The 56,606-nt window shown below is 72.3% G+C and carries 50 protein-coding genes and 1 pseudogene (1 of these 51 running past the window's edge); 26 read left to right on the top strand and 25 right to left on the bottom strand.

The genetic code is table 11. The features are described from left to right. From AB0937_RS27395 to AB0937_RS27315, 17 genes are all read left to right on the top strand, one after another. A protein-coding gene (locus AB0937_RS27395; protein WP_366715055.1) for an acyl-CoA dehydrogenase family protein crosses the window boundary here: on the top strand, positions 1 to 1,615 show its 3' portion. The gene continues 20 nt to the left of window position 1, outside the view; the window shows 1,615 of its 1,635 coding nt (coding positions 21-1,635); the start codon falls outside the window, past its left edge; its stop codon occupies positions 1,613 to 1,615. Positions 1,616 to 1,901: 286 nt separating this feature from the next. Beyond that, positions 1,902 to 3,179: a GAF domain-containing protein gene (locus AB0937_RS27390; RefSeq protein ID WP_366715053.1), complete on the top strand. Its 1,278-nt coding sequence runs from the start codon at positions 1,902 to 1,904 to the stop codon at positions 3,177 to 3,179. A gap of 428 nt (positions 3,180 to 3,607) precedes the next feature. Then, complete coding sequence (locus tag AB0937_RS27385) at positions 3,608 to 4,918, top strand: hypothetical protein (RefSeq protein ID WP_366715051.1); 1,311 nt, start codon at positions 3,608 to 3,610, stop codon at positions 4,916 to 4,918. A gap of 66 nt (positions 4,919 to 4,984) precedes the next feature. Next, the gene (locus tag AB0937_RS27380) at positions 4,985 to 5,557 is read left to right on the top strand and encodes a GNAT family N-acetyltransferase (RefSeq protein WP_366715049.1); all 573 of its coding nucleotides are present in this window, start codon (positions 4,985 to 4,987) and stop codon (positions 5,555 to 5,557) included. A 125-nt stretch (positions 5,558 to 5,682) separates the two neighbouring features. Then, a complete protein-coding gene (locus AB0937_RS27375; protein ID WP_311241247.1) occupies positions 5,683 to 5,766 on the top strand; it encodes a putative leader peptide in 84 nt (27 codons plus the stop codon). A 129-nt stretch (positions 5,767 to 5,895) separates the two neighbouring features. Beyond that, the gene (locus tag AB0937_RS27370; RefSeq protein ID WP_366715047.1) at positions 5,896 to 7,593 is read left to right on the top strand and encodes a nitrite/sulfite reductase; all 1,698 of its coding nucleotides are present in this window, start codon (positions 5,896 to 5,898) and stop codon (positions 7,591 to 7,593) included. Beyond that, positions 7,590 to 7,778 (top strand): hypothetical protein, encoded by a 189-nt coding sequence (locus tag AB0937_RS27365; protein WP_366715045.1) that lies wholly within the window; start codon positions 7,590 to 7,592, stop codon positions 7,776 to 7,778. Before AB0937_RS27370 ends, AB0937_RS27365 begins: the two co-directional genes overlap by 4 nt. Further along, entirely contained in the window at positions 7,775 to 8,485 is a 711-nt protein-coding gene (locus tag AB0937_RS27360; protein ID WP_366715043.1) for a phosphoadenylyl-sulfate reductase, read from the top strand. The genes AB0937_RS27365 and AB0937_RS27360 overlap by 4 nt, the downstream gene beginning before the upstream one ends. A gap of 23 nt (positions 8,486 to 8,508) precedes the next feature. Next, entirely contained in the window at positions 8,509 to 9,045 is a 537-nt protein-coding gene (gene cysC, locus AB0937_RS27355; protein ID WP_366715041.1) for an adenylyl-sulfate kinase, read from the top strand. Beyond that, positions 9,042 to 9,980 carry a sulfate adenylyltransferase subunit CysD gene (cysD, locus tag AB0937_RS27350; protein ID WP_366715039.1) on the top strand — a complete coding sequence of 313 codons (939 nt, stop codon included), beginning with the start codon at positions 9,042 to 9,044 and terminating at the stop codon, positions 9,978 to 9,980. The genes cysC and cysD overlap by 4 nt, the downstream gene beginning before the upstream one ends. A 2-nt stretch (positions 9,981 to 9,982) precedes the next feature. Beyond that, complete coding sequence (locus tag AB0937_RS27345; protein WP_366715037.1) at positions 9,983 to 11,317, top strand: GTP-binding protein; 1,335 nt, start codon at positions 9,983 to 9,985, stop codon at positions 11,315 to 11,317. Between the two features lie 223 nt (positions 11,318 to 11,540). Further along, complete coding sequence (locus AB0937_RS27340) at positions 11,541 to 12,644, top strand: aliphatic sulfonate ABC transporter substrate-binding protein (protein ID WP_366715035.1); 1,104 nt, start codon at positions 11,541 to 11,543, stop codon at positions 12,642 to 12,644. A gap of 49 nt (positions 12,645 to 12,693) precedes the next feature. Further along, positions 12,694 to 13,482, top strand: a complete 789-nt coding sequence (locus AB0937_RS27335) for an ABC transporter ATP-binding protein (protein WP_366715033.1) — start codon at positions 12,694 to 12,696, stop codon at positions 13,480 to 13,482. Further along, a complete protein-coding gene (locus AB0937_RS27330) occupies positions 13,469 to 14,365 on the top strand; it encodes an ABC transporter permease (protein WP_366715031.1) in 897 nt (298 codons plus the stop codon). Before AB0937_RS27335 ends, AB0937_RS27330 begins: the two co-directional genes overlap by 14 nt. Before the next feature lie 5 nt (positions 14,366 to 14,370). Continuing rightward, complete coding sequence (locus AB0937_RS27325) at positions 14,371 to 15,111, top strand: sirohydrochlorin chelatase (protein WP_366715029.1); 741 nt, start codon at positions 14,371 to 14,373, stop codon at positions 15,109 to 15,111. A 266-nt stretch (positions 15,112 to 15,377) separates the two neighbouring features. After that, entirely contained in the window at positions 15,378 to 15,713 is a 336-nt protein-coding gene (locus AB0937_RS27320) for a hypothetical protein (RefSeq protein WP_366715027.1), read from the top strand. 44 nt (positions 15,714 to 15,757) lie between these two features. Beyond that, positions 15,758 to 15,913, top strand: coding sequence for a hypothetical protein (locus AB0937_RS27315; protein WP_366715025.1), 156 nt, complete (start codon positions 15,758 to 15,760; stop codon positions 15,911 to 15,913). 3 nt (positions 15,914 to 15,916) lie between these two features. On the opposite strand, the gene AB0937_RS27310 is transcribed toward AB0937_RS27315, so the two are convergent. The 3 genes from AB0937_RS27310 to AB0937_RS27300 all read right to left on the bottom strand — a co-directional run bounded on the left by AB0937_RS27310 (position 15,917) and on the right by AB0937_RS27300 (position 17,863). After that, on the bottom strand, positions 15,917 to 16,744 hold the full coding sequence (locus tag AB0937_RS27310; RefSeq protein ID WP_366715023.1) for a GvpL/GvpF family gas vesicle protein: 828 nt from the start codon (positions 16,742 to 16,744) through the stop codon (positions 15,917 to 15,919). Between the two features lie 203 nt (positions 16,745 to 16,947). Then, entirely contained in the window at positions 16,948 to 17,322 is a 375-nt protein-coding gene (locus AB0937_RS27305; RefSeq protein WP_366715021.1) for a nuclear transport factor 2 family protein, read from the bottom strand. Next, a complete protein-coding gene (locus AB0937_RS27300) occupies positions 17,315 to 17,863 on the bottom strand; it encodes a DUF1697 domain-containing protein (RefSeq protein ID WP_366715019.1) in 549 nt (182 codons plus the stop codon). Before AB0937_RS27300 ends, AB0937_RS27305 begins: the two co-directional genes overlap by 8 nt. Positions 17,864 to 18,203: 340 nt before the next feature. Between AB0937_RS27300 and AB0937_RS27295 the strand changes: the two genes are divergently transcribed. After that, on the top strand, positions 18,204 to 20,456 hold the full coding sequence (locus AB0937_RS27295; protein WP_366715017.1) for an MMPL family transporter: 2,253 nt from the start codon (positions 18,204 to 18,206) through the stop codon (positions 20,454 to 20,456). A 116-nt stretch (positions 20,457 to 20,572) separates the two neighbouring features. Here AB0937_RS27295 and AB0937_RS27290 read toward each other — a convergent pair whose 3' ends face one another. The 3 genes from AB0937_RS27290 to AB0937_RS27280 form a co-directional block, all read right to left on the bottom strand. After that, positions 20,573 to 22,429, bottom strand: coding sequence for a caspase family protein (locus AB0937_RS27290; protein ID WP_366715015.1), 1,857 nt, complete (start codon positions 22,427 to 22,429; stop codon positions 20,573 to 20,575). Continuing rightward, a complete protein-coding gene (locus AB0937_RS27285; protein ID WP_366715013.1) occupies positions 22,426 to 22,818 on the bottom strand; it encodes a hypothetical protein in 393 nt (130 codons plus the stop codon). The genes AB0937_RS27290 and AB0937_RS27285 overlap by 4 nt, the downstream gene beginning before the upstream one ends. Before the next feature lie 187 nt (positions 22,819 to 23,005). After that, the gene (locus tag AB0937_RS27280; RefSeq protein ID WP_366715011.1) at positions 23,006 to 23,323 is read right to left on the bottom strand and encodes a hypothetical protein; all 318 of its coding nucleotides are present in this window, start codon (positions 23,321 to 23,323) and stop codon (positions 23,006 to 23,008) included. A gap of 200 nt (positions 23,324 to 23,523) precedes the next feature. Here AB0937_RS27280 and AB0937_RS27275 point away from each other — a divergent pair, with 200 nt between their 5' ends. Beyond that, positions 23,524 to 24,474, top strand: coding sequence for a zinc metalloprotease (locus tag AB0937_RS27275; protein ID WP_366715009.1), 951 nt, complete (start codon positions 23,524 to 23,526; stop codon positions 24,472 to 24,474). 50 nt (positions 24,475 to 24,524) lie between these two features. Here AB0937_RS27275 and mgt read toward each other — a convergent pair whose 3' ends face one another. The 5 genes and pseudogenes from mgt to AB0937_RS27250 all read right to left on the bottom strand — a co-directional run bounded on the left by mgt (position 24,525) and on the right by AB0937_RS27250 (position 29,152). After that, complete coding sequence (gene mgt, locus AB0937_RS27270; RefSeq protein ID WP_366715007.1) at positions 24,525 to 25,727, bottom strand: macrolide-inactivating glycosyltransferase; 1,203 nt, start codon at positions 25,725 to 25,727, stop codon at positions 24,525 to 24,527. Positions 25,728 to 25,791: 64 nt separating this feature from the next. Next, positions 25,792 to 25,964 (bottom strand): annotated as a pseudogene (locus tag AB0937_RS27265) (ErmE/ErmH/ErmO/ErmR family 23S rRNA (adenine(2058)-N(6))-methyltransferase); the annotation flags it as partial. A gap of 121 nt (positions 25,965 to 26,085) precedes the next feature. Next, the gene (locus tag AB0937_RS27260) at positions 26,086 to 27,360 is read right to left on the bottom strand and encodes a sugar ABC transporter substrate-binding protein (RefSeq protein WP_366715005.1); all 1,275 of its coding nucleotides are present in this window, start codon (positions 27,358 to 27,360) and stop codon (positions 26,086 to 26,088) included. Continuing rightward, positions 27,360 to 28,193 carry a carbohydrate ABC transporter permease gene (locus AB0937_RS27255; RefSeq protein WP_366715003.1) on the bottom strand — a complete coding sequence of 278 codons (834 nt, stop codon included), beginning with the start codon at positions 28,191 to 28,193 and terminating at the stop codon, positions 27,360 to 27,362. Before AB0937_RS27255 ends, AB0937_RS27260 begins: the two co-directional genes overlap by 1 nt. Further along, the gene (locus AB0937_RS27250) at positions 28,190 to 29,152 is read right to left on the bottom strand and encodes a sugar ABC transporter permease (protein WP_366715001.1); all 963 of its coding nucleotides are present in this window, start codon (positions 29,150 to 29,152) and stop codon (positions 28,190 to 28,192) included. Before AB0937_RS27250 ends, AB0937_RS27255 begins: the two co-directional genes overlap by 4 nt. Positions 29,153 to 29,320: 168 nt before the next feature. Here AB0937_RS27250 and AB0937_RS27245 point away from each other — a divergent pair, with 168 nt between their 5' ends. Beyond that, positions 29,321 to 30,184, top strand: a complete 864-nt coding sequence (locus AB0937_RS27245; RefSeq protein ID WP_366714999.1) for an aminoglycoside phosphotransferase family protein — start codon at positions 29,321 to 29,323, stop codon at positions 30,182 to 30,184. Here the strand turns inward: AB0937_RS27245 and AB0937_RS27240 are convergent. The 4 genes from AB0937_RS27240 to AB0937_RS27225 all read right to left on the bottom strand — a co-directional run bounded on the left by AB0937_RS27240 (position 30,144) and on the right by AB0937_RS27225 (position 34,604). Beyond that, positions 30,144 to 30,923, bottom strand: a complete 780-nt coding sequence (locus AB0937_RS27240; protein WP_366714997.1) for a 3'-5' exonuclease — start codon at positions 30,921 to 30,923, stop codon at positions 30,144 to 30,146. The two genes, AB0937_RS27245 and AB0937_RS27240, sit on opposite strands and share 41 nt — an antisense overlap. Before the next feature lie 131 nt (positions 30,924 to 31,054). Further along, a complete protein-coding gene (locus AB0937_RS27235) occupies positions 31,055 to 32,326 on the bottom strand; it encodes an SAV2148 family HEPN domain-containing protein (protein ID WP_366715224.1) in 1,272 nt (423 codons plus the stop codon). Between the two features lie 72 nt (positions 32,327 to 32,398). Further along, the gene (locus tag AB0937_RS27230) at positions 32,399 to 33,715 is read right to left on the bottom strand and encodes a copper amine oxidase (protein ID WP_366714995.1); all 1,317 of its coding nucleotides are present in this window, start codon (positions 33,713 to 33,715) and stop codon (positions 32,399 to 32,401) included. A gap of 58 nt (positions 33,716 to 33,773) precedes the next feature. Further along, positions 33,774 to 34,604 (bottom strand): Tat pathway signal sequence domain protein, encoded by an 831-nt coding sequence (locus tag AB0937_RS27225; RefSeq protein ID WP_366714993.1) that lies wholly within the window; start codon positions 34,602 to 34,604, stop codon positions 33,774 to 33,776. Positions 34,605 to 34,783: 179 nt separating this feature from the next. Between AB0937_RS27225 and glgX the strand changes: the two genes are divergently transcribed. Together glgX and treY are read left to right on the top strand one after the other, a co-directional pair. Next, positions 34,784 to 36,916, top strand: a complete 2,133-nt coding sequence (gene glgX, locus AB0937_RS27220) for a glycogen debranching protein GlgX (RefSeq protein ID WP_366714991.1) — start codon at positions 34,784 to 34,786, stop codon at positions 36,914 to 36,916. A gap of 106 nt (positions 36,917 to 37,022) precedes the next feature. Next, positions 37,023 to 39,392 carry a malto-oligosyltrehalose synthase gene (treY, locus tag AB0937_RS27215; protein WP_366714989.1) on the top strand — a complete coding sequence of 790 codons (2,370 nt, stop codon included), beginning with the start codon at positions 37,023 to 37,025 and terminating at the stop codon, positions 39,390 to 39,392. Positions 39,393 to 39,394: 2 nt separating this feature from the next. Here treY and AB0937_RS27210 read toward each other — a convergent pair whose 3' ends face one another. Next, positions 39,395 to 40,333 (bottom strand): LysR family transcriptional regulator, encoded by a 939-nt coding sequence (locus AB0937_RS27210; protein ID WP_366714987.1) that lies wholly within the window; start codon positions 40,331 to 40,333, stop codon positions 39,395 to 39,397. Between the two features lie 85 nt (positions 40,334 to 40,418). Here AB0937_RS27210 and lpdA point away from each other — a divergent pair, with 85 nt between their 5' ends. Both lpdA and AB0937_RS27200 read left to right on the top strand, forming a co-directional pair. After that, complete coding sequence (lpdA, locus tag AB0937_RS27205) at positions 40,419 to 41,864, top strand: dihydrolipoyl dehydrogenase (protein WP_366714985.1); 1,446 nt, start codon at positions 40,419 to 40,421, stop codon at positions 41,862 to 41,864. 110 nt (positions 41,865 to 41,974) lie between these two features. Continuing rightward, positions 41,975 to 43,225, top strand: a complete 1,251-nt coding sequence (locus AB0937_RS27200; protein WP_366714983.1) for a M14 family zinc carboxypeptidase — start codon at positions 41,975 to 41,977, stop codon at positions 43,223 to 43,225. A gap of 100 nt (positions 43,226 to 43,325) precedes the next feature. On the opposite strand, the gene AB0937_RS27195 is transcribed toward AB0937_RS27200, so the two are convergent. Both AB0937_RS27195 and AB0937_RS27190 read right to left on the bottom strand, forming a co-directional pair. Then, positions 43,326 to 44,657 carry a M14 family zinc carboxypeptidase gene (locus AB0937_RS27195; protein WP_366715223.1) on the bottom strand — a complete coding sequence of 444 codons (1,332 nt, stop codon included), beginning with the start codon at positions 44,655 to 44,657 and terminating at the stop codon, positions 43,326 to 43,328. 176 nt (positions 44,658 to 44,833) lie between these two features. Beyond that, positions 44,834 to 45,385 carry a DUF1707 and FHA domain-containing protein gene (locus tag AB0937_RS27190; RefSeq protein WP_366714981.1) on the bottom strand — a complete coding sequence of 184 codons (552 nt, stop codon included), beginning with the start codon at positions 45,383 to 45,385 and terminating at the stop codon, positions 44,834 to 44,836. Positions 45,386 to 45,559: 174 nt separating this feature from the next. On the opposite strand from AB0937_RS27190, the gene treZ reads away from it, so the two are divergent. After that, the gene (treZ, locus tag AB0937_RS27185) at positions 45,560 to 47,305 is read left to right on the top strand and encodes a malto-oligosyltrehalose trehalohydrolase (protein ID WP_366714979.1); all 1,746 of its coding nucleotides are present in this window, start codon (positions 45,560 to 45,562) and stop codon (positions 47,303 to 47,305) included. A gap of 21 nt (positions 47,306 to 47,326) precedes the next feature. Here the strand turns inward: treZ and AB0937_RS27180 are convergent, their stop codons facing one another. From AB0937_RS27180 to AB0937_RS27170, 3 genes are all read right to left on the bottom strand, one after another. Beyond that, positions 47,327 to 48,019 carry a hypothetical protein gene (locus AB0937_RS27180; protein ID WP_366714977.1) on the bottom strand — a complete coding sequence of 231 codons (693 nt, stop codon included), beginning with the start codon at positions 48,017 to 48,019 and terminating at the stop codon, positions 47,327 to 47,329. Positions 48,020 to 48,094: 75 nt separating this feature from the next. After that, the gene (locus AB0937_RS27175; RefSeq protein WP_366715221.1) at positions 48,095 to 49,069 is read right to left on the bottom strand and encodes a phosphotransferase; all 975 of its coding nucleotides are present in this window, start codon (positions 49,067 to 49,069) and stop codon (positions 48,095 to 48,097) included. 46 nt (positions 49,070 to 49,115) lie between these two features. After that, positions 49,116 to 50,243 carry an aminopeptidase P family protein gene (locus AB0937_RS27170; protein ID WP_366714975.1) on the bottom strand — a complete coding sequence of 376 codons (1,128 nt, stop codon included), beginning with the start codon at positions 50,241 to 50,243 and terminating at the stop codon, positions 49,116 to 49,118. A 184-nt stretch (positions 50,244 to 50,427) separates the two neighbouring features. Between AB0937_RS27170 and AB0937_RS27165 the strand changes: the two genes are divergently transcribed. After that, positions 50,428 to 51,183 carry a phosphodiesterase gene (locus tag AB0937_RS27165; RefSeq protein WP_366714973.1) on the top strand — a complete coding sequence of 252 codons (756 nt, stop codon included), beginning with the start codon at positions 50,428 to 50,430 and terminating at the stop codon, positions 51,181 to 51,183. A gap of 150 nt (positions 51,184 to 51,333) precedes the next feature. Here AB0937_RS27165 and AB0937_RS27160 read toward each other — a convergent pair whose 3' ends face one another. From AB0937_RS27160 to AB0937_RS27145, 4 genes are all read right to left on the bottom strand, one after another. Beyond that, on the bottom strand, positions 51,334 to 51,894 hold the full coding sequence (locus tag AB0937_RS27160) for a PDZ domain-containing protein (RefSeq protein WP_366714971.1): 561 nt from the start codon (positions 51,892 to 51,894) through the stop codon (positions 51,334 to 51,336). Between the two features lie 296 nt (positions 51,895 to 52,190). Next, positions 52,191 to 54,356, bottom strand: a complete 2,166-nt coding sequence (gene cyc2, locus AB0937_RS27155; protein WP_366714969.1) for a germacradienol/geosmin synthase Cyc2 — start codon at positions 54,354 to 54,356, stop codon at positions 52,191 to 52,193. Between the two features lie 104 nt (positions 54,357 to 54,460). Further along, on the bottom strand, positions 54,461 to 55,645 hold the full coding sequence (locus AB0937_RS27150; protein WP_366714967.1) for a damage-control phosphatase ARMT1 family protein: 1,185 nt from the start codon (positions 55,643 to 55,645) through the stop codon (positions 54,461 to 54,463). Positions 55,646 to 55,701: 56 nt separating this feature from the next. After that, positions 55,702 to 56,349, bottom strand: coding sequence for a ScbR family autoregulator-binding transcription factor (locus AB0937_RS27145; RefSeq protein WP_366714965.1), 648 nt, complete (start codon positions 56,347 to 56,349; stop codon positions 55,702 to 55,704). Between the last annotated feature and the right edge of the window lie 257 nt (positions 56,350 to 56,606).

Here is a 56,606-nt window from a genome sequence, read left to right as displayed (position 1 = left end):
CGTGACGAACCAGGTCCCGCCGCTGGTCGGCTATGACGTCTTCTCCGCAGACCGGGCCCTGGCCGCCGCGGTCGACCGGCATCTCGATCCGGACCTGCGCGAGGAGGTCCTCGGCGAGCTGACGGCACTCGGCCGGACCTCGGGCTCGGCCCAGGTGCAGGAGTGGGGACGGCTGGCCAACGAGAACCCACCGCGGCTGCTCACGCACGACCGGTACGGCAACCGTGTCGACGAGGTCGAGTTCCACCCCTCCTGGCATCGGCTGCTCGGCAAGGGCGTCTCGGCCGGGCTGACGGCCGCGTGGGACCGGCCGGCCGGGCATCTGCGGCGGGCCGCCGCCTTCCTGGTGTGGACGCAGGTCGAGGCGGGCAACGGCTGCCCGCTGTCGATGACGCACGCGGCGGTGCCCGCCCTGCGTACCGACCCGGACCTGGCGGCCGAGTGGGAGCCCCGGCTGACGTCCGTGGTCTACGACCGTGAGCCGCGGCCCGCGCACCTCAAGGCCGGGGCGCTGTTCGGGATGGCCATGACGGAGAAGCAGGGCGGCAGCGACGTCCGGGCGAACACCACGGCGGCGCGGCCCCTCGCCGAGGCCGGGACGTACGAGCTGACCGGGCACAAGTGGTTCTGCTCGGCACCCATGTCCGACGGCTTCCTGGTGCTGGCGCAGGCTCCGGGCGGACTGACCTGTTTCCTGGTGCCGCGGGTGCTGCGGGACGGCACGCGCAACGTGTTCCGGATCCAGCGCCTCAAGGACAAGCTGGGCAACCGGTCGAACGCCTCCGCAGAGGTCGAGTTCGACGGGACGTGGGGGCGCCGGGTCGGCGAGGAGGGGCGCGGGGTGCGCACCATCATCGACATGGTCGCGGCGACCCGGCTCGACTGCGTGCTCGGCTCGGCCGGGCTGATGCGGCAGGCCGTGGCGCAGGCGGTGCACCACTGCACGTACCGGGAGGCGTTCGGCGGGAAGCTCGCCGACAAGCCGCTGATGCGCAACGTGCTGGCCGATCTGGCACTGGAGTCGGAGGCGGCGACGACGCTGGCGCTGCGCCTGGCGGCGGCCTGCGACGACGGCGGCGAACAGGAGCGGGCGCTGCTGCGGATCGCGGTGCCGGCCGCCAAGTACTGGGTGACCAAGCGGTGCCCGCCCGTCGCCGTGGAGGCGGCGGAGTGCCTCGGCGGCAACGGCTACGTCGAGGAGTCCCAGATGCCGCGGCTGGTGCGCGAGTCGCCGCTCAACTCGATCTGGGAGGGCGCGGGCAACGTCCAGGCGCTGGACGTGCTGCGGGCGCTGCAGCGGGAGCCGGGGGCGCTGGACGCCTATCTGCGGGAGGTCGGGCAGGCGCGCGGCGCCGATCACCGCCTGGACGGGGCCATCAAGAGCCTGCTGACCGAACTCGCCGATCTGGAGGGTGTGGAGGGGCGGGCGCGGCGGCTGGCGGAGCGGCTCGCGCTGGTCCTCCAGGGGTCGCTGCTGGTGCGTTTCGCGCCACCGCAGGTCGCCGACGCGTTCTGCGCGGGGCGGCTCGGCGGCGACGGGGGCGCGGCGTTCGGGACGCTGCCGCACACGCTGGATCTGGCATCGGTGGTGGAGCGGGCCCGGCCGGTGTCCTGATCCGGCGGCCGGTGCGCGTGCGCGCGGCTTCGGCGTGTGCTCGGCGTGCCGAGGAGCGGGGGTGGTGCTGCGCCGACACGGCACCACCCCCGCCGTACTGGCCCGTTCGAGCCGCTGAACGCCGCTCGGGACGGCGCGGATCAAGTTTCGGACACGGCCGGTCCGTCCACCAGGGTTGCAGGGGGTTGCAAGTTGCTGTCGGCTGTGTGCGGACTGTGCGCGCCCTCCCGGGGCAGGCGGCACTATGAGACGGACAGTCAGAAGCGACTCCGGGGGGCGCACGCGCATGGACGTCACGCACTTGGCAGCCGTCGACAGCACACGGGCGGCCCGGGTCCTCAGCGAGGTCCGCGCCGCGCGGCTGTCCGGGCGGCCGGCCCCGGTGTCACCGCGTCCGGTCATCGAGCGGTCCTGGGAGCGGATGCTGCGCAGCGGCATCGACCCGGACCACGACGTGCGGGTGGACCCGCTGTCCCGTGAGGAGGTGCAGCGGCGGCGCGAGACGTCGGTATTGCGCCATGTGCTGCCGGTGCTGCGGGAGGGCCTGCTGGCGGCGGCGGACGTCGCCCACCACATCATGGTGGTGGCCGACGAGGAGGGCCGGGTGCTGTGGCGCGAGGGCAGCCCGCCGGTGCTGCGCAAGGCGGACGGGCTCGGCTTCGAACTGGGTGCGGACTGGCGTGAGGACGTCGTCGGCACGAACGGCGTGGGCACCCCGGCGGTGGTGCGCCGGCCCGTGCAGGTCTTCGCCTCCGAGCACTTCGTGCGTTCCCAGGCCGGCTGGACCTGTGCGGGCGCTCCCCTGACGGATCCGCGGGACGGCCGGCTGCTGGGCGTGGTGGACGTGAGCGGACCGCTGGAGACGATGCATCCGGCCACGCTCGCCTGGGTCGGTTCGGTGGCCAAACTGGCCGAGGCCCGGCTGCGGGAGATGCACGTGGAGTCGCTGGAGCGGCTGCGCGCGGTGGCGGCGCCGGTGCTGGCCCGGCTGGGCGGCCGTGCCCTGGTCGTCGACCCGGACGGCTGGACGGCGGCGGTCAGCGGGATGCCGTACGTGCGGCGCGTGGCCCTGCCGAAGTCGCTGTCTGCGGGCCCGGGGCGGCTGCCGGCGCTCGGGCCGTGCACGCTGGAGCCGCTGGCCGGGGGCTGGCTGGTGCGGGCGGCCGCCGACGAGCCGGTGCCGCACGGCCCGGCCAGGATCGTGCTGGACCTCAGGCCGGCGCGGCGCTGGTCGGTGGAGGTGCACGGCGGGGCGGGCTCCTGGACCCGGGAACTGAGTCCGCGGCACGCGGAGTTGCTGTACCTCCTCGCCCTCCACCGCTCCGGCCGCAGCGCCTCGGGCCTGGCCGCGGACGTGTTCGGGGATCCGGCCCGCACGGTGACGGTGCGTGCCGAGATGTCGCGGGTACGGCGGTATCTGGGGGCGTTACTGGAGCACCGGCCGTACCGGTTCGCCGAGGAGGCCGAGGTCGAGGTGCTCCTCCCGGACGATCCCCGGGACCTGCTGCCGCACTCGACCGCGCCCGCGGTGAGCAGACAGCGCACAGCCGCACCGACGTCCTGACGTCCTGACGTCACCGCGCGTACCGCACAGCCGCACCGACCTCCTGACGTCACCGCGCGTACCGCACAGCCGCACCGACCTCCTGACGTCACCGCGCGTACCGCACAGCCGCACCGACCTCCTGACGTCACCGTGCGTACCGCACAGCCGCACAGCCGCACAGCCGCACAGCCGCACAGCCGCACAGCCGCACAGCCGCACCGACACCCTGACGTCACCGTGCGTACCGCACAAGCCACACCGACACCCTGAGGTTCACTGCGCGTGCCGTGCAAGCCGCCCCGAGGGGTGCATCTTTCGCATATTTGCGGGGTCTTCGTCCGCGGCACCCCTCACCTGCCGTAGCATCCCCCCTACGGACCACCCCACCTGCTCCTCCGTCAACGTGCGGATCAACAGGCGCAGTTGGTCCGCCTCGGGAGGACGTTATGAAGCATCGCGGCAGACACCGGCGGCGCAGGCAGGGCAGGGCGCTGCGCGCGACCCTGGCCGGGACGGCCCTCGCGCTCACCGCCGCCGCCACCCTGATCAGCGCCTCGCAGGCCACCGTCGCCGACGCCCCCGGGGCTCTCAAGCCGGTCGCCGCGTCCGACGGGTCAGGGCAGCCGGCCCTGGCCGAGCACCCGGTGCCCGGGCGGTGGCTGGACCGGCTCGCGTCGAAGATGGGCCGGCCGGTCGGCGTCGGCGCGGTACTGGAGCGCGCCGATCTCCCGCTGCGGGACGCGGCCGGCTGCCCGGCCGCCGAGAAGCACAGCCTGCCGGTGGAACCGGCGGCCTCGCGCGCGTACTGCTTCAGCGGCTCCGACACCCGGGGCTGGCGCGCCGGCGCGGTCACGACCTCGGGCGACGCGGACGACGACGGCCGCTGGGGCGGCAACCGCGTGATCCTCTCCGGCTGGACCCGGGGCGCCGAGGGCGGCTCCCTGGACGGCCCTGCCCCCGGGCAGGGCCTGGCCAAGGTCGCCTTCGTCGACGCGAACGACCCCGGCGCGCTGCGCTACACCTGGGCGCTGCTGGCCGTCCCGGTGGACGGCGGGCGGGACTTCCGGGGGCTGGTCTCCCCGCTGTCGGGCATGGTCTGGTACCAGGACAAGCTGCTGGTGACGACCCGCGAGGGCGGCCGGGACGCGCTGTACGTGTACGACCTGGACCGCATCCAGCGCGCCACCGTCGACTCCGAAGCGGTCGGCCGGGTTCGGGGCGGCTGGGCAGCGCACGGCTACCGGTTCGTACTGCCGGCCGTCGGTGCGTACACCCTGCCCGACAGGGACGGCGGCTCCCGTCCGGCCACCGTCTCCCTGGACCGCAGCACCTCCCCCGACAGTCTGGTCGCGAGCGCGTGGGCACCCGCGGACGGCGACCGGCGCACCCGGTTGTGGCGCTACGCGCTGAGCCGGGACCCGGGCCGCTCCGGCCTGCTCGCCACCGACTCCTCGGGGCGGGCGGCCCCGGTGGAGGCGTACGAGACGAAGACTTCCGAGGTGCGGGGCGTGCTGGCGTACCGGTCGGGCTGGTACCTGGACCGGGCGGCGGGTACCGAGGGCGGGCACGGGACGTTGTGGCGCCAGGACACCGAGGGCGCGCGGGCGGCGGAGTGCGGCTCGGACGAGACGCGGCAGTGCTGGAGCGGCGGGTCGGGTTCCCTGTCCTACTGGGAGGAGACCGGCGAGATCTGGTCCCAGTCGGGGCGGATGCTGTTCGCGCTGCCGCTGGCGTCGGTCGACCGGGCGGTGCGCTGACCGGCGCCGTCCACAGTGCGGGCCGCCGATCGACAGACGAGTAGGTCGGATGATTTTCTGACCCGTATGACCACCATCGCCGTGACCACCTGGTCCCTGGAGCAGACCGCGCCGACCGACCTGCTGGCGGCGGACACGCCGGACGGGGACGTCCGGGTCGTCCGCTCCGAGGTGCCCTCGCCCGAGTTCAGCCGGTTCCTGTACGCGTCGGTGGGCGGCGACATCCGCTGGACGGACCGGCTCGGCTGGTCCTACGCGCAGTGGGTGGAGCACCTCCAGCGGCCCGGCGTGGAGACGTGGGTGGCGTACGACCGGGGCACGCCCGCGGGGTACGTGGAGCTGGAGGCGCAGGACGACGCCGTCGTGGAGATCGTCTACTTCGGGCTGCTGCCCGCCTTCCGCGGCCGGCGCATCGGCGGGCACCTGCTGTCGTACGGCACGGCCCGGGCCTGGGACCTCGCGGACCGCTGGGCGGGACTGACCCCGACCAAGCGGGTCTGGCTGCACACCTGCAGCAAGGACGGCGAGCACGCGATGGACAACTACCGGCGGCGGGGCTTCAAGCTGTTCGACACCAAGGTCGAGGAGGAGGCGGAGGTCGCCGCTCCGGGACCATGGCCTGGGGCGTTCCCCGTCTGACCTGGACGGACACCTCGGGGACGCCGATGTGACCAACGCCACCCCTGTCTTGCCCTGCGAGACAAGGGTGTCCGCATCTTGGACGAAGCTGGACTGTGTCCAGATCGCCGTGACACGCTTCCGTCATGTCTGGAACTGGAATTGCCTTGGTGAGTCGGCGGCACGTCGACCTCGGCCGCATGTCCAGCGCCATCTGTCCGGCGCACTGAGCGTACTCAGCCCGCGCCCGACATCTTCCTTTCCTGCCTCACCCCTGCGCAATGACGCGCCCTATGCCCATGCGCACGCATGCGCAGGTCAGAGCCGCATTTTCGCCTGTCCCGAAGGACGTATCAACCATGGCCGCCACCCCGCAGAACCCTGCTGCCGCGACTCCCCGCCGCAAGGTGAGCCGTCACCGCGGTGAGGGTCAGTGGGCCGTGGGGCACCACACCCCACTGAACGGCAACGAGCAGTTCAAGAAGGACGACGACGGTCTCAATGTGCGGACACGCATTGAGACGATCTACTCCAAGCGGGGCTTCGACTCCATCGACCCCAACGACCTGCGCGGCCGCATGCGCTGGTGGGGTCTGTACACCCAGCGCAAGCCCGGCATCGACGGCGGCAAGACGGCCGTCCTGGAGCCGGAGGAGCTGGACGACGAGTACTTCATGCTGCGCGTCCGGATCGACGGCGGGGCGCTGACCACGCAGCAGTTGCGGGTCATCGGCGAGATCTCGCAGGAGTTCGCGCGTGGCACCGCCGACATCACGGACCGGCAGAACGTCCAGTACCACTGGATCCGGATCGAGGACGTGCCCGAGATCTGGAACCGGCTGGAGGGCGTGGGCCTGTCCACCGTCACCGCCTGCGGTGACACCCCGCGTGTGATGATCGGCTCGCCGGTGGCGGGCATCGCCGAGGACGAGATCATCGACGCCACCCCGGCCCTGGAGGAGATGAAGCGCCGGGTCCTGAACAACCCGGCGTACTCGAACCTCCCCCGGAAGTTCAAGACGGCCATCTCGGGTTCGCCGCTGCTGGACGTGGTCCACGAGATCAACGACGTCGCGTTCGTCGGTGTGAAGCACCCCGAGCACGGCCCGGGCTTCGACGTGTGGGTCGGCGGCGGCCTGTCCACCAACCCCAAGCTGGGCGTACGGCTCGGGACCTGGGTGTCGATCGACGACGTACCGGACGTGTACGAGGGCGTCATCTCGATCTTCCGCGACTACGGCTACCGCCGGCTGCGCAACCGCGCCCGCCTGAAGTTCCTCGTCGCCGACTGGGGCGCGGAGAAGTTCCGGCAGGTCCTGGAGGACGAGTACCTGAAGCGCAAGCTCACCGACGGCCCGGCCCCCGAGCAGCCGTCGCAGCAGTGGCGCGACCACATCGGTGTGCACCGGCAGAAGGACGGCCGCTTCTACGTCGGCTTCGCACCGCGCGTGGGACGCGTCGACGGCGCGACGCTCACGAAGATCGCCGACCTCGCCGAGGCCCACGGTTCGGGCCGGGTGCGCACCACCGTCGAGCAGAAGATGATCGTCCTCGATGTCGAGCAGGACCGGGTCGACTCGCTGGTGGAAGGACTGGAGGCCCTCGACCTGACGGCCCGGCCCTCCTCGTTCCGGCGCGGCACCATGGCCTGCACCGGCATCGAGTTCTGCAAGCTCGCCATCGTCGAGACCAAGCAGCGCGGAGCGCAGCTGATCGACGAACTGGAGCGCCGGCTGCCGGACTTCGACGAGCCGCTCACCATCAACCTCAACGGCTGCCCGAACGCCTGCGCCCGTATCCAGGTCGCGGACATCGGTCTCAAGGGCCAGCTCATGCTCGACGACCAGGGCGAGCAGGTCGAGGGCTACCAGGTGCACCTGGGCGGCGCACTGGGCCTGGAAGCCGGCTTCGGCCGCAAGGTGCGCGGTCTGAAGGTCACCTCCGACGAACTGCCGGACTACATCGAGCGCGTCCTGAAGCGATTCCAGGCCGAGCGCGAGGACGGCGAGCGGTTCGCCTCCTGGGCGGCGCGGGCCGGTGAGGAGGCGCTGTCGTGAGCGAGCGCGCCGCCCCGTTCTACTGCCCCTACTGCGGCGACGAGGACCTGCGTCCGAGCGAGGCCGCCGACGGCAGGCACGGCGCGTGGGAATGCGCGGCGTGCAGCCGGGCCTTCTCGCTGAAGTTCCTCGGGCTGCTGGCCCAGGGGCTGAAGCGATCCGATTCCGGAGGGGCACAGATATGACGACCGTTCAGGACGAGCGCACCGCCGAGGACCTGAAGAAGCTCGCCGAGCAGGCGGGCCGCGACCTGGAGGACGCCTCCGCGCTGGAGATCCTCACGTGGGCGGCCGAGACGTTCGGCAAGCGCTTCTGCGTCACCTCGTCGATGGAGGACGCGGTGGTCGCCCACCTCGCCTCCCGGGCGATGCCCGGCGTCGACGTGGTCTTCCTCGACACCGGGTACCACTTCGAGGAGACCATCGGCACCCGTGACGCGGTCGACGCCGTGATGGACGTCAACGTCATCACCCTGACCCCGCGCCAGACGGTCGCCGAGCAGGACGCCGAGTACGGCCCGAAGCTGCACGACCGCAACCCCGACCTGTGCTGCAAGCTGCGCAAGGTGCAGCCGCTGGAAGAGGGCCTGAAGGACTACCGGGCCTGGGCGACCGGACTGCGCCGCGACGAGTCCCCGACCCGGGCGAACACCCCGGTGGTCGGCTGGGACGAGAAGCGCCAGAAGGTCAAGATCTCCCCCATCGCCCGCTGGACCCAGGACGACGTGGACGCCTACGTCACCGAACACGGGGTGCTCACCAACCCGCTGCTGATGGACGGCTACGCCTCCGTCGGCTGTGCGCCCTGCACCCGGCGGGTCCTGGAGGGCGAGGACGCGCGCGCCGGCCGCTGGGCGGGCCGCAGCAAGACCGAGTGCGGGCTGCACGGATGACGACGACGATTCAGGAGAGTGACGTGACGACCGGAGCCACCGTCTGGCTCACGGGTCTGCCGAGCGCCGGCAAGACCACGATCGCCCACGAACTGGCCGGCCGCCTCCGCGAGGAGGGCCACCGGGTCGAGGTGCTCGACGGCGACGAGATCCGCGAGTTCATCTCGGCGGGCCTCGGCTTCAGCCGCGAGGACCGGCACACCAACGTGCAGCGCATCGGCTTCGTCGCCGAACTGCTCGCCCGCAACGGCGTGCTGGCCCTCGTCCCGGTCATCGCGCCGTACCAGGACAGCCGCGAGGCGGTGCGCAAGCGCCACCAGGCGAACCGCACCGCGTACGTGGAGGTGCACGTGGCCACTCCGGTCGAGGTGTGCAGCGAGCGGGACGTGAAGGGCCTGTACGCCAAGCAGGCCGCGGGCGAGCTCACGGGGCTCACCGGCGTCGACGACCCGTACGAGGCGCCCGAGTCGCCCGACCTGCGCATCGAGTCGCAGAACCAGACCGTGCAGGAGTCCGCGGCGTCCGTGTACGCCCTGCTCAGCGAAAGGGGACTGGCATGACGACGACCGTCGCCACCGTTTCCGAGGGGACCGAAAGCCCGTACGCGCTCTCCCACCTCGACGCCCTCGAGTCCGAGGCGGTGCACATCTTCCGTGAGGTGGCGGGCGAGTTCGAGCGGCCGGTGATCCTGTTCTCCGGCGGCAAGGACTCCATCGTCATGCTGCACCTGGCGCTGAAGGCCTTCCGGCCGGCGTCGGTGCCGTTCTCGCTGCTGCACGTGGACACGGGGCACAACTTCCCCGAGGTCCTCGACTACCGCGACCGCACGGTGGCCAAGCACGGGCTGCGGCTGCACGTCGCCTCGGTGCAGGACTACATCGACCGCGGCGTCCTCAAGGAGCGCCCGGACGGCACCCGCAACCCGCTGCAGACGCTGCCGCTGACCGAGAAGATCCAGGCGGAGAGGTTCGACGCCGTCTTCGGCGGCGGCCGCCGCGACGAGGAGAAGGCCCGGGCCAAGGAGCGGGTGTTCTCCCTGCGTGACGAGTTCTCCCAGTGGGACCCGCGCCGGCAGCGCCCGGAGCTGTGGAACCTGTACAACGGGCGGCACGCGCCCGGCGAGCACGTCCGCGTCTTCCCGCTGTCCAACTGGACCGAGCTGGACGTGTGGCAGTACATCGCCCGCGAGGGTATCGAACTGCCGGAGATCTACTACGCGCACGAGCGCGAGGTGTTCTCCCGCAGCGGCATGTGGCTGACCGCCGGCGAGTGGGGCGGGCCGAAGGACGGCGAGACCGTCGAGAAGCGCCTGGTGCGCTACCGGACCGTGGGTGACATGTCCTGCACCGGCGCGGTGGACTCCGACGCCGACACCATCGAGAAGGTGATCGTGGAGATCGCCGCCTCCCGGCTCACCGAGCGCGGCGCCACCCGCGCCGACGACAAGATGTCCGAGGCCGCGATGGAAGACCGCAAGCGCGAGGGGTACTTCTAGAGATGAGCACCATCACCACCGAGGAACTCGCGGAAACGACGCTTCTGCGGTTCGCCACCGCCGGTTCCGTCGACGACGGCAAGTCCACCCTCGTCGGGCGGCTGCTGCACGACTCCAAGTCGGTCCTCACCGACCAGCTGGAGGCCGTGGAGCGCGTCTCCGCGAGCCGCGGCCAGGAGGCGCCGGACCTCGCGCTGCTCACCGACGGTCTGCGGGCCGAGCGGGAGCAGGGCATCACCATCGACGTGGCCTACCGCTACTTCGCCACTCCCCTGCGGCGGTTCATCCTCGCCGACACCCCCGGCCACGTGCAGTACACGCGGAACATGGTCACCGGCGCCTCGACCGCCGAGCTGACGGTGATCCTGGTCGACGCCCGCAACGGCGTGGTCGAGCAGACCCGCCGGCACGCGGCCATCGCCGCCCTGCTGCGCGTGCCGCACGTGGTCCTCGCCGTCAACAAGATGGACCTGGTCGGCTACGAGGAGAAGGTGTTCGCCGCCATCGCCGAGGAGTTCACGGCGTACGCGACCGAACTGGGCGTCCCTGAGGTCACCGCGATCCCGATCTCGGCGCTCGTCGGCGACAACGTGGTGGAGCCTTCCGCGAACATGGACTGGTACGGCGGCCCGACCGTGCTGGAGCACCTGGAGACGGTGCCGGTCAGCCACGACCTGAGCCACTGCCACGCCCGGCTGCCCGTGCAGTACGTGATCCGGCCCCAGGGCCCGGACCACCCGGACTACCGGGGTTACGCCGGCCAGATCGCGGCGGGTTCCTTCCGCGTCGGCGAGTCCGTCACGGTGCTGCCGTCGGGCCGCGCCTCGAAGATCTCCGGCATCGACCTGCTGGGCGAGCCGGTCGACGTGGCGTGGACGACGCAGTCGGTCACCCTCCTGCTGGAGGACGACATCGACATCTCGCGGGGCGACCTGATCGTGCCGAGCAAGGACGCGCCCGCGACCACGCAGGACATCGAGGCGACGGTCTGCCATGTCGCCGACGCCCCGCTGACGGTGGGCCACCGGGTGCTCCTCAAGCACGGCACCCGCACGGTCAAGGCGATCGTCAAGGACATCCCGTCCCGCCTCACGCTCGACGACCTGTCCCTGCACCCGCACCCGGGACAGCTCGTCGCCAACGACATCGGCCGGGTGAAGGTCCGCACCGCCGAGCCGCTGCCGGTCGACTCCTACGCCGACTCGCGCCGCACCGGCTCGTTCATCCTGATCGACCCGAACGACGGCACCACCCTCACCGCCGGCATGGTCGGCGAGTCCTTCGCGGCCCCCGAGCCGGTCAAGGACGAGTCCGAGGACGACGGGTGGGACTTCTGACGTGAACTCCCCCGATTTCTACTCCACGTTCGCGAAGGAGGGCGGCCGCGTCGGCAGCGGTGCTCTCGGCAGCGGGCAGGGCGGGGTGGCGCGATGTGTGCGCTGACGTACGCGCACTGCCTGCGCGCCCTCACCCCCCACCGCCGTAGACGAAAACCTGCCGACCTCCCGGCCACGACCTGAAAGACCGTGACCGCCGGGCCTGGCGAGAGGACCACCTCCCGTGCCTGCTTCATCCGCTCTGCGCCGCGGTTTCGCGGTCATCGCCGCACTTCCCCTGCTCACGCCGGCCGCCTGCGGCTACGGCTCCGAGGCCAAGGACGACGGCGCCGCCAAGGTCGCCGCCGGGGCGAAGAAGATCGAGGGCCTCGACACCGTCAAGATCGGCTACTTCGGCAACCTCACCCACGGCACCGCTCTGGTGGGCATGCAGAAGGGCATCTTCCAGAAGGCCCTCGGCGCCACCAAGGTCGAGCCGGCCGTCTTCAACGCCGGCCCCTCGGAGATCGAGGCGCTCAACTCCAAGTCCATCGACATCGGCTGGATCGGCCCCTCCCCCGCCATCAACGGCTACACCAAGTCCGCCGGCAAGAACCTGCGCATCATCGGCGGTTCGGCGTCCGGCGGCGTGAAGCTCGTGGTCAACCCGGACAAGATCAAGTCGCTGAAGGACGTCGAGGGCAAGCGGATCGCGACCCCGCAGCTCGGCAACACGCAGGACGTGGCGTTCCTCAACTGGGCCGCGGAGCAGGGCTGGAAGGTCGACCCGCAGAGCGGCAAGGGTGACGTCACCGTCGTCCGCAGCGACAACAAGGTCACCCCTGACGCCTACAAGTCCGGGTCGATCGACGGCGCCTGGGTGCCTGAGCCGACCGCGTCGAAGCTGGTCGCCGAGGGCGGCAAGGTGCTGCTCGACGAGTCGACGCTGTGGCCGGACAAGAAGTTCGTGATCACGAACATCATCGTGCGTCAGGACTTCCTCAAGGAGCACCCGAAGGTCGTCGAGGCCGTGCTCAAGGGCTCGGTCGAGACCAACAAGTGGATCAACTCCAACCCGGACGCGGCGAAGGAAGCGGCGAACAAGCTGCTGGAGCAGGAAACCGGCAAGGCGCTGCCCGCCGACGTGCTGGACCCGGCGTGGAAGTCGATCCGGTTCACCGACGACCCGCTGGCGTCCACCCTCAACACCGAGGCGGAGCACGCGGTGAAGGCGGGCCTGCTGGAGAAGCCGGACCTCAAGGGCATCTACGACCTCGCGCCGCTGAACAAGGTCCTCAAGGCCGAGGGCGAGCCCGCGGTCGGCGACGCCGGTCTCGGCGTGAAGTAAGCCCGCGCCCCGAAGCCGCATTGTGAAGAGTTCCCAGGAGGTGACGACCATGGCCACGACCCTCGCCAAGGCCGCCGACGGCACCGAGTCGGCCACGCACGCCGCCCGGATCGACCACGTGTCGAAGTCGTTCGCGGGCCCCGCCGGGCAGCAGCTCGTCCTGGACGACATCACCCTCGATGTCGCGCCCGGAGAGTTCGTCACCCTCCTGGGGGCCTCGGGCTGCGGCAAGTCCACGCTGCTCAACCTGGTGGCGGGCCTGGACCGCCCCAGCGCCGGCGAGATCAGCACCGACGGCCGTCCGGCGCTGATGTTCCAGGAGCACGCGCTGTTCCCGTGGCTGACCGCGGGCAAGAACATCGAACTCGCCCTGAAGCTGCGGGGCGTGCCGAAGGCCGAGCGCCGGGAGCGGGCCGCGGAACTGCTCGAACTGGTCCGGCTGAAGGGCGCGTACGGCAAGCGGGTGCACGAGCTGTCGGGCGGCATGCGCCAGCGCGTCGCCCTGGCCCGTGCGCTCGCGCAGGAGAGCAAGCTGCTGCTGATGGACGAGCCGTTCGCGGCGCTGGACGCCATCACGCGGGACGTGCTGCACGACGAGCTGACCCGCATCTGGCGGGAGACGCAGGTGTCCGTCCTGTTCGTCACGCACAACGTGCGCGAGGCGGTGCGGCTCGCGCAGCGCGTGGTGCTGCTCTCGTCCCGTCCGGGGCGGATCGCGCGTGAGTGGACGGTCGGCATCCCGCATCCGCGCCGCATCGAGGACACCGCCGTGGCGGAGCTGTCCGTCGAGATCACCGAAGAACTGCGTGGGGAGATCCGCCGTCATGGCCAGCACTGATTCGACGACCGTAGCCAAGGACGGCAACGATCTCGCCGGGCTGGAGGCGGGCCTCGACGCGTTGGAGACGCGGCAGACGGGCCGCACCCCGTTCCGGCAGACCTTCACCGAGAAGATCCTGCCGCCCGTCCTCGCCGTGGCGCTGGTGCTGGCGGCCTGGCAGGCGCTCGTCTCGTTCAAGGTCGTCGACGACCCGACGAAGCTGCCCGCGCCGTCCGCGGTGTGGGACGTCGTCCAGACCGCGTGGCTCCAGGGCGAGTTGCTGGGCTACATCTGGACCAGCGTCTCGCGCGGTCTGCTCGGGTTCCTCTTCGCCCTGCTGATCGGCACGCCGCTGGGCCTGATCGTGGCCCGGGTGAAGTTCATCCGTGCGGCGATCGGACCGATCCTGTCGGGTCTGCAGTCCCTGCCGTCGGTCGCCTGGGTGCCGCCGGCGGTGATCTGGCTGGGTCTGAACAACTCGATGATGTACGCGGTGATCCTGCTCGGCGCGGTTCCCTCGATCGCCAACGGTCTGGTGTCGGGCGTCGACCAGGTGCCCCCGCTGTTCCTGCGCGCGGGCCGCACGCTCGGCGCCACGGGCCTGAAGGGCACCTGGCACATCGTCCTGCCCGCCGCCCTGCCCGGTTACGTGGCGGGTCTGAAGCAGGGCTGGGCCTTCTCCTGGCGTTCGCTGATGGCCGCCGAGATCATCGCGTCCTTCCCCGACCTCGGCGTCGGCCTCGGCCAGTTGCTGGAGAACGGCCGCAACGCCAGCGACATGGCCATGGTGTTCGAGGCCATCCTGCTGATTCTGATCGTCGGCATCGCCATCGACCTGCTGATCTTCAGCCCGCTGGAGCGGTGGGTGCTGCGCAGCCGCGGTCTGCTGGTGAAGAACTGAGTCCCATGACCAACAAGCCCGTCCTCCTCGTCATCGCCCACGGCAGCCGCGACCCGCGGCATGCCGCGACGGTGCACGCCCTGGTACGCCGGGTGCGCGCGACGCGCCCCGACGTACGGGTGGAGACGGGCTTCCTGGACTTCAACGTCCCCTCGGTACAGGGGGTCCTGGAGTCCCTGGCGGTGCAGGGCGTCCGCGACGTCGTCGCCCTGCCCCTCCTCCTCACCCGGGCGTTCCACGCGAAGGCGGACATCCCCGCGGTCCTCGCGGACGCGCCGCCGCAGCTGCGCATCCACCAGGCGGACGTCCTCGGCCCCTCCCCCCTGCTCATGGCGGCGCTGGAACGGCGCCTGTACGAGGCGGGTCTGACCCCCGCCGACAAGTCCTCGACCGGCGTCGTCCTGGCCTCGGCGGGGTCCACCGACCCGGAGGCGATCGCAGTGATCGCAGAAATCGCGCGGGAGTGGCGGCACACCGGCTGGTGCGCCGTGCGGCCTGCGTTCGCCTCCGCATCCCTTCCCCGCACGGAGGACGCCGTCCGCGAACTGCGCGCTCTCGGCTGCTCCCGGGTGGCGGTCGCCCCGTACGTCCTGGCCCCCGGCTTCCTCCCGGACCGCATCGCCCGGGGCGCGGCCGAGGCGGATGTCCTGGCGGACGTCCTGGGGGCGGCGCCGGAGGTGGCGCGGGTGGTGCTTCAGCGGTACGAGGCGGCCCGGATGCCGCTGCCCTCCGCCGTGAGCGCCTGACGACTTCCCCGCTCCCGCGAACGTCCGGTCTCCTGAGCCGCCGTCCCGGGCATCGCGATCGGCCGTGTGTCCGGCGGGTGATCGGGTGGCGTCGGAGAGCGACGCTGACCTCTCGTCCCGGCGCCGCTCCGAACCCGGCGCCCGGGGAGGCCGATTGGACAGCGAGACGCGGCAGCCCGCAGCTCCCGAGGTCACCTGCTGTCGATCGGTGTGGGCAGCTTCGACGACGGCTCCGACATGGAGGAACTCGGTTTCGCCCGGCGCGCATGAGCGAGCTGGAGGAGGCCTTCGACCGGCTCGGCGCCAAGGTCGGCACCGCGCTCGATCCGACGGAGATCGAGGTGGAGGCGCTCCTGCGCGAGCAGCTCGTCGACCGTCTCCCGGCCTCCGGGGTCGTGGTCGTCCATCTCATCGGGCACGGCAGGATCGACCGGGGTCACCGGCTGTCCGTCGTCGCACGCGACAACCGCGAGGTGGACGTCGACCGGTGGATCGAGAAGGCACAGCAGGAGGTCGAGCGCGGCGGCATGCGCCACCGTGTCGTCTTCCTGGTCGGCACCTGCTCGGCGGGTTCACGAACTCGCGGACGAGCACGAAGCTAAAGGCCGTACGGCAGTGGGTGAACGCCGCCGATGTCGGGGGCTTCGTGGCCGTTCCCAAGGGAGAACTGGCCCGGGTCTTCCCGGGTGTCGAGGGACTGCCGGACATCAGCATCGCGCCCGCATGGCCGCACGGCGTGCACGACTACCTGCGCCACCGCTCCGTGTCCGAGACGATCACGGCGGTGATGCGGCCGGGGTGACCCTCACGCCGCCGGTTCCTCGTGGGGTTCCGGCTGGAGGGCGAAGGAGTACGGGGCCCAGGGGCCGCTGATCTCCACGCGGAGGCCGGGGATGCCTTCCGCGGTCGCGAGGATGCCGGTGCGGAAGGCGCGGACGCGGTCGGCCGGGACGAGGTAGGCGTCGTTGCCGATGTTGGTGCCGGGGGCCGAGCCCGCCAGGCTGCCGCGTTCGGGGGTGTGGCTGACGCGGCCCACGGCGAGCGTGCCGGCCGTCTCGGTGAGGTGGGCGGCGGCCTGCACGACCGTGCGCCAGGCCTCCTCGTTCCTGCGTTGTCTGCGGCGGCGGATGACCTGGTAGGCACGGCCGACTCCGAGGCCCGTGACCGGGTCCGGGGCGGGCTCCGCGGCGGCGCCGGGCGGGGTGATGTCCGGGGCGGCGTAGATCTTGACGCCGAGTTCGACATGGCCCGTGAGGCGGTCGAGCAGGGAGAGGAAGTAGCCACGGCGGGTGTCCAGGGCCTGGCGGGCACGGTCCTCGTCGCGGTAGACGGTGGCCAGGCGCAGCGGCAGCACGGGGGCGCCGGAAGCCACCAGGGCGGCCACCACGGCGTGGTGGGAGCGGACCGTGGTCTCCAGCCAGTCGACGTCGTGGAGATGCGCCTGGAGGGGGATGTCGTCGTAGTCCCCGGGCGGGACGTGGCCGACGGCAAAGGCGAGCTGAGGGGCGGTGACCGCAGGAGCGACCAGGTGGATCGGTTCTCCGGCGACGCCGCGCAGGTGCACAGCTGCCGCCGCGGCTTCGGGGGTGCGGCGCAGGACCGCGTAGGCGTAGACGAGGTTCGTGTCACTCATGACTGCGGGCTCCTGTCGGTGACCGTGCGATTCCTCTCGCGAGACTCCGTTCTCGTGCCGTCCGTCCCTAGGTACGCAGGGGGCGTCGGTGGTGTTCACGTGACGGCGCGGCGGTTCGGCCCTTGCCCCGGGGGGCCCGACGTGCCGTTCGGCTCGACGGATGCGCCGCGGGGAGTCGGAGCCCGGTCCGGTTCGGCTCCGGGTCAGGTGTGCCGTTCGCTGAACGGGGTCGCCTGGTGGAACCAGAGCAGCCAGCGGCCCTCCGTGCGCCGCCACAGGGAACTGCGGTGTGCGCGGCTGCCGTCGTACTCCGTGTCGTATGTGAGGTGGACGAGGTCCGGGGCGAGCTGGACGCCGCGCAGGGCGGAGACGGCCACGGGGCGGGCCCCCTGCTCGGTGGTGGCGGCCAGGGAGGCGATGATGGCGGCCCGGCCCCAGTGCCGGCCGGACGCGCCGAACTCGTGGAACTCGGGGTGGAGCAGCGCCCCGACCCGCTCGGGCGAGCATCGGATCTCCGGGGTGAGCAGGGCGAGTTCGCCCTCCATCGCGGACTCGACGGCCGGGTTGTGGTCAGGCACCCGTCATCTCCACGAGCTTGACGACGGTGTTCCAGTTGCGGGTGGTGGCGATCACGCCCTTGTTGACGCGTGGCTTCGACAGGTGCTCGGCCAGCTTGGAGCGGCCCAGGCCGTTCGGGGCGTACAGGTACAGGGCCCGGTCGCCGAGGCGGAACTCCTCGGGGAGGTAGGCGTCCTGGTCGATCTCCGCGAAGCGGTCGGGGGTGACGGGGGCGGAGAAGTAGGTGACGTGGAGCTGCTTGGGCTCCAGGCCGGCGGCCGGGAAGGGGCAGGCGTCGGCGATCGCCCTGAGGTAGGCGTGGTCGCGCACGATCACGTCGACGCCGAAGCCGAAGCGCTGCTCGACGGCCTGCGCGATCTCGGCGGCCAGCGCATCCTCGCCGCCGCGGCCGGAGGTAAACACGGCTTGGCCGCTCTGCAGGTAGGTGCGGACGTCGTCGTGGCCGAGGTCCGTCAGGAGCGTGCGCAGGTCGGCCATGGGGACCTTCCTGCTGCCGCCCACGTTGATGCCGCGCAGCAGGGCCGCGTATGTCGTGGTCATCCGCACACGATAAGGCGGCCGTCGTGCCCCGTGGGGGTGGGCACGACGGCCGCTCCGGGCAGCTGCCCGGTCCCGTAAATTACTCACCGGTCGTTGCGTGGCACAACCGTCTGCTCAGGATCCACACACCCGGGGAGCCCGATTTGCCGGGCGATAGGTGTAAGGGACCACAGTCCCCCGGGGTCCTCCCCAGTGGGGAGAGGTGTCGCTCCATGGGGATGAGTTCCGGCCCCGTCACTTCACCGGACAGCACGACGAGATGGCTTTATCCGGCCCCTACCTTCAAAGCGGAAGGGGGCGGCAGGGGGCCGTCGCCGCATCACGAGGGGGCAAGCCCGTCATGGGGAACGGAGACATACGGGTGCGGGGTCTCGCCGCCCGGGCCGGCGGCTGGAGCGCCCGGCACCGATGGGCTGCCGTCGGTATCTGGGTGCTGTTCGTCGTCCTGGCGATGGGGCTCGGTTCGGCGGCCGGCCGGGTCGACGTCAAGGACAGCGACCAGCTGAAGGGCGAGACGCACACCGCCGCGCGGATCATCGAGGACGCCGGGATCGACGAGCCGGCCGGTGAGACGGTGCTGATCCAGGCCAGGGGCGGTGATCTGAAGGCGACGGACAGCGAGTTCCGGGACGCCGTCAACGCCGTCGTGCGAGCGGTCGAGGGGACCGGCCGGGTCACCGAGGTCACCTCGCCGTACGACACGAAGACGATCTCCAAGGACGGCCGCAGCGCGCTCGTGCAGTTCGACGTGCGCGGCGAGCCGGACACCGCCGGCGAGCGGATCGAGCCGGTACTGAAGGCCGTCGAGCGCGTTCAGCAGGAGCACGAGTCGCTGCGGATCGAGGAGATCGGCGGCGCCAGCATGATGAAGACCTTCGGCGACGCGTTCGGCGACGATTTCAAGAAGGCCGAGTACTCCGCGGTGCCGGTGGCGTTCGGCATCCTGCTCATCGCCTTCGGCGCGCTGGTCGCGGCGCTGCTGCCGGTGGCGCTGGCGATCACCGCGATCATGGCGACGATGGGTCTGATGGGCGTCGTCAGCCACTTCCAGCCGATGAGCGAGACGGCCAACTCCGTGATGCTGCTGGTCGGCATGGCGGTCGGTGTCGACTACTGCCTGTTCTACCTGCGCCGGGAGCGCGAGGAGCGCGAGGCAGGCCGGGACGCGCAGACGGCACTGCGGATCGCCGCGGCGACCAGTGGCCGGGCGATCGTCGTCTCGGGTGTCACGGTGTGCGTGGCCATGGCCGGCATGCTCTTCACGGGGCTCGCCGAGTTCGAGGCGATGGGCCTGGCCTCCCTGATGGTGGTGGCCGTGGCGATGGTGGGGTCGGTGACCGTGCTGCCCGCGCTGCTGTCGTTGCTGGGCGGGCGCGTCGAGAAGGGCCGCATTCCGTTCCTGCGGCGGCGTGCGCGGGCCGGTGGCGGTCAGGACAGCCGGTTCTGGACGGCCGTGCTGCGGCGGGTCCTCGCCAAGCCGGTGGTCGCCGTGGTCGTGGCGACCGGTGCGCTGCTGGCCGTCACGGCCCCCGCGCTCGGCATGAAGACCCAGCAGCTGACCCTGGACCAGGAGTTCGGCGACTCGCTGCCCATCGTGCAGACGTACAACCGGCTCAACGACGCCTTCCCGGGGGGTTCCGAGCCCGCCGAGGTGATCGTCAAGGCGCGCGACATCAACGCGCCGGAGGTGAAGTCCGCGCTCGCCGACTTCCGTGACCGGGCGGTCAGTTCGGGTGTCTCGCGCGGCCCGGTGGAGATCAAGCTGCACGACGCGCAGAACGTCGCCTTCGTCTACGTCCCGCTCGTCGGCGGCTCCGACCTGGACAAGGCGGGCGCGAGCCTGGACAAGCTGCGCGACGAGGTGCGGCCGGCGACGCTCGGCAGGGTCGACGGGGTGGAGGCGCCCATCACCGGGCAGGTGGCCGGTTCCCAGGACTTCAACGACCAGTTGGCCGGCGCCGTGGTCCCGGTGTTCGCGTTCGTCGTGGTCTTCGCCTTCGCGCTGATGCTGCTGTCGTTCCGCTCCCTGACCATCGCTGTCACGTCGATCGTGCTGAACCTGCTGTCGGTGGGCGCCGCGTACGGCATTCTCGTCGCCGTCTTCCAGCACGGCTGGGGCGCCTCCCTGGTGGGCGCGGAGGGCGTGGGCGCGATCATCACCTGGCTGCCGCTGTTCCTCTTCGTGATCCTGTTCGGCCTGTCGATGGACTACCACGTGTTCGTGGTGTCCCGGATCCGCGAGGCGCGGCTGCGGGGCATGACGACGAAGGACGCGATCCGGCACGGCGTGGTCACCACGGCCGGAGTGGTCACCAGTGCCGCGGTCATCATGGTCGCCGTGTTCGCGATCTTCGGGACGCTGTCCATGCAGTCCATGAAGCAGATGGGCGTCGGTCTGGCGGCCGCGGTGCTCATCGACGCGACGATCATCCGGGGCGTGCTGCTGCCGGCCGTGATGGCGCTGCTCGGGGAGCGCAACTGGTACCTGCCGGAGTGGCTGCACCGGCTGCCGGACCTCACGCACGACGAGACGCCGCAGGCGGTCGCGGAAGCGTCGGCGCGGGCCGGTGAGGGCGAGCCCCTCAAGGTCTGATCTCCGCAGTGCGAAGGGCCCGCCGGTTTCCGCGGAAACCGGCGGGCCCTTCCGGGTGCCTCGCGCCCGGCAGGTGTCCTGGAGCGCCGAACTGGTCGTGATGCGGCGGCAGCCGGTCACCATTCACCGCTGCCCACCAGGTAGGCGATGCCCGCGAGGACGCCCAGGATCAGCACCGGGATCGCCAGGCCCTTCGCGACCGCGGTCAGCGTGTGCGTACCGCTCACCGCCTGCCTCGTGTAGTGCTCGCTCCGTGCGTCCAGATCGTGCCGGGCGAACGCTCCGACGGCCAGCGCCACCGCACCGGTGATCAGAGACACGACGAGCGGTGTGAGCGCCCCCTGCCCGCGGAGGTTGTCCTCGACGTTGCCGGTCGCTCCCGCGTCGCCCCGCTCCACGAGGGCCACCACCGTCCTCTGGAGGCAGAGCACGAGTGTGGCGACCGCCGTGACGGCGAGGGCGAGGGCGGCGCCGGCCAGGGCGGGAGCACGTCGGGACGGGGGTGGCCGGTCAGCCTTCTCCTGGTGCACGGGGGGCCGGGACGGCTTCTGGGGCTGTGGACGGTGCGCAGGGCCCGGGGGCGGCTTCCTCGGCTGGGGCGGGACACGGGGCGGCTCGATGACCACGGTGTCCCGCTTGTCGGCCGGTCCGGACGCCGGCCTCGGGGAGCCGCCGGAGGGGCGGGGTGCGGGCACGCCGTGACCGGGACCCTGCGCCGGTGCCACCTCCGCCTCGACGTGGATCACCGCCTCGTCGGCCACGCCCTTCAGGACGACGTCGCCGGACAGGCGCCCCTCGGCGGCCGTGTCGACCCGGATCTCCAGACCGCTGCGGGTCGGATCGACCCGAAGCCACGGCTGCTGGGGCTGGGCCACGCAGTGACGGGCCAGCGGTGGGCCGTGCAGAGTCACGGACCGCTTCTGAGGGTCCGCGCTCCTGTGCACCGGGCCGAAGTCCAGGTGGTCCGGGGACGGCGCCAGGCGGATCTCGCTCAGGGCCTCGGACGCCAGGTCGGCGATCTGCTGGATGTCGGTGCGCGCGACGTCCTCCAAGTGCTGGCGCGCCCCTTCCGCCACGGGCAGCTCCGTGTGCCGCAGCCGTTTGCGCAACTCCAGCACGGCGCCCTGCCGGGTGAGGACCTCGTCGCTGTTCAGGGCGGCCTGCAAGGTGGGCGGCGAGGGAATGGCGACGATCTTGATACGGCCGCGTCGGCTGTGTGCCAGGTGCAGCTCCCCTTGCAGCTCCGCCGACTTCTTCGGCGTCTGGTGCGGGTTCTGCTCCCGGACGTGCCGGTAGACGTACTCGTACAGGTCGTCGAGAGAGACGTTCCCGTCCGCGTCGAGGTCGGCCTCGCCGGTCTCCAGGCCTTCGACCACCGCGTGCGTGAACACCGAAGGCCGGGCAGCGGAGTTCTCGGCGAGTTCGTTGCCCTCGAAGGAGTACTCCATGGAGTCGGAGGCGGTGATGACGGCCCAGCCCCGCCCGCTGACCGGCTCGTCCTTCGCGAACGACTCGAGGACGTTGACCTCTCCGGTGGCACGCACAGAGGCCGAGCCCCGGGAGAAGGCGCCGCCGTAGCAGCAGTCGAGGAACAGGACGCTGCGGCCCGCCCGGGTGGCGGACATGCAGCCACGGACGAACTGGGAGGCGACGGCGGTGGCGGCCAGCAGCGGGGGCTCGGTGTCGCTGGCGGCGAAGTACAGCTCGCCGGACTCGCTCTTGAGGCCGTGGCAGGAGAAGTGCAGCAGGAGGGTGTCGGCGCGGCGCCGGTCGTTGAAGAAGCCCTGGATGCGCCGGCGCATGACGTCGGCCGAGGCGTTGTGCACGACCTCCACCTCGAAGTCGCCGATCTGCGGGTCGTGCAGGACCCGCTCGAGAGCCGCGGCGTCCTGGGCGGGCGCCTTGAGCTTCTTGAGCCCCTGGTCGGCGTACCGGTCGTTGGCGATGATCAGCGCGTGTCTGGAGTCGTTCATGGCTCGGCTCCGGCCGGGGAATGGCGCGCGACGAAGATGCCGAACGCCTGGGCGACCTGGTCGTCGGTCGCCTCGGACACTTCCAGGACGTCGTCCCCCATCCGCAGGTGCACGGTCTGGCGGGTGTCGTGGCGACGGCCCATCCACGACCGGATCACGGTGATCACCTGGTTCAGGGCGGTCGCCGAGCTGCCCAGGGTCACCAGCAGGGCACCGATCTGGGTGACGTCCACGGCCCGGGCTCCGGGCGGGACCTCCCCGCCGGGGAGGGCGGTGACGTCGTCCACGTCGAGATCGAGCAGTTCCTCGCGCAGATAGCCGGTCAGCTCAGCGACGCGTTCGGCTTCCGCGTCCTCCTCGGTGAGGAGGATGTGCAGTTCGTTCTCCACCGGTTCACCCCTTCGTTCGTGCTCATAGGGGTGGCGCGGAGTCGGAGTGCCGGTGGGCTCCGCGTCATCACTTCCAGTCTCCGCCGCTCGGAGCGGCGGGACAAGTCGCGCGGAAGGGAATGAAATTGACGACTCAACCGCACGGTTACGCGTTCAACTTGCGAGGGCACCGGCTCGGCAGCGGGCACTACGTCAGCCGGCGCACCTGAAGCATCTGGTCGTCGCAGTGCACGATCTCCAGTTCCCGGTCCGCACGCGCACCCCCGAAGGTCAGGACGAGGTGACGGTCCGACACCAGCCGCCAGCGGCCGCGCACGGCGCCCGGGGCGTCGCCGCGGCCCAGCGGGTGGTCGACGACAGTGCCGTCGGGGACGAACTCCATGCCGCGGCGCCCCCGCGCGGGCGGGAAGGGGAAGTCCTCCGGCCGGTAGACCCGCACGTCCTCGTGGTCCTCCTCGCAGGAGTGGAACCAGGAGCGGAACAGGTCCGGTGAGGGCTCTCGCATGACCCGGCCCCCTCGCTCGCCCGACGGAATCCACACTGTCGTACTTACACCGAAGTGACTAGAATTATCAGTGTATGGGTTCGGAGGGAACGGGCAACCGACCGCTCCGCCCGGTGTCGCCCGGCCCTCGCGGCGCGTGTCAGACGCGCAGGTCCGCAGCCGCGTGCGCGGCACACCCCAGCCTCCCCGAGGGACACGCCATGTCCGATGCGCAGGCATTCCTTCGCGCCACTTCGCCCGAATTCAGCCGCTGGTGCGGCGCCATGGAGGTCCACCGCAGACTCCTCACCCTGAACCCGGAGTACGCCGAGAACCGGGCCCTGATCGAGAACACCGCGTTCGCCTACGAGTCGATGGATCAGGTCACCTCCCGGCAGGGCCTGATCGACATCCCCGTCGTCGTGCACGTCGTGCACAGCTCCCCCGAGCAGAACGTCAGCGACGCCCAGATCCACAGTCAGATCGACGTGCTCAACCGGGACTTCCGGGCGAGCAACCCGGACGTGAGCAAGGTGCCCGCGGTGTGGCAGGACCTGGTGGCCGACGCCCGCCTGCAGTTCCACCTCGCCCGGACCGACCCGCTGGGCCGCCCCACGGACGGCATCACACGCACCGAGAGCGCGGTCGGCGACTGGGACACCGACGATCTGGTCAAGTTCAGCCTGAGCGGGGGCCAGGACGCCTGGCCCGCGGACATCTACCTGAACCTCTGGGTCTGCCAGTTGCGCCGCGGGCTGCTGGGTTACGCCCAGTTCCCGGGCGGCGCCGCCTCCACGGACGGCGTGGTCGTCGCCCACACCGCCCTCGGGACCACCGGTACCGCGACGGCGCCCTTCGACGGCGGCCGCACGGCCGTGCACGAGATCGGGCACTGGCTGAACCTGCGGCACATCTGGGGCGACGACGACGAGGGCTGCAGCGGCAGCGACTTCGTCGCGGACACCCCCAACCAGGCCGGGGCGAACACCGGCGCACCCGCCTTCCCCCACATGACGTGCAGCAACGGGCCGGACGGCGACATGTTCATGAACTACATGGACTACACCGACGACGCCGCGATGTTCATGTTCACCAAGGGCCAGTCGGCGCGCATGGACGCCACGCTCGACAACGCACGCCTGACCCTCACGCGTCAGGCCGTCGCGGTGTGACGACGCCCTGACGCGACACGGCGCACGGCGCACGGCCCTGTGTGCGTCATCTAGACGCGCACGGCGGCCAGTTCGGACTCGATGAGGTCGGCCGCACGCCGCGTGCCGCCCTCCCGGGCCGCCTCCGCCTGGAGTTCCTTCAGGCGCCGGGTCACCTCCGGGTCGTCGACCAGGGCGAGGGCCGCCGCGCGCAGTGTCTCCCCGGTCGCCTCCTCGGTGGCAACGCAACGGGCGACACCGAGGCCCGTGAGCGTCTCCGCGTTGCCGAACTGGTCGGCGGCCTGCGGGACGGCGATCATCGGCGTGGCGGTGGCGAGGCCCTCCTGGCTGCCGCCCATGCCCGCGTGCGTGACGAACAGGTCGGCCTGCTTCAGGATCGCCAGCTGCGGCACCCATGTACGCACCTCGACGTTGGCCGGGACGTCCGCGAACTCGGCCGGGTCGATGTGCCTGCCGATGGAGAGCACCAGGTGCCAGCCGGGCAGGTCGCCGAACGCCTTGACGCACTCCCGGTAGAAGCCGGGCTGCTTGGTGAACGCGGACCCGAGGGAGACGAGCACGACCTTCTCGGCGTCGGCCGGCCGCTGCCAGCCGCCCTCTGCGGTGCGGTCGCCCTGGCAGGCGCCGACGAAGGAGTACACGCGCTGGTCGACGCGGTCCGCGTGGGGCTGGAGCGCCTTGGGGAGCAGCACGATGGAGCGGTCGGGCCGGCCCCCGAAGTCGTCGGGGTGCAGGGTGATCCCGTTGTCCTCCAGCCAGGCCTGGAACCGGGCGTAGTAGGCCTGCCCCCGTTCGGTCTTCTTCGGCTCCTCCCACAGGGGCCGGGCGACCTCCTCCTCGTACCCCTCCCAGGCGACCATGGCCGGCGAGAGGGAGACGGCGGGGACACCCCAGCGGTGGGCGAGCACACGGCCCGGGTAGGAGGCGATGTCGTGCAGGACGAGGTCCGGCTCGTCGCCCTCGTAGGCCTCGATCAGCTGCGGGAGGGCCTGGACGGCGTCGTCCAGGAACGGCTCGACGTTGTCCAGCAGCGTGTTCCCCCACGCCTGCGGGTCGTCGTCGGGCGAGGGCAGGATCGAGTTCCAGGGCTTCACCTCGGCGCCGGTGTCCGCGACCTTGTCCGCGAAGACCGGCGGGATCGCGTAGGTCACCCGGTGGCCGCGCGCCACGAGCTCGCGGATCACCTCCAGACTCGGGTTCACGTGGCCGTGGGCGGCGATGGAGAACATGGCGATGTGGGCGCGACTGGTCATGCGCCGAGACTAAACGAGACGAGACGTCTCGTGCAACTATCTTTGGGGTGATCTCAGTGTTCTGCGAGGTCAGCACTTCGTGCAGAGGCAGCCGCTGCGCCGGAGTCATCTGGCCGACGGGACGCCCGCCTCCAGCCGCACCACCCGGAACGCGGCGTCCACCCGCCGCCGCGGATGAGCCGGGTGCGGCGGGGCGTGCAGTGCGCCGCCCACCGGGGAGAAGCCCGGCTCGACCAGGGATCGCCGGCTGCGGCAGGTGGCGGCGTCGTTGTCGTCGTTGTCGCTGTCGTCGTTGTTGTCGTCGTCGTCGAGCAGCGGGGCCCCGCGCCGCTCCACGCGCCAGCTGGATTTCGCCGGTTCAGCGCTGGTAGCGGGCCAGCACCAGGTTGCCGTCCCGCTCCAGCCGCCGGCGCAGCTCTGCGATGCCGATCGCCCCGCTGTAGTACTCCTGGAAGGCGGGCGTGGCGACCTTGTCCTTCCACTCCGGGTAGCCCCGTACGGACTGGGCCGGTGCCGGTCTCAGGTGCTCGGCGAGGGCCGTGCCGGTGCCCCAGCCGTCCTTCCGCCGGTGCAGGGCGGGGTCCTTCAGGGCCTGCTCACCGGTGGGCAGCATCCAGTCGCCGAGGGCGAGCCGGACCATGTTCGCCGGTCTGAGGAAGAAGTCGAGGAATTGCGCGGCTTCCTTCTTGTGCCGGCAGTCCTCTGCGATCGAGAGGGTCTGCGGGCTGACACCCTGGGTGAGCCCTCCGGCGCCCGCCGGGGCGGGCAGCACCTGCCACTCGAAACCCTTCGGGGCCTGCTGCGCGATCTGCTGGCGGTAGGAGAAGCCGAGCGGGACCATCGCGTACCGGCCCGCGAAGAAGCCGGGCAGGGTGTCGGAGCCGCCGCTGCCCAGGGTCGTCGGCGAGGCGCTGCGGTCGGTGTTCGCCTGGTCGTGGACGGTGCGCGGCACCACCTCGTCGGCCGCTTCGAAGCGGACCGCCACCTTGCCGTCCGGGCTCCGGTGGAAGAGCTGTCCGCCCGCCGACAGGGAGAGGTTGAGCGTGGCGGAGACGGGCTCCTTCAGGGGCCAGGCGACGCCGAACCTGCCCGGGCCGCTGAGGCGTTCGGTGATCCTGCGGCACTCGCCCCAGCTCCACGGCTCTTCGGGAGTCGGCATCCGCACTCCGGACCGGCGCAGCCATGTGGCGTTGGCGATCAGCACACGGGGTTCCTGGAGGAACGGGACGCCGTAGACGCCGTCCCCGAAGGTGGTCGTCTCCCAGCTGCGCCGCGGGATGTCCGACGTGAGCCGCGTGGGCAGCAGCCCGGTGAGGTCGGCCAGGTAGCCGCCGTGGGCGAAGTCCGCGAGGTCGTCGGAGGCGTCGTGGACGATGTCGGGTGCCTCGCCGCCCTCGAACGCGGTGAGGAGCTGGTCGTGGACGCTGTCCCAGGAGCCCTGGACGTACTCGACCCGGACGCCCGGGTGGGCGGCGTTCCACTCCTTCACCAGCTGTTTATTGGCCTCGACGGACTCCTCCTGCCAGGCCAGGGACTGGAAGCGCAGCGTGATCCGGCCGTCGTCACGGGTGCCTCCGGCGGAGCAGCCACCGAGCAGCAACAGCAGGACCAGGGCCAGCAGGCGTGTGCGCATCAGCTCTTCACCGCCCCGGTGAGCATGCCGTCGGTGATCCGCCGCTGGATGAGCGCGAAGACGGCCAGGGAGGGCAGGTTCGCGAGGAACGCGGCCGCCGCGAGCGGGCCGAGGTCGGCGACGCCCTCGGCACCGATGAAGTGGGTGAGGACCACCGGAAGGGTCTGTTTCTCCGGTGTCTTGAGGAGCACGAGCGCGAAGAAGAACTCGTTCCACGCGGTGATGAACGCGAACAGTCCGGTCGCCACGATGCCCGGCGCGAGCAGCGGTGCGGTCACCGACACCAGCGTCCGCACCCGGCCCGCCCCGTCGACCGCCGCCGCCTCCTCCAGCTCGCGTGGCACCGCCCGCGCGTATCCGGCGAGCATCCACAGCGCGAAGGGCAGCGCCCACACCACGTACACCAGCACCAGCCCGGGCACGGAGTCGATCAGGCGGAGGTTCTTCAGGACGAGGAAGAGCGGGATGATCAGCAGGACGAAGGGAAACGCCTGGCTGACCACCACCCAGCCCGTCACCGCCTTCGTGAGCCGGGTGCGGCGGCGGGCGAGGACGTAGGCCATCGGAGTCGCGATGAGCACGGCGACGACCGCCGCCGCGAGCGCGGCGACCAGGGAGTTGAAGGCGGCCTGCAGCAGCGGCTGTTCGTCGAAGGCCTGCCGGAAGTTGCCGAGGGTGGGCTCCTGGGGGATCCAGGTGGGGTGCAGGCTGCCGAGTTCGCGTGGCGGCTTGAACGCGGTGGAGACCAGCCAGAAGAACGGGAAGGCGAGGAAGACGAGGTAGGCGAGCAGCGCGGCGTACCGGCCGGCGCGGGCCGGGGTCGCGGTCCTCACGTCCGGTCACCTCCCCTGAGGCGGCCGGCGAGGAAGACGGCCAGGGCGATCGAGATCACGGCCACCATCACGCACCCCATCGCCGCCGCGTAGCCGAACTGCCCGTACCGGAAGGCCTCTTCGTACGCGAAGAGCATGGGCAGCCGGGTCCGGCCGCCGGGTCCGCCGTTGGTCAGCACGTAGACCAGGGCGAAGGAGTTGAAGTTCCAGATGAGGTTGAGCGCGGAGATGGCGAGGGCGATCGGCTTGAGGGCGGGCCATGTCACCGTGCGGAAGCGGCGCCAGGCGCCCGCGCCGTCGACAGCCGCCGCCTCGTGCAGTTCGCGCGGGGTGTTCTGCAGCCCGGCGAGCAGTGCGACCGTCGTCTGCGGCATGCCCGCCCAGACGCCGACCACGATCACCGCGGGCAGCGCGCTCGCCAGGCCGCTGAGCCAGTCCCGGCCGCCGCCCAGGCCGAGGTCGCGCAGGGTCTCGTTGAGGATGCCGGCGTCCGGGTGGTAGACGAGCCGCCACATGACACCGACGACGACCTCGGGCATCGCCCAGGGGACGATCGCGAGGGCACGGGCCAGCCAGCGCAGCCGCAGGTCCTGGTTCAGCAGCAGCGCGAGGCCCAGCGCGAGCAGGAACTGCGGCACGGTCACCCCGACCGCCCACACCAGCCCGACCCGGAACGACTCCCAGAACAGCGTGTCGTGCAGCAGGTCCCGGAAGTTGAGGGCGCCGATCCACTGTGTGGGCTCGGTGCGCCCCGCCTGGGCGTCGGTGAAGGCCAGCAGGACGCCGTACAGCAGCGGCCCGACGCTGAGGACGAGGATGGGGATCAGAGCCGGCAGCACCAGGAACCAGGCACCGTGGTCGACACCCGGCCCGGGCCGGCCGGAGCCGGGTCTGCGGCGGGCCCGCCACCCCGGAGGCGAGGGCGGCGAGGGCGGCGAAGGGGATGCGGCCTCGGTCACCGATGTCACGGAATCAGCCCCTCTGCGCGGCTCGCCGGCCCGGTCATGCTCGTGCAGGCCTTCTGCCTCGTCAAGGCACCGCGTACACCGTCCGACCTGTGCCGATGCGACACTGGCCGGTGGATGGCCGGAACCCGACGGCCGGGGCGTGGACGACGGAGGCGGACAATGGACGAGGCACGGGCACGGGACGTACTGGACGCGGCAGGGGTGCTGCCCGGTGCGGTCCGCGAGGCGCGGCTGCTCGCCCTGGGCGAGAACGCGGTGTTCGCCGCCGGTGACCTGGTCGTCAAGGTCGGCCGGGACGCGGAGCTCCTCGACCGGGCGCGCCACGAACTGGACGTCGCGCAGTGGCTCGCCGGGGCGGGTGTGCCGGCGGTGCGGGCAGCCGAGCCGAAGGCGCTGCTGGTCGACGGGCATCCGCTGACGGTGTGGCACCGGCTGCCCGATGCCGTGCGGCCCGCCGAGCCGCGGGATCTGGCCGAACTGCTGCGGGTCGTGCACGCCACGCCTCTTCCTCCCTTCGAACTCCCGGCCCGCGATCTGCTGGGCGGTGTGGAGCGGTGGCTGCGGCTCGCGGGCGACGCGATCGATCCCGCGGACGCGGCGTATCTGCGCGAGCGGCGGGACGGGTTCGCCGCCCGGGCCGCCGCGCTCACGCCCCATCTGCCGCCGGGGCCGATCCACGGGGACGCGCTGCCGCGCAATGTGCACATCGGACCCGACGGGCCCGTGCTGGTGGATCTGGAGACGGTGTCCGCGGATCTGCGGGAGCACGATCTCGTGGTGATGGCGCTGTCCCACGACCGGTACGGGATGCCGGACGAGGCGTACGCGTCGTTCACCGAGACCTACGGCTGGGACATACGCGGCTGGGAGGGCTGCGGTGTGCTGCGCGGGGCCCGGGAGACGGCCAGTTGCGCGTGGGTGGCGCAGCACGCGCCGGGCAACCCGAAGGCACTGGCCGAGTTCGAGCGGCGGGTGCGGTCCCTCAGGGACGGGGACGAGACGGTGCGGTGGTACCCGTTCTGACGGCCGGCGAGCCCTCCCGGACCGGTTCGCCGGCCAGCTCCCGCAGGGGCCAGGCCCCGTCGACCGAGGCGGTCGGGTCGCCCTTGCCGCGCAGGAAGCTCTGGAAGTCCGCCGCCCACTGCGCGTACCACTCGATCTGACGGCGGTGCAGGGCCGCCGGGCCGAGGGCTGCGATCTTGGGGTGGCGGTCGGCTATCGCCCCGGCCAGGCGGGCCGCCGCCAGGGCGTCGGCCAGGGCGTCGTGGGCGGTGTCCAGGACGACGCCGTACTCGGCGCAGACCGCTTCCAGGTTGCGTTTGCCGCGGCGGTAGCGGTCGACCCAGCGGTCGATGGTGTAGGGGTCGATGACCGGCGCCGGGTCCACGCCGCCCAGGCGGTCCCGCAAGGACGGCAGCCCGTGGCGCCGCAACTCCGCGGAGAGCAGGGTGAGGTCGAACGTCGCGTTGTAGGCGACGACCGGGACGCCCGACTTCCAGTAGGAGGTGAGGACGTCCGCGAGGGCGTCCGCCACCTGGTCGGCCGGTCTGCCCTCGGCCGCCGCCCGCTCGTTGCTGATGCCGTGCACCGCCACGGCGTCCTCGGGGATCGGCACTCCCGGGTCGGCCAGCCACTCGCGGCGCCCCATCGGCTCTCCGCCCCTGACCTCGATCACGGCCCCCGTGACGATGCGCGCCTCGCGCGGATCCGTACCCGTCGTCTCCAGGTCGAAGCCGACCAGCAGCTCCCGGTGCCAGCCCATGGGCGGTCCCCCTTCTTGTGGTGCGTTCCCCCAGTGGTCCCCACCTTCGCATGCACCACTGACAATCAGAGGATCGCGTTCCGCTCATGCCCGGCGGCGGGCCGGAGAACCACCGCACGCCGGGGCGCAGTTCACGACACCGGCCGCGAATCCGCCCACATCACCTCGAACTCCTCGCGATAGGTGGGGAAGAGGCCGCTTTCGTCCGCCTCGCCCGACTTCACCACCTTGCTGCCGTTGCGCAGCACGAACACCGGCGCCTCCATGCCCCGGGTGCGGCGCAGATAGTTCTGCACGACCGCGATGCCGTCCGCACCGTCCCCGTCCACCAGGTACGCCGTGAAGCGGGGCGTCTCGTCGAAGACCTGGATCTCGAAAGCGCCGGGGTCGCGCAGCCGGGCGCGGACCCGGCGCATGTGCAGGATGTTCATCTCGACGGCCCGGCTGAGCTCGCCGCGCTTGATGCCCAGTTCGCGCTCGCGGCGCTTGACTGCGCTGGAGGCCGGGTTGAGGAAGAGCAGCCTGACCCGGCAGCCGGACTCGGCCAGCCGCACCAGACGCCGGCCGGAGAAGTTCTGCACGAGCAGGTTGAGACCGATGCCGATGGCGTCGAGACGGCGTGCGCCGCCGAAGATGTCCTCGGCCGGGAACTGCCGCATCAGCCGCACCCGGTCCGGGTGCACGGCGACGACGTCGGCGTACCGGTCACCGACCAGATCCTCGACCGCGTCGACGGGCAGCCGGCGCGCCGAGGGCACGTCACCGCCCGCGCCGAGCATCTCCAGCAGCCGGGCCGAGGCCCGCTCGGCCTGATTCAGCACGGCCTCGGACAGGGCCCGGTTGCGGGAGACGACGTTGCGGGTGACCTCCAGCTCGTCCAGGGCGAGTTCGACGTCCCGGCGGTCGTCGAAGTACGGCTCGAAGCAGGGCCAGTGCTGCACCATCAGCTCGCGCAGCTGCGGCAGGGTGAGGAAGGAGAGGACGTTGTCGTCGGCCGGGTCGAGCAGATAGCCCTTGCGGCGGCTGACCTCGCGGACCGCCACCGCGCGCTGTACCCACTCCTGGCCGGCCGGCCCGGCGGCGGCCACCACCCAGTCCTCGCCGTGGACGGGTTCGTAGACGGGCCGCAGCACGGCGGCGACGACCGCGCGCAGCCGCTGCTCGACGAGGTTCAGCCAGATGTAGGCCCGGCCGGCCCGCTGGGCGCGGGTGCGCACCTCGCGCCAGGCGTCGGCGTTCCAGTCCAGTTCCGGGCCGATCGAGCCCGTCGCGTCCATCGGCCGCGCCAGGGACACGGCTCCGGTCGGGACATCTGTGGAGTTCCCCTCGTGACCCTCGTCACCAGGGGGCAGCTCCAGCCCTCCCGAGCCCACCCGCGCACCGCCTTCCGCTCCCCCGCACACTGCCCTTGTCAACGATCAAGGAAGGGTACTCCGGGAGCGGTCGGCGGTGCAGCCGGATGGGCAGGCTGATTCTCAACCCCGGGGCCGCCAGTGCCCGTTCTGCCATCCGAGCTCGGCCGGAGTGAGCGGATTCATGGCCGTGACGTCGCGCGGGACGATGGAGAACCCCTGCCAGTGGACGGGCATGGGCTGCTGGTCCTCGTCCCGGGCTATGTGATGGAAGCCGATGTTCGTCCAGACCACCGGGTGGGTCAGGGTCTGCCCGTCGACCCACTTGTCGACGGACTTCCCGGCGCCCGCACCGCAGGCTCCCGGGTTGTTGCTGGCGAAGAGTTCGCACTTGTTGTACTGCGTGACGTACACGTCGTGCTTGGTGTAGCCGCGTCCCGGGTACCTGGTGGTGGGTCCGGGGACGATCTCGTAGGAGCGCGCGTGTCCGTCCTTGTTCTTGCCGGTGGCGCTGACCATGCGCCACCACCGATAGCTCTTGCTGTCTCCGGCCAGCTCCTTGGTGACCTTGGTGCGGGTCGTCTTGACGGTGGGCGCGCGCTGGCCACGGGTGGGGGCGGAGACGGTGGAGTCGTACTGCTCGACCTTGTTCTTGGTGGAGCCGTCCAGGGCGAAGTCGAGCCGCCAGAAGACGTTGTGGCTGTGACTGGTGGCCTTGGCGCTCGCGCCCTTGCCGATGGGCCAGCCCCGGCCGTCGCCGGCGTCGTAGTCGTCCCAGGACAGACTGCCGGTCGCGCCGACGTTCATGGTGATGGTGCCGTCGTCCTGGAAGCGCCACTCGGTCATGTACTCGTACCAGCCGACCTGGTTCACCGTGTAGACGAGCAGGTCCTTGCCCTCGGCCTGGAAGACCTTGTTCGCGGTGTCGCCCTGCATGCGATAGGCGTGGCCGCGGGAGCGGGTGGTGGTGCACAGGCCCTTGACGTTCGGGTCCTCGTTCCAGGAGTCCGGGACCTTGACCGTCTTGATGGTGCCGCCGGGGCACTCGCCGGGTGCCAGGTTCATCAGGCCCTGGGCGAAGTCGAAGCCGGTGAGGTCGTCGTACTCGACCTTGCCGTCGTCGTAGGGGACGTGGATCTGGCCGAGGCGGGCGCTGTTGAGGACCTTGATCTGTTTGGGTTCGCCCTTGGGCTGGTACGAGATGCCGTCCAGCACCAGGCCGGCCTTGCCGTCGTAGCGCCAGCACATCCGCCAGGTGGTGCCCGAGGAGAGCTTCTGCTCGATGCGGTAGGCGGCGCTGCAGTCGGCGGCCGGGGCCGGGGCGGCCTGCGGCCGGGCGGTGGCCGGTCCCGCGCCGGCCGTGGCGCCCGCGGCCAGCGCGGCCACGGTCAGGCCCACGGCCGCCCGGGTGCGGGCCTTGGTCTTACGGTTCACGCGCATGACGAGATGACTCCCTGACGAGGAGGAGCGAAGGTGGGCGGTGAGTGAAGCGGGCGGGTCAGCGGCCGAGCCGGGCGACCTTGCGGCCGCTCAGGTCGATCACCAGCGACCTGGCGTCGGCCCACGGACCGTTCTTGATCTTCGGGAACAGCCGGACGCAGCGGTGCTCCCCGCACTTGTCGAGCACGGCGGGCTGGGCGCCCGGCGCGGCCCGGTAGACGGCTCCGCTGAGCTGGAGCTGGCCGGGCGAGGTGAGCGCCTTGCCGGTGGCGTCCTTGTAGTCGGCCTTCAGGCCCGCGCCGAGCGGGTCGGCGATCAGAAGGCCGGCCGCCTCGGCCTTCTCGGCGCGGCTCAGCGGTGGCTGGACGCCGTGCCGCGTGTCGGTGTGCGCCACCTTGCCCGTGCCGAGATCGACGGTCCGGGTGACGAGGGTGTCGTCCCGGTAGTCGTAGAACGTCACGTCGGCGCGCCGGGGCGCGTGGGGCCCGGCGGCCCCGTCGGTCTCGGGTTCGGCCAGGTCGATGCCGAGGCGCTGCGGGCCGCGTTCCCCGTCGACGCTCTCGCTGCTGCTGAACAACTGCCGGCTGAGGGCGATCCTCCCGGCCTGCTCCAGCTCGTCGTCGGTCAGCGGATCGCTGCCCCGGCCCTTGTGCCCTTCGGAAGGGGCCGCCTCGACGACACCCGGTGCCACGGCCCGGCCGCCCGCGCCCGCGGCGCCCGCCCCCGCGGCACCGCTCTCCTGCGATACGGACCGCCCCGTCCGGGGCCCGCTGTCGTCCGCTCCCGCCGTGCCCGGCAGGGTCACCGCCACCATCACCGCGGTCCCGGCCACCGCGATGGCGGTACCGGCCATCATCTTGCCCAAGTGGCGGTGCACTATGTTGCGCACGTTTTCCCCCTACTCCCCCAAGCCCCGGGAGTACGTTTCTGCCCCAATGGTTCGGCATACCGCGTATGCACTGGTCACCCGGTGAGAGGGAGATAAGTCATAGGAGGTTCCCTCACTTTCGGGGAGACTCGGGACCAAGGCGTCCCCACCGGCGCCGCACACCTGAAAGAGTCGTATCCATGCAGGTCTGGCCTGGCGAGGCGTATCCACTCGGTGCCACGTACGACGGCGCCGGTACCAATTTCGCGGTCTTCACGGAGGCCGCGGACCGAGTAGAGCTGTGTCTGCTGCACGACGACGGCTCGGAGACGGCGATCGAGCTCCGCGAGAGCGACGCCTTCGTGCGGCACGCGTACGTGCCGGGCATCATGCCCGGGCAGCGGTACGGGTTCCGGGTGCACGGCCCGTACGCACCGGAGCGCGGGCTGCGCTGCAACTCCGCGAAGCTGCTGCTCGACCCGTACGCGCGTGCGATCAGCGGTTCGATCCGCTGGGGCGAGGAGGTCTACGGCTACCACTTCGACGATCCCGACCGGCGCAACGATCTCGACTCGGCGCCGCACACCATGACGTCGGTCGTGGTCAACCCCTACTTCGACTGGGGCGACGACCGCCGCCCGCGCACCGAGTACCACCACACGGTGATCTACGAGGCCCACGTCAAGGGCCTCACCATGCGGCACCCGGGCCTCCCGGAGGAGCTGCGCGGCACGTACGCGGCCCTGGCGCACCCGGCGATCATCGAGCACCTCACGGAGCTCGGGGTCACGGCCCTGGAGCTGATGCCCGTACACCAGTTCGTGAACGATCACCGGCTGGTCGACATGGGCCTGAACAATTACTGGGGCTACAACACGATCGGCTTCTTCGCCCCGCACAACGCCTACGCGTCCTGGGGCGACCGGGGCCAGCAGGTGCTGGAGTTCAAGTCCGCGGTGAAGGCGCTGCACGAGGCCGGGATCGAGGTCATCCTCGACGTGGTCTACAACCACACCGCCGAGGGCAATCACCTGGGCCCGACCCTGTCCTTCAAGGGCCTGGACAACGCGCGCTACTACCGGCTGACGGACGACCCCCGCTACTACATGGACACGACAGGGACCGGGAACTCCCTGCTCATGCGCTCGCCGCACGTGCTCCAGCTGATCATGGACTCGCTGCGGTACTGGGTCACGGACATGCACGTCGACGGATTCCGCTTCGACCTGGCGGCGACGCTGGCCCGGCAGTTCCACGAGGTGGACCGGCTGTCGTCGTTCTTCGACCTGGTGCAGCAGGACCCGGTGGTCTCCCAGGTCAAGCTGATCGCCGAGCCGTGGGACGTGGGCGAGGGCGGCTACCAGGTGGGGAACTTCCCGCCGCTGTGGACGGAGTGGAACGGCAAGTACCGGGACACCGTGCGCGACCTGTGGCGAGGCGAGCAGCGCACCCTCGCGGAGTTCGCCTCGCGGCTGACCGGCTCGTCCGACCTGTACCAGGACGACGGGCGCCGCCCGCTGGCCTCGATCAACTTCGTGACCTGCCACGACGGCTTCCCGCTGCACGACCTGGTGTCCTACAACGACAAGCACAACGAGGCCAACGGCGAGGACAACCGGGACGGCGAGAGCCACAACCGGTCCTGGAACTGCGGGACCGAGGGCGAGACCGACGACCCGGACGTGCTGCGGCTGCGCTCCCGGCAGATGCGGAACTTCATCGCGACACTGATGCTGTCCCAGGGCGTGCCCATGATCAGCCATGGCGACGAGTTCGCCCGCACCCAGCACGGCAACAACAACGCCTACTGCCAGGACAACGAGCTGTCCTGGGTCGAGTGGCCGGAGGCGGACGAGGACGCGCAGGACGGTGCGGACACCGGGCTGCTGGACTTCACCCGTGCGATGGTGTGGCTGCGCCGCAACCACCCCGTCTTCCGCCGCCGGCGCTTCTTCCACGGACGGCCCGTGGAGGGCACGCACGACGACCTGTCCGACATCGCCTGGTTCACCCCCGACGGCCGGGAGATGACCCAGCGGGACTGGGACTCGGCGCAGGCGTCGGCGCTGACGGTGTTCCTCAACGGCAACGCGATCTCCGAGCCCGGCGCGCGCGGGGAGCGCATCACCGACGACTCGTTCCTGCTGATGTTCAACGCCTCGCCGAAACCGCTGGAGTTCGTCATCCCGGTCAACCACGGGCGGCAGTGGGAGGTCGTGGTCGACACCGCCCTCGCCGACGGGGTGCCCTCGGACACCGGCCCCAAGGTGCAGGCCGGGGACCGGCTGACCCTGGCGGACCGGAGCATGACGGTGCTGCAACGGCCCGTGTGACCGCCCCGCGCGCGCGTCGCCCGGAAAGCCACCCGTCCGGGCGACGCGCGGCGCACCTGCCGCGGGGGATGACACGAACGGCGGCAGGGCGGGTACGTACGTTTCCATGACACCTGAGCGACTTGACCCGGTGGTGCCCACGGCCACGTACCGGCTGCAGCTGCAGCCCGAGTTCCCGTTCGGAGCAGCCGCGGCCGTCGTGCCGTACCTGGCCTCGCTCGGCGTCTCGCACCTGCACCTGTCCCCCGTCCTGGAGGCGGTGCCGGGCTCGACGCACGGCTACGACGTCGTCGACCACGCGCGCGTGCGCGCGGAGCTGGGCGGCGAGGAGGGGCTGCGGGCGCTGGCGCGCACCGCGCGCGAGCACGGCCTCGGACTGGTGGTGGACATCGTCCCGAACCACATGGCCATGGCCCCGCGCCACAACCGCGCCCTGTGGGAGGTGCTGCGGGAGGGCCCGAAGTCGCCGTACGCGCGGTGGTTCGACATCGACTGGGAGGCGCAGGGCGGCCAGGTGCTGCTGCCGGTCCTCGGCGGGCCGCTGTCCGAGGTGCTCGACGAGCTGCGCGTCGACGGTGACGTGCTGCGCTACTACGACCACGTCCTGCCGCTGCGGGAGGGCACCGAGGAGCTGCCGCTGCCGCATCTGCTGGACGCGCAGTGGTACCGCCCGGTGTGGTGGCGGCTGGCCCGGACGGAGCTCAACTACCGGCGGTTCTTCAGCATCTCGGAGCTCATCGGGATGCGGGTGGAGGACCCCGAGGTGTTCGAGGCCACCCACGACAAGATCCTCGGGCTGCTGCACGAGGGCGTGATCGACGGGCTGCGCATCGACCACCCCGACGGGCTCGCCGACCCCGACGGCTACCTCCGCCGGCTGCACGAGGCGACCGGGGGCCGCTGGACGGTCGTGGAGAAGATCCTCGCCGACGGCGAGCACCTTCCGGCGTCCTGGCCCGTCGCGGGGACCACCGGCTACGACGCCCTGCGGCACGTGGACGGGGTGTTCACGGACCCGGCCGGGTTCGGGGACCTGCTGGGGCGGTACCGGCGCTTCGCGGCCCCGCAGACCGACCGCGGCGGGCAGTGGGAGGCGACGGTGCGCAGGGCGGCGTACAAGGTCCTCACGCACGAGCTGGCGACCGAGACCGACCGGCTCACCCGGGTGGTGAGCCGGCTGTGCGCGACCTCCCCGGAGCCCGCCCTGCGCGACCGCGCCCCCTGGGCGCTGCGCACCGCCCTCCAGGAGCTCCTGGTCCGCATGGAGGTCTACCGGCCGTACGAGTCCGTGGACGCCGCGTCCGTGGTCACCGAGGAGGCCGCCGCCGAGGCCCGGCACGCCTTCGCCGTCCCCGAGGAGGCCGGGGCGGTGGACGTGGTACGGGACCTGGTGCTGGGGCGCTACGGCGACGAACCCGCGCAGCTGGAGTTCCGGACGCGGTTCGCCCAGACCTCGTCGGCGCTGCGGGCCAAGTCCGTGGAGGACACCGCGTTCTACCGGTACGTGCCCCTGCTGTCGGCGACCGAGGTGGGCGGGAACCCTGGCGCTCCGGCGCTGTCGCCGGAGGAGTTCCACGCGTACTGCGCGCGCGTGCAGCGCGACTGGCCGGTCACCGGCACGGTCGCGACGACGCACGACACCAAGCGCAGCGCGGACGTCCGGGCGGCGCTGCACGTGCTCACCGAGTGCCCGGACCGCTGGGCGGACGTGCTCACGGAGGTGACCCGCACCGGTGAGGGCGTGCCGGACGCACAACTGGCGTGGGCGGCCTGGCAGACGGTGTTCGGGCTGGGGCCGGCCCAGGAGGCGCTGGAGCGGGTGCGGGGGGCGCTGCTGAAGCATGTGCGGGAGGCGGGCCTGTACACGAGCTGGACCGAGCAGGAGCCGCCGTACGAGGAGGCGGTGGAGGCGTTCGTGGCGGCCGGGCCGTGCGGGGCGCCGGGTGAGCGGATCGCAGAGTTCCGCACGTCGCTCGCGCCGCACATCCGGGCCAACGTGCTGGGAACGGCCCTGGTGCAGCTGACGATGCCGGGCGTCCCGGACGTCTACCAGGGCACGGAGGCGGAGTACCGGGCGCTGGTCGACCCGGACAACCGGCGGGCGGTGGGCTTCCCGCCCGGGGAGTCCGGCGGCACCTCCGGGGAGAAGACGGCGGTGACGCGGGCGGCGCTCGGGCTGCGGGCCCGGCGGCCCGACTCCTTCGGTGACACGGCGACGTACATGCCGCTGCCGGCCGAGGGACCGGCGGCGGCGCACTGCCTGGCCTTCGTCCGCTCCGGTGCGGTGCTGACGGCCGTGACCCGGCTGTCCCTGCGGCTGGCGGAGGCGGGGGGCTGGCGGGAGACGCGGCTGCCGCTGCCGCCGGGCCGCTGGGCGGACGTGCTGCGGCCGGGGCGCGAGTTCTCGGGGGACGCGCGCGCGCAGGAGCTGTTCGCCGAGCTGCCGGTGGCGTTGCTGGAACGGGTGGGTGACTGAGGTCAGGCGACCGCGGGGCCGCCGTCCGGGCAGTCCTCGTAGACGGGCAGCGGGGCTCGCGGGCGCGGCCAGGCCGCCCGCAGCAGGTCGACGAACCTCTCCGCCGCGCCGGTCGGCGGCAGGCGCGAGAAGACCGTGAGGGTGCGCCGCCAGGCCGGGTCGGGGGTGAGGACGACGCAGCCCCCGCCGACCGCGTCGCGGACCAGGTGGGCGGGGGCGGCGCAGACGCCGACCCCGGCGGCGGCCATCCGCACCGCCGTCGAGGTGTGCTCGGTGAACACGGCGGTGCGCGGGGTGAAGCCCGCGCGTCCGCACGCCCAGTCGAGGAAACGCTCCCCGTGGACCACCGGCTCCATGGCGCAGCGGATCCAGGGGCGGTCTGCCAGCTCCGGCAGGGTCACCGTCGTCCGGTGCGCGAAGCAGTCGTCGAAGGGCACCACGAGGACGATCTCCTCCTCGCCGACCGGGACGACGGGGCCCGGCGGGTCGGCCGGCGCCGGGCCGACGGCGAGGTCGACGGTGCCGCGCCCGATCTGCTCCTCCAGCGCCTCGGAGGTGGCGTACTCGTGGAGGTGCAGCAGCACGCGGGGGTGGGCGGCGCGCCAGCGGGCGAAGACGTCCGGGAGGACACCGACCGCGACGGAGTGGACGGCGGCGATGTGGAGTTCACCGCCTTCGGCACCGGCCGCGGCGCGGGCCGCGCGGCGGGCCTGTTCGGCGCTGCGCACCGCGAGCTCGGCGTGCGGCCGGAAGGCCCGCCCCATCGCCGTCAGGCGCACGCCCCGCGGCAGGCGCTCCAACAGGGCCCCGCCCACGGTCCGTTCCAGGGCCTTGACCTGGTGGGAGAGCGCGGGCTGCGAGACGTGCAGCAGCTCCGCCGCGCGGGTGAAGGACGCCTCCTCGACGACCGTCAGGAAGTACTCCATCTGGCGCAGGCTCACAGCCCCTCCCCCATAAACGTCCTGCATCGAATCCACAAGAACATTGCCTTGGACGCATGGCAAGGGCCGGGCGGAGGCTGAGGACATGGACTCATGGGACGTCATCGTCATCGGCGGCGGCACGGGCGGCTACAGCACCGCCCTGCGCGCCGCGGCCCTCGGCCTCGAGGTCGTGCTCGTCGAGCGGGACAAGGTCGGCGGGACGTGTCTGCACCGCGGCTGCATCCCGAGCAAGGCGATGCTGCACGCGGCCGAACTCGTCGACGGGATCGCCGAGGCCCGCGAACGCTGGGGTGTGAAGGCGACCCTGGAGGCGGTCGACTGGTCCGCCCTGGTGGCCACCCGCGACGACATCGTGGCCCGTAACCACCGGGGGGTCCAGGCGCATCTCGCGCACGCGGGGGTACGGGTGGTCGCCGGGCAGGCGCAGCTCACCGGGGCGCGCTCGGTGCGGGTGACGGAGCCGGGTGTCCCTGGCGGCCGCACGGGCGCGCACGGCGAACCCGGTGTGCGCGAACTCACCGCGCGCCGTGGGCTGGTTCTGGCCACCGGTTCACGGCCGCGCACGCTCCCGGGGCTCGAGCCGGACGGGCGGCGCGTGGTGACGAGCGACGACGCCCTCTTCGCCCCCGGCCTCCCGGCGTCCGTGCTGGTGCTCGGGGGCGGCGCGATCGGCGTGGAGTACGCCTCGTTCCACCGCTCCCTGGGCGCCGAGGTCACGCTGGTGGAGGCGGCCGGCAGGATCGTGCCGCTGGAGGACGCGGAGGTGAGCCGTCATCTGACCCGGGGTCTGAGGAAGCGCGGCGTCGACGTGCGGGCGGGCGCCCGTCTGCTGGACGCGGAGGTGCTCGGCGACGGGGTGCGCGCCCGCGTGCGCGGCGCCCGGGGCGAGACCGTCACGGTGGAGGCCGAGCGGCTGCTGGTGGCGGTCGGGCGGGCGCCGGTCACCGACGGCCTGGACCTGGCCGCCGCCGGGCTCGCCACGGACGCGCGCGGGTTCGTCGTTCCGGCCGACTGGGACCGGCTGGAGACGGCTGTGCCCGGTGTCCACGTGGTGGGCGACCTGCTGCCGCCGCCGTCGCCCGGTCTGGCCCACGCGTCGTTCGCCGAAGGCCTGCTGGTGGCGGAGACGCTGGCGGGCGTGCCGTCCCCGCCCGTCGACTACGCGGCCGTGCCCCGGGTCACGTACTCGGCGCCGCAGACGGCGGCGGTCGGCCTGAGCGAGGCCGGGGCACGCGCGCGGGGCTACGAGGTGGAGACCGACTCCATGCCGCTGACGGCCGTGGCGAAGGGCATGGTGCACGGGCAGGGCGGGATGGTGAAGGTCGTCCGTGAGGCCGGCGGGCGAGTGCTGGGCGTGCACCTGGTCGGTCCGCACGTGTCGGAGATGATCGCCGAGAGCCAGCTGGTCGTCGGCTGGGACGCCGAACCCTCCGACGTGGCCCGGCATGTCCACCCGCACCCGACCCTGTCCGAGGCGGTCGGCGAGGTGTTCCTCACCCTGGCGGGGCGGGGGTTGCACCGGCGGTGAACGGCGGGCCGTGCTTCCGGACGCCCCCTGGGGACTCCCTCGTCGCGCCCTTGACACCGCACCATGACCGTGGGGTACTGCGATGGCGAACTCGGGCGGATGTGACGGGGGTGAGTGTCCTGCCGGAGCTGCGCTACCCGACGGTGACCGAACAGGTCTCGGCTGCCCGGGCGTTGACCGCTCAGCGCCCCGGAGTATGCACCCTGCGGCAGGTGGGTGTCTCACGCGCGGGCAGGCCCCTGCACCTGCTGTCCGTGGGCCGCGCCCGCCGTACCGTACTGGTGGTCGCGGGCGCCCACGCCAACGAGCCGACCGGCTCCTGCACCCAGCTCGACCTCGCCCGGCGGGTCCTGGAGCAGCGGGAGTTGCGGGACGGCGTCTCCTGGCACTTCCTGCTGTGCGCGGACCCCGACGGGGCGAGCCTGCACGTGACACCGGCGCCGCGCAGCCTGTTCGACTACCACCTGGGGTTCTTCCGGCCCGCCGGCCCGGAGCAGCCCGAGTGGGCGCCCTCGGTGCTGCCGCCGGACCGGCTGCCGCCCGAGACCCGGGCCCTGACGGGCGTCATCGACGAGCTGCGCCCCTACCTCCAGGTCACCCTGCACGGCACGGACCTGGGCGGCAGCTGGGTGCAGCTGACGAGGGACGTGCCCGGACTGGCCGAGCCGTTCGCGAAGTCGGCGGCCGAGCTGCACATCCCGGTGGAGACCGGCGCCTCCGACGCCGCCGGCTGGCCCGCGTCCGGGCCGGGCGTGCACGTGATGCCGGCGCCGGGGATCGGGCCGGCGTACCCGAGCCTGCCGGACGACGCGCGGCACAGCACCTGGTACCACGCCCACCGGTACGGCGGGCTGACCGCGGTGGTCGAAGTGCCGATGTGGGCGAGCGACCTGGTGGACGACCCGGCTCCGCATCCGGCTCCCGCGGCGGCGATCGGGCGGCTGGCCCGCCGGCTGCAGCGTGACGCGCTGGAGGTGACGCGCGTGCTGGACCAGGCGCTGCCCCGGCTGGCGGACCTGGACGGTCCGTTGCTGCGGGCCGCGCGATGGGGACTGGAGCTGGTGCCGGGGCTGGCCTCCGACCTGCTGCACACCCCGCCCGCCGATCTCACCCGGGCGTACGTCGGCAGCGTGGACGCGTTCGCGCGTCGTGTGCCGCTGCGGGCGGCGGCCATGCTGCTGCGGGTGCTGCGCGGGACCGACGACCGGGCGGCGAAGCAGCTCGAAGAACTCGTGTCGACCTGGAGCGACGCCTTCGCGGAGCGTTTCCGCGCCCGCTGGGTGCCCTTGGAACACCAGGTGGAGCACCAGTCCCGCACGGTCGTCGCGGCGGCGCTGCACGCACGTGAGAGGGCGTGGTAGGGCCCGTGCGGGGGCGTACCGGGCACCGCGGGTGCCCGCGAGCGGGCCGGCCGGTGGGACAGGGGCCGGGGTACGGCCCGACGGCCACCGGCCTCCCGGCTCAGTCGCGCTGCATGGGCACCGGCTCGCCCGGCCCGGGGCACGCGCGCGCGTGCCGGCCGGCCAGCTCGAACGCGGCGATCACCACGCGGGCCTGGTACTCCGCCTGGCGGGCGACCGGGATCCAGCGCGCCCCGCAGCCGTCGCGGTAGTCGGCGCACCACTGGTCGATCAGCCGGTCCAGCTCCGGCAGCGTCCCGGCCGGGTCCCGGCCGGTGGCCCGGACGAGCTGGTGCAGCAGCCCCGCGGTGCGCAGCGCGAGCCGCCGCCCGGAGATGCGCAGGGCGACCAGGTGGGCGGTGCTCAGAGGCGGGAGGGGATGGGCCGGGCTGTCGCCGGTTTCGGGGTCCCAGGCGTCGGCGAGGCCGGGACAGACCAGCAGGTAGTCGTCGACCGGGGCGAGCAGACGGGCCGCGTCGGGCACGGTGGCGAGGTGCGGCCGGATGAGGGTCAGGAGGTGCCGCAGGAGGCCGGCGTCGTGGCGCAGGGTGCGGCTGACGGCCCGGAGCACGGCGTCCCGGTCCGTGGGCGGTGAGTCGTCCGCCACGGCCGTCACGCCCCACATGGGCGCCTCGACGACCGCGGTGACGGTGCCGTGCCGGTACGGGTGGAACCAGGTGGACTCGACGGCGGCCTCCGTGATGGCCGCGACCAGGTCGGCCCGGCGCGGTGGCGGGATCCGGTAGACGGCGGGCCCGAGGCCGGGCCAGTACAGGGCGTCGTACGCGCCGAGTTCGCGCGGGATGCCGAGCCGGGCGGCGATGTGGGCCAGGCGCCGGTCGAGGCCCGGCAGGTCGTGGGTGAGCTCGACGAAGCCGCCGCCGACGTCGACGCCGTGCAGGGAGCACTGGAGGAACGGGCGCAGCTCGTCCTGGAGGCCGAGCAGGGCCCGGGTCTCGGGCAGGGCGGCGCGGGCCGCGCCGTCGGGCAGCCACTCGGGTTGCTCGAGGAAGCCGGGCCGGAAGAAGTTCCGGACGTAGTGGCCGAGGGTGTAGGGGCCGGGCAGCCAGCCCTCGTTGCGGCGCGAGCCGTCCGGGTCGAGACACAGCAGCAGGTTCCAGGTGGCGTCGGCGCCCTCGGTGAGCCGCGGGTCGGCCAGGGCCCGCTCGGCCAGTCGCAGCACGGTGGCGCCGCCCACCGGTTCGTTGGCGTGCGGGCCGGCGACGACCAGGGCCTGACGGCTGCCGTGCCCCACGGAGAGCAGCCACATGGGGGTGCCGGCGCGGGAGGTGCCGATCCGGCGCAGCCGGGCGTCACGGGGGTGGCGGGCGACGAGGGCGGCTGCCCGGGGGCCCAGTTCGTCGACGGTCGGGTAGCGCAGCAGGGGCGGCAGGGCGCACCTCCCCCATGCGGAGCCGTCGGTTCACCAGGTGTAGATGGCGTACGCACAGTGAGTCACGACTTCGGGAGCACGTCAACACCGTGAACCGCAACGGGTTTTCGGCCAAGGTCGCCGGGCCGTCGGTCGGCACGGCCCAGGCCAGGGCTGAGGTGTGACTCCGTTTCCGGTCAGCCGGCCGACAGCCGGAACGTCATCCGGCCGAAGCCCACCTGGTCGCCCGCGCGGACGACGGCCGCGCCGACGACGCGCCTGCCGTTCACCGTCGTGCCGTTGGTGGAGCCGAGGTCCCTCAGCACCCACAGGCCGCCCTGGTGACGGAGTTCGGCGTGGACGCGCGAGACCGTTTCGTGGTTGAGGCGCAGTCCGCTGGCGGGGTCGCGCCCTATGCGCAGCGGATGGCCGTGCGACGGGTGGGGCAGCTGCAGTTTGGGCAGCCGCTCGGCCTGCCAGGCTCTGCGCAGGCGCAGCGAGAATCCGGAGACCGCCTCGACGGTGCCGAACACCAGGCGCGAGATGCGGCTCTCGGTGCGCAGGTCGGCGGTGAGCACGGCGAGTTCGTCCGGGCGGCGGGCGGCGAGCGCCAGCTCCATACGGCGGATGAACGTGTCATGGGAGAGGCGGCCCACGGCGACGCCGTCGCGGAGCACCTTCAGCACCCGGTCGCGCTCCGCGTCGGAGAGCCGCGCGGGGGACGTGTTGAACTCGAAGGACGACGTCACGCTGGTGATTGTCGGGCAGCGCGGGCGGGCTGTCCAGAAAACGGGAAATCGGCCGCCTGCGCGCGCGTACCCGGTGGGACCCGCCGCAAATGGGTGGATGCTCCAGCGGATTGATCTCTTTTGGCGCACCATGGACGGGCTACATCACGGTGAGCAGACGAAGGGGAACCGTCCGTGCAGTTCGAGGTGTGGGCACCACAGGCCGGCCGAGTGACGCTCAGGTGCGACGACGTCACGCACGCGTTGGAGCGCGATCCGGAACGGGCGGGGTGGTGGCGGGGCGAGGCCGATGCGCGCGAGGGGTCCCGGTACGGATTCGCGCTCGACGACGGGCCCGTGCTGCCCGATCCGAGGTCGCGGCGGCAGCCGGACGGCCCGGACGGGCTGAGCGCGGTCGTCGACCACGAGCGGTACGCGTGGCGCGCGCAGTGGCGGGGGCGGCCGCTGCCCGGCGCGGTGCTGTACGAGCTGCACGTGGGGACGTACACCCGCGAGGGCACCCTGGACGCGGCCGCCGAACGGCTCGGCCATCTCGCCGAGCTGGGCGTCACACATGTGCAGCTGATGCCGCTGTGCCCCTTCCCGGGCACGCACGGCTGGGGTTACGAGGGGGTGTCGCTGTGGGCGGTGCACGAGCCGTACGGCGGGCCCGAGGCGCTGAAACGCTTCGTCGACCGGGCCCACGAACTCGGCCTGGGCGTGGTGCTCGACGTGGTCCACAACCACTTCGGGCCGTCCGGCAACTACCTGCCCGTCTTCGGCCCGTACCTCACGGACACGCATCACACCCCCTGGGGCGCCGCGGTCAACCTGGACGCGCCCGGCTCGGACGAGGTGCGCGCGTATCTGATCGGCAGCGCGCTGGCATGGCTGCGTGACTACCGGATCGACGGGCTGCGCCTGGACGCGGTGCACGCACTGGTGGACACGCGCGCGTACCACTTCCTGGAGGAGCTGTCGGCGGCCGTGGACGCCCTGGCCGCGGAGACGGAGCGGCCGCTGTTCCTGGTGGCCGAGTCGGACCTGAACGACCCGCGGCTCATCACCTCCCGCGCCGAGGGCGGCCTCGGACTGCACGCCCAGTGGAACGACGACTTCCACCACGCCCTGCACACCACCCTGACCGGCGAGTCGCAGGGCTACTACGCCGACTTCGCGCGTGCTCGGATCGGCGGGCTCGCCAAGACCCTGACCGGCGGCTACTTCCACGACGGGTCGTACTCCAGCTTCCGCGAACGGCACCACGGGCGCCCGCTGGACCGCACGCGGGTGGCCGGGCACCGGCTGCTCGGCTACGGCCAGACCCACGACCAGGTCGGCAACCGCGCCCAGGGGGACCGGCTTTCGGCCCTGCTCTCCCCGGGGCTGCTGGCGTGCGCGGCCACGCTGATCCTGACGGCGCCCTTCACGCCGATGCTCTTCATGGGCGAGGAGTGGGCGGCCGGCACACCCTGGCAGTTCTTCACCGACCACACCGACCCGGAGCTCGCGGACGCCGTACGCCGGGGCAGGCGGCGGGAGTTCGCCGCGCACGGCTGGAAGGAGGAGGACGTGCCCGACCCGCAGGACCCGGCGACCCGGGACCGCTCCTGCCTCGACTGGTCCGAGCCGGAACGCGAGCCGCACGCGCGCGTACTGGCCTGGTACCGGCGGCTCCTCGCCCTGCGCCACGAGCAGCCGGACCTGACCGACCCGGACCTCGCCGACACGAAGGTGGCCTACGACGAGGAGCGCCGCTGGCTCGCCTTCCGGCGCGGGGACGTCCTGGTGGCGGTGAACCTGGCCGCCGGGCCGGCCGCCCTGCCGCTCGGCGTGCCGCACGCGCGCGTGCTGGCGGCGTGGGATCCGGTGGACGGGCCCGGGGAGGACGGCGTGGTGCGGCTGCCCGGGGAGTCGGCCGTGGTGCTCGTGCAGGACTGAGGGCCGGGGAGGTCAGCGGAGTTACGCGTCCTGTGCCTCGATGACGGGCGTGAGGAGCGCCGGCCTCCCGATGCGGGCGCCGCCCACTGCGGTGCAGACGGTGATGGCGTCCCCGCGGCGTACGACGGTGGTGCGGACCGGCCGGGGCGTGCCGCCCTCGGGCGTGACGACGCCGCGGTAGGCGAGGGCCTCGTCGCCGGCCGCGGGGGTGTCCTCGGGCTCGAACGGGCCGTACACCTCGTCCTTGCCGTGCGCCTGCACGGTGAAGCCCAGGGAACAGCCCCGCACGGCGTCGGTGAGCAGGCTGTCCATCGCTGCGGCCGCCCCGCCCTCGTCGTAGGTGGCGAGCGTGAGGTGGATGCGGGTGCCGGGGGCCTCCCGGGTCGTCACGAGGCGGCTGACTGCGGCCTGCGGCCTGCCGAGGGGCAACTGGTGCGTCATGGCGGCCAGTGGCGTGCAGGCGTTGCCGGTGATCTCCCGCGCGGACCGGGCGAAGACGGGCTTCCCCACGGCCGGGTCGAAGGGCCGTACCGAGAAGCCGGCGCCGAGGTCGGTCTTCGTCACCATGAGCGTGGTGAGGCGCTGGGCCGGTGTCTGCTGCCGGGACGGGGACGCCGGGGCGCCGGGTGTGGCGGGCGCGGCGGTTCCGGAGCAGCCGGCCAGACACATGAGGGCGGCGGCCCACAGGGACACGGCGGCGAAGGGGCGCTTCATGGGCGGAGGATAGCCGCACGGGTGCGCGGGGCCGGCCGGCACCGGCGCCCGCCGCCGTCACCGGGGCGGCGCCCGCTACGGGGCGTCGTCCGCGTCCCCCAGGTCCGTCACCCGTTCCAGCAGGATCGGCTCCCAGGCGCGGCGCAGCCGGGTCCGCAGCGGGGCGGCGTCCTTGCCTGCGAGGTCCTCGGCCAGGTGGACGACGGTGTCGCAGCGGGCGAGCCACAGACCGCGCAGGCAGGGGCGGGCACCGTAGCCGGCGAGGGTGGCGGCGCGTACGGCGGCGGGTGAGCCGACGGCGAGCGCGAGACCGGCGATGTCCTCGGCCGGGTCGCCGACGGCCGTTCCCGCCCAGCCGAGCACGCCGCGCACCCTGCCGTCGGCGCTGACCACGAGATGGCCGCCCGTGAGGGCGTGGTGGGTGAGGACCGCCGAGCCGGGCTGGGCGGCGAGCTGGGACGCGGCGGGCGGGGTGAGCTGGTGCAGGCGCGCGGGGTCGAACTCGTCGGCCTCGGCGAGGCGTTCGGCGGCGCGTACGGCGGCCCGGCGCAGCGCCTCCAGGGAGCGCGGCGCGGTACGCGGCACGCCGAGCGTCTCGGCCTGCCGGACCGGCACCTCGCGCAACCCTGTGAGGAGCCCGGCGAGATCGGCCTCGCCGACCGCGGACACGTCGTGCTCCTCGCCCGAGCCGCCGGGCACCTTGGTGTCCAGTGTGTAGCTCAGCCCGGGTGCCCACTCGCCGTGCGCGACGCTGACCGGCACCGCCACCGGGACGTGCGGGCGGACGAGGTCGCGCAGGCGCAGTTCGCGGCGCTGGCGCAGGGTGGCCTCGCGGTCGGGGGCGAGGCGCAGGACGTGGCGGGTGCCGACCCACCAGGTGGCGGGTTCGGCGTCCGGGGTGGCGGGCCTGACGTCGGGGCCGCTCCCGCCCTGCCGGTTCTCCTTGCCGCCCCTGCCGCTCCTGGCGTTCCTGCCTTCCTTGGCGTCGTCGAGGAGGGACTGGACCAGCCGTCGGACGATGTCCGCGGTGGGGGTGGGTGCCTGGGTCATGGTCGCGCCGTTGCCGTTCGGGAGGCGTGCTGGGGACATCGGGGCCTCACTCCACTATGACCAGCTCGCGCGTGGTGGTGTTCAGGCGCCGTCCGCCGTCCTCGGTGACGGTCACGATGTCCTCGATGCGGACCCCGAAGCGGCCGGGCAGGTAGATGCCGGGTTCCACGGAGAAGCACATGCCGGGCACGAGGGGCCGCTCCTCACCCTCGATCATGTACGGCGGCTCGTGGGTGGTGACGCCGATGCCGTGTCCGGTGCGGTGGATGAAGTACTCGCCGTATCCGGCGTCGGCGATGACCCGGCGGGCGGCCCGGTCCACGTCCTGGCAGGCCGCCCCGGGCCGCACCGCGCGGAAGCCGGCCTCCTGGGCCTCGCGCACGAGGTCGTGCACGCGCCGTTCCTCGTCGGTGGGTTCGCCCACGTGGACCGTGCGGGAGGTGTCGGATCCGTAGCCGTCGCGCAGACCGCCGAAGTCGAGGACGACCATGTCGCCGCGGGCGATGACGCGCTCGCCGGCCTCGTGGTGCGGATCGGCGCCGTTCGGACCCGAGGCGACGATGGTGAAGTCGACCTGCTCGTGTCCGTGCCGGCGCAGCAGCCGGTCGAGGTCGGCGGCGACCTCGGCTTCCCGGCGTCCGGCGAAGGGGACGTTCCGGATCTCCTCGAACGTCGCGTCGGCGGCGGCTCCCGCGGCCGCCATGAGGTCCAGCTCGGCCGCGTCCTTGACGGCGCGCAGCATCGGCAGGGCCTCGGTGAGCGAGGCGTAGGAGCTGCCGGGCATGGCCTGCTGGAGGGCCAGCAGGTGCAGGGCCCAGGCGTTGTCGCTGACGCCGAACCGGCCTGAGGTGCCGAGGAGGGCGGCGGTGGCGGCGTAGGGGTCCTTGCCGTCGGTCCAGTCGCGCAGGGTCAGGGCGGCCGCGCCGGCCGCCCGGTGCGCGTCCGGGGCCTCCAGGGCGGGCACGACCAGGACGGGGTCCTGTCCGGCGGCGAGGACCAGCAGGGTGAGCCGCTCGGTGACCGCGGGGGGTGTGTAGCCGGTGAGCCACACCAGGTCGGGACCCGGGGCCACCAGCAGGCCCGCGAGACCCGCCTCGGCGGCCGTCCGCGCTGCGCTCTCCATGCGGGCCCGGTAGTCGTCGGCGGTGAAGGACGCTGCCGTGCTTCCGGTCATCCGGGCCTCCCAGGGCGGGCGAAGGGGCTACGGGCAGCATCCTGCCCGGCCGAGAGGGGCGGCGCGAGCCGTCTGCGGTCATTCGCCCCGGCGCGCCTGTCTAACGTCAGTGGATTGCCCAAGCATTAGGCTAATGCTTAGATGCAGTCCTGCCGTTAACATTCGATCCAGGGGGCGTACGACGGTGCTGGTACTCGCACACATCAGCGATCTGCATCTGGACGGGAGCCCGCGGGCCACGGAACGGGCCGAGCGGGTGCGCGATCACCTGTGGGAGCTGCCGGGCCACGTGGACGCGCTGCTGGTGACCGGGGACATTGCGGACCACGGCACGGAGCCCGAGTACGAGGAGGCCGCCCGCATCCTGGGGCTGCGGGCCGGTGACGCCCCCTTCCCGGTGCTGGCCTGCCCCGGCAACCACGACAGCCGCACGCCCTACCGCAAGGCGTTGCTCGACCGCCCCGGGGGTGAGGGGCCGGTCAACAGCGTGCAGGTCTTCGACGACGGCGCGGTGCTGATGTGCGACTCCAGCGTCCCGGGCAGTGACGACGGGGAGCTGGGCGAGGAGACGTACGACTGGATCGAGTCGACCCTCGACGAGCTCGACGAGGGCCTTCCGGCCCTGCTCGCCTTCCACCACCCGCCGGTGGCACTGCACCATCCGCTGCCCGACTCCTACGCGCTGCGCGACCCCGGCCGGCTGGCCGGGCTGCTGGCCCGCCGGCCCGCCGTCGCGGGGCTGATCACCGGCCACGCCCACACCCCCGCCGCCACATCGTTCGCGGGGCGGCCACTGGTCGTCGGGCCCGGGGTGACGTGGACGCTGCGACTGCCCTGGGAGGGCGAGCAGATCGCGGACCGGGAGGCGCCGCCCGGGCTCGCCTTCCACGTCCTGGACGACTCGGGACGGCTCACGAGTCACTTCCGCGTCGTGCCGTGAGGACGCATCCCGTGGCGATCCCGGCGTGCCGTGAGGGCGCACCCCGTGGCGATCCCGGCGTGCCGTGAGGGCGCACGCATCCGCACGGTGATCGCGGCGTGCCGTGGGGGCGCGTCGCACGGTGATCGCGGCATGCCGTGGGGGCAGGCTTCACGTGGCGACGGCCGGTACCAGAGTCAGCTGCTCGAAGCCGCCGCCGCGATGGCGGACCGTCAGCCTCACCTCGGAGCCCGGGCGGACGCGGGCGACGGCACGGACCAGGTCTGCCGCCGTGTCGATGCGGACCGTGCCGAAGGCGAGGAGGACGTCGCCGCGCACCAGACCGGCGGCCTGGGCCGGCCCGGGGACGTGCAGCCCCACGACCACGGCCCCCGGCGTGCGGGCGTCCATCACCTGCACGCCGAGGGCCGCGGCGGCGGGCCCGGGAGGAGCGGAGACCGGCGGGGCAGCGGGGGGCGACGGCGTGTGCCAGCCGCGCGGGACGAAGCGCACGCCCTCGCCGAGCAGCTGACCCCCCGTCGCCCCCAGACCGATCCCGCACAGCACGAGGACCACGCCGGTGAACCCGGCGAGCAGGACGTTGAGGAGCCGTCTCCCGCGCCGGCGGGCGGCGTGCGGGCGCGGCCGTGACGGGCCGGGCCCCGTCGCCGTCGCGGCTCCCTCGGGGTCCTGCCCCGGCATCGGCTTGGGTCGCAGCGCGGTCTGTTCCATGGCTCGCCTCCGGGTGGTGCCGATCGGCTCCGGCGGAGCCCGGAGCGATCACGGCAGGTGCTCTACCCGGCGCATCGGCGGCCGACGAGCCACGAACGAGTGAGACTGACCGGGACCCGGCGCGGTCAGGGATCAGCCGGTGTGCCCCTCCCCGTGGCCGCCGTGCGCCCTGCCGCGGTCACGGTGAATCCCCCGTGGTGCGTCGTGTGTTCCCCTCACCCGGGAAGACCCCGGCGCACCACGGGGGATTTCCGTCATGGTCCCGTTCCGCGTGGATCCGGCGGGAAATCGCCGCCTCAGCGGAGGGCGGGCACGGGCACGGCGGGCGGTCGGTCCGGGAGGAAGCGGTGGGCGCGCCGGGACATCCACGCCTCCTTGTAGCGGTCCACCTCCCGGTGCCAGTGGAGGATGCCGCACAGCCAGTTCCGCAGGTCCGCCACGTACGCCTCCATCGCCGCGCGCGCTTGCGAGTCGAGCTGGAAGTCCTCGTACAGGACGGGCAGTTCGTGGGCGACGACGTGCTCGAACTGGTGCATGCGCCGGCTCATCAGGTCGTGCACGATGCCGAGCCCGGTCGGGTAGTCGCAGCCGAAGAAGGACTGCACGACGAGGATCGCGTTGTGGAACTCGCCCTCGAACTCGATCTCCTTCTGGTACGAGAAGACGTCGTTGACGAGGCACGCGAAGTCCATCGCGGCGTTCTCCAGGGAGCGGACCGGCCCGCTGCGGTAGACCTCCGGCGGGACGGCCGGGCCGTGTCCCATGCGGCACAGGCTCAGGGTGAGGTCGGAGCCGAAGGTCGCCCTGCGCATCTCCAGGTAGTCGACCGGGTCGGGCACGCGGTTCTGCAGCTGGTTGGACAGCTCCCACAGCCAGCTCTCGGTCATGACGTCGACCGCGTCCTTGAACCGGCGCCGTGCCCCGGGCGTCATCTGCGCGGTGGTGCGTGTCCACAGATCGACCAGCCCGCGCTCCATGGCGTCGGCCGGGATCAGCGGTTCCTCGCCGTCGACCGGCATGCAGGCGGACAGGCGGGCCGTGGTCAGCCGGGCGGCGGCGAGATCGCGGCGGCGGCCGAAGACCAGCGGGTAGTAGTCGTCGCCGTAGGTGCCCCAGGCGATCCACTGCGCGCTGAGGTCGAGGGCATCGGGCGTGGCGTCCGGATCCAGGCCGGCCGAGCAGAGCGCGAGGTCGTAGGCGCGCAGCTTGTCCTCGTCCCAGACGCCCTCGGTGAGGATGCCCACGCGGTCCGCCCAGGCGCGCAGGCTCCGGCGGGCGTGGTCGAGGTGCGGGCTGAGCCGCAGGGGGAACGGCATGCGGATGTCGGGGATGCGCGACGGCCCCACCTTCTGGTGCGGCACATGCGTGAAGGAGCGCAGCCGCTGCGCTCCGGCCGTCGTGAGCAGGGCGCGCACATCGGCCGCGGACGTGCCGATGCCGCTGCACCCCGGCCAGGGGCCGCCGCCGCGCACCGCGTTGCCGTTCATGTAGCGGCTGGAGCGCAGATGCCACTCGTGGCCGCCGGACTGCCAGTCCTGCAGTCCCTTCGTGTACGCCGCCACGGCCGCGAGTTCGTCCGGGTGGAGACCCTTCTCCAGGGCCACCGCGGGCACTTCGGTGAACGCCGTGTGCTCGAACTGGTGGAGGCGGGAGGTGAGGATGTCGTTGACGGTGTCGGCGGCCTCCTGGGTGGTGCAGCCGAAGAACGTCTCCAGGACGAGCACGCCGTTGCTGTTCTCCCCCTCGTCCTCGACCTCGCGCTGGTAGGAGAACAGGTCGTTGCGCAGGTGCACGGCGTCGGAGAACGTCTCCATCAGCACCCTCAGCGGTCTGGTCCCGGCGACGCAGGCGGGCACTTCGGCGGTCGCGTACTCCACCAGCCCCGCCGACCAGGGGGCGCCGCCGACCTTGCGGCGCATCTCGATGTACTCGACAGGGTTGGCGATCCGCCCCTCGTCGATGTTGGACAGCTCCCACATCGACTCGTTGAGGAGGTGCTCGGTGGCCACGGCGAAGCGGCGGCGCCAGTCCTCGGACATCCTCGGCACCGTGCGCGCCCACAGGTCGGCGAGGCCCGCCTCGACCGGGTTCCCGGGTTCGGGTAAGGGTACGGACAGGTCCAGCGGCATGAAGAGGGGAAGCCGGTCCAGGTGGGCCTTGCCGGCGGCCCGGTCCGGGCTGCGCTTGTACCTCTCCAGGAAGTGGTCGTCGAAGAAGAAGACCCACACGTACCAGTCGGTGATGAGGGAGAGGGCGGGGCCGTCGCAGTCGGGGTGGGTGTACGCACAGAGCAGGCCGTAGTCGTGGGCGTCCAGGTCGGCCTGCTCCCAGACGCCGGACCCCTCCAGCATGCCCATCTCGCGCGCCCACGCGGTCGAATGGGCCCGGGCCTCGTCGACGTGCGGGTTCAGCCGCGCGGGGTGCGGCATGTAGAAGTGCGGGAGCTCGAACGGCTGCGTCATGGCCGGGCCCTACCCGGCGCCCCGCGGCGGCATCCGCGGGGCGGGACATGATCACACCATCGCGTGAAACGAACGTGACGCAGGCTTGGTGACGCTGACTTGACCTAGCCGGGGACCCTCACCTGGATCAGCGCGTGCGTGCCACTGGTGCGCCAGCGCCGGTCCTCCGCCGCGTCCAGGGCGGCCTCGGTGTGAGCGTCGAGGCCGGTGATCACGTCGGACTTCAGGGTGCGCAGGGCGGCGACCGGGCCGGGGAAGTGGGCGGTGACGTCGGCGAAGGGTGTGGTCGGGGCCCAGAGCCGGTCGCCCACCAGGCGGCGGTAGTTGAGGTCGCCCTTGACGATCGTCAGCGTGGCCGAGGCGAACTCGGCACGCAGGTCGGCGGGCATCTCCTCGTAGGGCAGCGGGGCGCTCGAGAAGGGGTGGGCGCGCAGGGTGAGGCGGCCGTCGGCCAGGGCGGACCACAACCGCCGCCCGTACCCGGCGGCGGCTCCCCCGGCGCCGGTCAGCCGGCGCAGTGCGTCGACGACGTCGGCGGTGGTCGCGTCGGAGACGTAGTAGGGGCAGGGCTTCACGTGCAGGACCGCCCGGCCGACGCGGCCGCTGTGCAGAAGGTGGGCGATGAGCAGAAGGTCGGGGACCAGTTCGCGGCCCGCGTTGTCGGCGACCAGGTACAGGGTGGCGCCGTCGGCACGGTCCAGGAGCGACCAGAGCCGTTCGCCGTCGTCGGCGACCAGGCCGGGCGCGGCGTCCGCGGGCCGGGCGCCCTCGGCGGAGAGGCGGAAGCCGAGGTCGGCGCGGTTGCCCCACAGGGCGCCGTGCAGCAGGGCCTGTGCCTGCTCGGCGGCGGGGCGGGCGGCGAGGTCGTCGAGGGCGGCGAGTTCCTCGTCGGTCTCGGCGGAGTCGAGTTCGGCGAGCTTGAACGGACGGAAGGGGTCGATGCCCTGCCAGGGTCCGGGACCGAACCAGCCGACGGCCTGGAGCAGTTGGCGGTAGAACCAGCTTTCGGACCAGAGCCACGGCACGTCGAACCAGGACCGGCCGGTGTACCCGGGCAGCCCCCACGTCTCCCAGTGGTCACGGTCCGGTGCGTCGGCGGGGAGGGGTTCGATCACGCCCTCGGTGCAGTTGACGAGCAGTTCGTCGAGGGCGCGCTGCTGCGCGGGTTCGTACGGGAAGGCCTCGCGGACCTGCTTGATGATCGTGGGGTGCCGCTCGGCCAGCACGCTGTGCGGGAAGGAACCCGGCTGGTTGCCGAGGAGCAGGGGCGCGGAGGGGGTGTCGGGCATGCGCCTCACCGTAACGCGCGCGCCGCTCGCACGGACCGAGCCGCCCGGTTCCGGGGTCAGACGGGTGCGATCTCCCGCTCCAGCCGCGCGGCCAGGCTCAGATAGCGGGCCCGGCGGGTCACCGGGACCAGGCCGCGGATGAGTATGTTCCACATCTCGGCCGTCCGGCGGGGCTGACGGGCGACCGGCTCGCGGGAGCGGCCAACGACACGGGTGCCGACGAAGAAGCAGACCAACGAGTGGGCCACGACGTCGATGTCGACGTCGGGATGGACGTCGGCTTCCTTCACCGCGCCGACGAGCCGGGCCGTGACGATGTCCAGCCACTCGGTGAACGGGTGGCTCAGGGGCGGCCGCGGCCGGATCCCGCCCGTGGCGAGCCGCAGACCGGCGCGCAGCACCGGGTCCTCGACGGACATGCGGGTGATACCGAACGTGAGACGCATCAGCGCCTCCAGGGAGGTGTGTCCGCGGCTGTCGGTCTCCGTCGCCAGCCGGCGGGCGGTGTGCGACTGGAGTTCGAGGATCGCGTGGGCGAGATCCTCCTTGGCCGCGAAGTGGAAGTACAGGGCGCCCTTGGTGACGTGGGCGTGCTCCACGATGTCGCTGAGACTGGTCGATTCGTAGCCGCGACGGTCGAACAGGTCAGCGGCGGCCGTGATGATCGTCGAGCGGGTCTGCTCGGCTCGCAACTGCCTCGCCATCGGCTGAACTCTCCCGGGACGGAAATGAACGGGTCATGCCGTTTGTTTTTACCCGCCGTACACGATAACTCACCCTGAGAGGGCTTTCACCACACCAGTGTGCCGGAGTGCGGGTGCACATCCGGCAAAACAAGCGCAACTGGTGAAAGAAAACAGCGCGTTCGGTATCTAACTGTGGGGGATGTGGGGCCAGACGTAAAGGCGGGCCGGCCGGTGCCCCCAACGCACACGACGGGGCCCCCCCACTCTGTCGCGCC

This window comes from Streptomyces sp. NPDC047880 (assembly GCF_040706515.1).
Classification (GTDB): Bacteria; Actinomycetota; Actinomycetes; order Streptomycetales; family Streptomycetaceae; genus Streptomyces.
Note: the sequence above shows the minus strand (reverse complement) of the source record. Positions and strands in the feature narration are given on the sequence as shown.

What these genes read in the sequence shown, in the direction of transcription:
- AB0937_RS27380 (WP_366715049.1), top strand. Translation starts at nt 4,985, where the DNA reads ATGACCACCATCGCCGTGACCACCTGGTCCCTGGAGCAGACCGCGCCG.
- AB0937_RS27345 (WP_366715037.1), top strand. Translation starts at nt 9,983, where the DNA reads ATGAGCACCATCACCACCGAGGAACTCGCGGAAACGACGCTTCTGCGG.
- AB0937_RS27230 (WP_366714995.1), bottom strand. Translation starts at nt 33,715, where the DNA reads ATGCGCGTGAACCGTAAGACCAAGGCCCGCACCCGGGCGGCCGTGGGC.
- AB0937_RS27290 (WP_366715015.1), bottom strand. Translation starts at nt 22,429, where the DNA reads ATGAACGACTCCAGACACGCGCTGATCATCGCCAACGACCGGTACGCC.
- glgX (WP_366714991.1), top strand. Translation starts at nt 34,784, where the DNA reads ATGCAGGTCTGGCCTGGCGAGGCGTATCCACTCGGTGCCACGTACGAC.
- cyc2 (WP_366714969.1), bottom strand. Translation starts at nt 54,356, where the DNA reads ATGACGCAGCCGTTCGAGCTCCCGCACTTCTACATGCCGCACCCCGCG.
- AB0937_RS27150 (WP_366714967.1), bottom strand. Translation starts at nt 55,645, where the DNA reads ATGCCCGACACCCCCTCCGCGCCCCTGCTCCTCGGCAACCAGCCGGGT.
- AB0937_RS27280 (WP_366715011.1), bottom strand. Translation starts at nt 23,323, where the DNA reads ATGCGAGAGCCCTCACCGGACCTGTTCCGCTCCTGGTTCCACTCCTGC.
- AB0937_RS27145 (WP_366714965.1), bottom strand. Translation starts at nt 56,349, where the DNA reads ATGGCGAGGCAGTTGCGAGCCGAGCAGACCCGCTCGACGATCATCACG.
- AB0937_RS27385 (WP_366715051.1), top strand. Translation starts at nt 3,608, where the DNA reads ATGAAGCATCGCGGCAGACACCGGCGGCGCAGGCAGGGCAGGGCGCTG.
- AB0937_RS27330 (WP_366715031.1), top strand. Translation starts at nt 13,469, where the DNA reads ATGGCCAGCACTGATTCGACGACCGTAGCCAAGGACGGCAACGATCTC.
- mgt (WP_366715007.1), bottom strand. Translation starts at nt 25,727, where the DNA reads ATGACCAGTCGCGCCCACATCGCCATGTTCTCCATCGCCGCCCACGGC.
- AB0937_RS27310 (WP_366715023.1), bottom strand. Translation starts at nt 16,744, where the DNA reads ATGAGTGACACGAACCTCGTCTACGCCTACGCGGTCCTGCGCCGCACC.
- treY (WP_366714989.1), top strand. Translation starts at nt 37,023, where the DNA reads ATGACACCTGAGCGACTTGACCCGGTGGTGCCCACGGCCACGTACCGG.
- AB0937_RS27300 (WP_366715019.1), bottom strand. Translation starts at nt 17,863, where the DNA reads ATGACCACGACATACGCGGCCCTGCTGCGCGGCATCAACGTGGGCGGC.
- cysD (WP_366715039.1), top strand. Translation starts at nt 9,042, where the DNA reads ATGACGACGACCGTCGCCACCGTTTCCGAGGGGACCGAAAGCCCGTAC.
- AB0937_RS27295 (WP_366715017.1), top strand. Translation starts at nt 18,204, where the DNA reads ATGGGGAACGGAGACATACGGGTGCGGGGTCTCGCCGCCCGGGCCGGC.
- AB0937_RS27240 (WP_366714997.1), bottom strand. Translation starts at nt 30,923, where the DNA reads ATGGGCTGGCACCGGGAGCTGCTGGTCGGCTTCGACCTGGAGACGACG.
- AB0937_RS27275 (WP_366715009.1), top strand. Translation starts at nt 23,524, where the DNA reads ATGTCCGATGCGCAGGCATTCCTTCGCGCCACTTCGCCCGAATTCAGC.
- AB0937_RS27180 (WP_366714977.1), bottom strand. Translation starts at nt 48,019, where the DNA reads ATGAAGCGCCCCTTCGCCGCCGTGTCCCTGTGGGCCGCCGCCCTCATG.
- AB0937_RS27260 (WP_366715005.1), bottom strand. Translation starts at nt 27,360, where the DNA reads ATGCGCACACGCCTGCTGGCCCTGGTCCTGCTGTTGCTGCTCGGTGGC.
- AB0937_RS27335 (WP_366715033.1), top strand. Translation starts at nt 12,694, where the DNA reads ATGGCCACGACCCTCGCCAAGGCCGCCGACGGCACCGAGTCGGCCACG.
- AB0937_RS27170 (WP_366714975.1), bottom strand. Translation starts at nt 50,243, where the DNA reads ATGACCGGAAGCACGGCAGCGTCCTTCACCGCCGACGACTACCGGGCC.
- lpdA (WP_366714985.1), top strand. Translation starts at nt 40,419, where the DNA reads ATGGACTCATGGGACGTCATCGTCATCGGCGGCGGCACGGGCGGCTAC.
- AB0937_RS27160 (WP_366714971.1), bottom strand. Translation starts at nt 51,894, where the DNA reads ATGGAACAGACCGCGCTGCGACCCAAGCCGATGCCGGGGCAGGACCCC.
- AB0937_RS27325 (WP_366715029.1), top strand. Translation starts at nt 14,371, where the DNA reads ATGACCAACAAGCCCGTCCTCCTCGTCATCGCCCACGGCAGCCGCGAC.
- AB0937_RS27175 (WP_366715221.1), bottom strand. Translation starts at nt 49,069, where the DNA reads ATGACCCAGGCACCCACCCCCACCGCGGACATCGTCCGACGGCTGGTC.
- AB0937_RS27360 (WP_366715043.1), top strand. Translation starts at nt 7,775, where the DNA reads ATGACGACCGTTCAGGACGAGCGCACCGCCGAGGACCTGAAGAAGCTC.
- AB0937_RS27320 (WP_366715027.1), top strand. Translation starts at nt 15,378, where the DNA reads ATGAGCGAGCTGGAGGAGGCCTTCGACCGGCTCGGCGCCAAGGTCGGC.
- AB0937_RS27370 (WP_366715047.1), top strand. Translation starts at nt 5,896, where the DNA reads ATGGCCGCCACCCCGCAGAACCCTGCTGCCGCGACTCCCCGCCGCAAG.
- AB0937_RS27245 (WP_366714999.1), top strand. Translation starts at nt 29,321, where the DNA reads ATGGACGAGGCACGGGCACGGGACGTACTGGACGCGGCAGGGGTGCTG.
- AB0937_RS27390 (WP_366715053.1), top strand. Translation starts at nt 1,902, where the DNA reads ATGGACGTCACGCACTTGGCAGCCGTCGACAGCACACGGGCGGCCCGG.
- AB0937_RS27375 (WP_311241247.1), top strand. Translation starts at nt 5,683, where the DNA reads ATGTCTGGAACTGGAATTGCCTTGGTGAGTCGGCGGCACGTCGACCTC.